We start from the raw sequence: 53,549 nt of genomic DNA, 5'->3' as shown, positions 1-53,549 counted from the left end.
AGAAGGCGGCGGCACCCGGCGTCAGGGCCGGGTGCCGCCCCACACTCATGCGCGCCGGATGTTCCAGAAGAGCGGCGGCTGGCCCTTCAGCAGGCCGGTCAGGTTCCGGCGGATCGCCGTCGGCTGGTAGTACATGCCGGTCGGCACATAGGGCACCTCGTCGAAGGCGATGCGCTGCATCTCGGCCGTGGCCGCCTTCTCCGCCGCCTCGTTCGGCGCGTTGAACCAGGCGTCGCGCTGCGCCTCGATCGCGGGGATCGTCGGCCAGCCGGGCCAGGCATTCTCGCCATTGCCGCGGATCGAGGCGTGGTTCGCCGGGTTCCAGTGGTCCACGCCCGACCAGAAGGTGAAGAAGCCCGACCAGCCGCCCTGCTCCAGCGGGTTGCGGCTGGCGCGGCGGGCCACCAGCGTGCCCCAATCCGTGCTCACCAGATCCACGTTGAAGCCCATCCGGCGGAACAGGTCCGCCCCCACCAGCGTCGCCGCGTTGATGGAGGAGAGGTCGGTCGCGTTCAGCAGCACGAGGCGCTGGCCGATCGCGCCCGCCGCCTGGAGTTCCGCGCGCGCCGCATCCACGCTCTTGCGCATGCGCTCCATGCTGACATTGCTGGCCGACGGGCTTTCCGGCGCGAAATAGCCGATGCCCTCGCGCCGCAGATCAGGCCGCCCCTCGATGCCCGAGGTGCCGATCACCGCCGTCATGAAGTCGGTCTGGTTGATCGCGGTCAGCACCGCGCGGCGCACCGCCGGGTTGTTGAAGGGCGCCGTCAGGTGGTTCGGGCGGAAGATGCCGATCAGCCCCGTGCCATTGATGATGTCCACACGCACGTTGCGCGCGGCGGCGCCGCGCAGGAAGAGCGGGAAGAGGTCCGCCGTCGGCTGCTCCCACCAGTCGATCTCGCCCGATTGCAGCGCGGCGGAGGCGGTCGCCGGGTCGGGCATGATGTGCCACTCGACGCGGTCGAAATGCGCGACCTTGCCGCCCGCCGTCATCGAGGCATTGCCCTGGCGCGGCACGTAGTCGGCGTTGCGCGAATAGGCGAGGCGCGAGCCCGGCACCCACTCGTTCTGGATGAAGCGATAGGGGCCGCTGCCCACGGCTTCGGTGATGTTGGTGAAGGGGTCCACATTCGCCAGCCGCTCGGGCATGATGAAGAGGCAGGACGTCGTGACCTTGCTGATGCATTCCAGCATCTTCGGGAAGGGCTGGTTCAGCCGGATGGTGAAGACGCGGTCGCTCACCTCGGTCATGTCGGCCACGCGGGCCATCAGCACCTGGCCGAAGGCGTCGCGCCGGCCCCAGCGGCGGATGGAGGCGATGCAGTCCCGGCCGCGCACCGGCGTGCCGTCATGGAACTTCAGGTTCTCGCGCAGCGTGAAGCGCCAGAGCAGCCCGTCATTCTCCACCACATGGCCCTCGGCCATCTGCGGCTGCGGGCGGAAATTCTCATCCATGCCGTAGAGCTGGTCATAGACCAGGAAGGCGTGGTCACGCGCCACGAAGGCGGTGTTGGTGAAGGGGTCGATATTCGGCAGGTTGGCATGCGGCACATAGCGCAGCACGCGGTTCTGCGCCGGCTGCGCCATGGCGGGCGCGGCGAGGCTCGCGGCGGGCAGCGCGGCCGCGCCGGCCAGGATCTGGCGACGTTGGATCATGGAGTGTCTCCCGAAGGTTTGTGACCGAAGCCTAGCAGGGGTTCGGGGCGTGTCTCCACCCAGACCGCCTTCATCTGCACGTATTCCAGCAGCCCCTCGATCCCCGAGGAACGCCCATGGCCCGAGGCGCCAAAGCCGCCGAAGGGAACCGAGACATGGATGGTGCGATAGCCGTTCACCCAGACAGTGCCGGCGCGCAGCCCGGCCGCCACGCGATGGGCGCGGGCACCATCCCGCGTCCAGACCGCGCCGGCCAGGCCGAAGCGCGTGGCGTTCGCCAGGCGCAGCGCCTCCGCCTCGTCGCGGAAGCGCTGGACGACGACGACGGGGCCAAACACCTCCTCCTGCACCGCGGTCGCGCCCTCGCCCAGGCCGTCCAGGATGGTGGGGGCCACGAAGCAGGCCGCGCCCCCGCCCGGCGCCGCGATGACGCGGGCGCCTTCGGATGCCGCGCCCGCCACCATGCCGCGCACATGCGCGCATTGCCGGGCATTGGCGATGGGGCCGAGCTCCGTCGCCTCATCCAGCGGGTCGCCCATGCGGATGCGGCCCATGGCTTCCGTCAGCGCCGCCACGAAGCGATCGGCGATGCCCTCCTCCACCAGCAGGCGCGAGCCGGCGACGCAGGATTGCCCCGCGCCCGCGAAGATCGCCTGCTGCGCGCCCTGCACGGCCGCGGCGAAATCCGCATCGGCGAAGACGATGTTGGCACTCTTGCCGCCGAGCTCCAGCACATGCGGCAGGCAGCGGGCGGCGCAGAGGGCGGCGACGCGCGCGCCCGTCGCCGGCCCGCCCACGAAGGTGAGCTTCCGCACCGCATCGGCCGCGATCAGCGCCTCCGCCTCCGCGGCGCCGCCGGCCACCACGTTCAGCGGCAGGCCGAGCCCATGGGCGAGCTGCGCGAGGCGCAGCGAGGTGACGGGCGTGTATTCCGAGGGCTTGAGCACCACCGCATTGCCGGCCGCCAAGGCCGGGAAGGCGTTCCAGCCCGCGGTGAAGAGCGGCGCATTCCAGGGCGTGATGGCGAGGATCAGGCCATAGGGCTCGGGCCGGAGATAGACGAGGTGCCCCGATGGGACCGGCGTGGTGCGGCCTTCGATCTTGTCCGCCCAGCCCGCGTAATACTCCGCCATCTCGGCCACGCGCGCGACCTCGGCCCGCGCATCCCGGATGGGTTTTCCCGAATTGGCGCATTCCGCCTGGGCCAGCGCCTCGGCCTCGGCGCGGATGGCGGCCCCCAGCGCCCAGAGGCGGCGCCCGCGCTCGGCGGCCGGCAGCGCGGCCCAGTCCGGGGCGGGCCTGGCGGCCTGAACCGCCAGATCGGCCCCGGCCAGGCGGTACTCGGCGAGAGGGCCACCGGTTGCGGGGTCGGCCAGGGCCATGGCGGCGCCGGCGCCTGGATGGGCCGCGCCCGCGATCACGGCGCCGGGGATGGCGCCGCCGAACCAGGCGTCGAGCCGGGCCTGGAGCGCGTCACGCGCGCGGCTCATGGCAGGCTCCGGAAGGGAAGATGGCGCAAGCTTGGGCCCCAGTCCCGCGCAAGGGCGGGGAAATCATGGTGGCGGGCCGATTCCCGCCGATTCAGCTTTTCGGACAAATGCCATGCGGGCAATGGGCGGCCGTGCCCGGGCTGGGCTGGGCCGGGCTGCGGTCGTTCCGCGAGGCCCATGATGCGCGAAACCCGGGCCGGGTGGTCATCAAAGGCGACAGGGGCGAGGCGTTCCATCATTCCCGGAAAATAGTCCTAATTCCCATGAAAATCAACCAAAACAGTGCCATCGCCCCAGGAAGGAGGGGGCGCGGGGGAACCGGTTCCCCCGCCTGCTTCATTCACCCCCCGAAGATTCCCGCCGCCACCCGGTTGAACTCCGCCACATCCGGCACGTCGGACCCTTCCCAGGCCGCCGCCGCCGCGCCGCAGACGGAAAGCCCCGCGCCGACCTCCTCCGCCAGCGCCAGCGCGAGCCGCACATCCTTGCGCATCAGCCCCGCCGTGAAGCCGGAATCGAAGCTCCCGCTCGAAATCCAGCGCGGCCAGTTCACCTCGGTCGCGGCCGAGCGGCCGGAGGCGGCGTTGATCACGGGCAGGATCGCCTCGGGCGACACGCCGGCGCGGTCCGCCATCCGCAGCGCCTCGGCGGCGGCCGCGAGATGCGTCGCCACCAGCAGGTTATTGGCGAGCTTCGCCACCTGCCCCGCCCCGCTTTCGCCCACATGGACGATGCGCGCGGCCAGCAGCAGCAGCAGGGGCCGCGCGCGCTCCAGCGCCGCGGCCGAGCCGCCGACCATGATGGCGAGTTGCCCCGCCGCCGCCCCGGCCGGCCCGCCCGAGACCGGCGTGTCGAGATAGGCCACACCCGCCGCGTCGCATCGCGCCGCGAAGCCGCGCGCCTGCCCCGGCTCGATGGTCGAGGTGTCGGCGATCACCGCGCCCTGCGGCATGTGCGGCAGCAGCGCGGCCAGCACCGCCCCCACCGCGCCGGCATGCGGCAGGGAGAGGATGACCAGCGGCGCGGCCACGCCCGCCGGCGTCGCGCAGGCGATGGCGCCTGCCGCGCGCGCCGCCTCGCGCAGCGCCGGGTCCAGGTCGAAGCCCTGCACCCCCTGCCCCTCTGCGCGCAGGCGCCGCAGCATGGCGCCCCCCATCTGCCCGAGCCCCACAATCCCGATCATCGCCACCTCACACCGAAAGCGCCGAGCTTAATCCGCCGCCGCAATTGCGCCATGCGGGGGCGCGAGAAGCGCCGGGATGCGCGCGATGATCGAACAATTCCTCCGCTTCGGCGTGGTGGGCACGGTGGGCTTCGTGGTGGATTCCGCGGTGCTGCTGGGCATGATGGCGCTGGGCGCCGGCCCCTATGGCGGGCGCGTCGTCTCCTACCTTGTCGCCGCCAGCACCACCTTCGCGCTGAACCGCGCCTGGACCTTCCGGAGCGCGCGGCGCGATGCCCCGGTGGCCGCGCAATGGGGCCGCTTCGTCCTGCTGAACCTGGCCGGCTTCGCCGCCAATTACGGCACCTATGCCGCACTCGTGGCGGGCCTGCCGCTGGTCGCCGCCAACCCGGTGCTGGGCGTGGCCGCGGGCTCGCTGGCGGGGATGTTCATCAATTTCGGCCTGTCGCGCCGCTTCGTCTTCCAGGGCGGCTAGAGCATGATCCGCTGAGGTGGGAGCACCGAAGCGATGGATCATCCTCTCAAGCGGGCTCGAACACGCCTGCAAGCCGGGCGACATCGCTCCCTGACCTGGAAAAGCATGGGAAAACAGATGGCTGGCGTCCCTCCAACCCATCCGCCGACGGTGAGGGCCGCGAAGCCACGCCGCGCGGCCTGGCTTTCCAGGAGGATCCTTCGCCAGGTCCGCAACTCCGCCCTGCCGCGCCACGCCCGTGCGCAAGGGCAAGCGCGCCGGAGGTGGCGGAACGCGATCTAGGGTTTGGCTTACGCTGCATACAGGCGTATCCTTCCCACGCCGACGGATCGGGCTATCTGCCGGAACGACCCGTCGCAAGGAGAGGAGTGCCGTGACCACGCCGACCAGCCGACGTGCCCTGGCCGGGTTCGCCCTCGCCGGAGCCCCCTTGGGGATGGCCGCGGCGCAGCCCGCGCCGCTTCAGTTCGGCGTCATGCCGAATGTCAGCGCGCGGATCCTGCTCGGCCAATACCAGCCCTTCCGCAGCTTCCTCGAGCAGGAGCTGGCCCGCCCGGTCGAGGTGGTGACCGCCCCGGGCCTTGCGGCCTTCCAGGAGCGCAGCGTGGCGGGCGCCTTCGGCCTCGTCGTCACCGCCGCCAATCTGGGCCGCGTGGCGCAGCTCGATGCCGGGCTCACGCCCATCGCCATCTATGAGCCGCGCATCCCGGGCACCATCGTCACCCTGCGCAACCGCCCGCTCGCCGCCGCGGCCGAGCTGCGCGGCACCACCATCGCGATGACCAACCCGCAATCGCTGGTGGCGCTGAAGTTCATCCATTGGGCACGCGCCCAGGGCATCGAGATCGGCCGCGACGCGCGCGCCACCCATGCCCGCAACGAGGACAGCCTGGCCCAGCTGCTCAACGGCGTGGAGACGCGGGCCGCGGTCATGAGCCAGGGCGAGTTCAACGCCATCCGGGCCGACATCCGCGAGAACCTCGTGGTCTGGCAGGTCTTCATCCGCGTGCCGGGCTTCTTCGTGCTGCTCGGCCCCCGCACGCCCGAAGCCGAGGCCGCGCGCATCACGGCCGCCCTCGCCCGCTTCCCCGGCAGCGCCCAGGGCCGCGAATTCTTCGCCGCCACCGGCTTCAACGGCATCCGCCCCATCACCCCGGCCGACCTGGCCGAGCTGGATGACGTGGTGGAGGAGACGCGCGCCTTCCTGCGCGGCGCCTGAGTGCGTGCCTGGTCCGGATTGATGCGCATCTCCCTCCGGATCAAGCTCTTCGCGCTCGCCGCCTCGGCGCTGCTGCTGCTGGCCGGCGTGCTCACCTTCATGCAGGACCGCCTGGTGCTGCGCGCGCTGGAGGCGGAGCTGCATGCCCGCGCCATCGCCGTCTGCCCGATCCTGGAGACCGCGCTCGCGACCCCGCTGGCCGAACGCGACTACGCCACCGCCCAGGCCGTGCTGCGGGAGGGCGTGGCCTCGGGCAGCTTCGCCCACATGGTGCTGCTGGATGCGCGGGGGCAACTGATCTCGAGCGAGGGCTGGTCCTTCGGCGACGGCATGCCCCAACCCGGCCGCTTCCTCATGGCCAATGGCGAGGAGCGGCAGCTCTACACCGTGCCGCTCTCGCTGGCGGGCCAGCCGCTCGGCACGCTGCATTTCGGCCTCTCGCGCGAGCCGTTGCAGGCGGCGCACCGGGCGCTGCTGCTGGGCGCGGTGGTGGTGGGCCTGATCTCGCTGGCCTTGCTCGTTCCGCTGGTCGAGCTCGGCAACCGCATGCTGTTCCAGCCCATGCGGCGGCTGGAGGCGGCGGCCGCGCGCATCCGGGACGGCGACTACGACATCACGCTGAAGCCCCAGGGCCAGGACGAGGTGGCGCGCCTCACCCTGGCGTTCAGCCAGATGGCGGAGGCGATGCGCGCCCGCCTGCGCGCCCTGATGGCGAGCGAGGCCGCCCAGGCCGTGCTGCTGGAAAACGCCCGCATCCGCGAGATCGACCTGCGCGAGGCGCGCGACAAGGCGGAAGTCGCCAACCGCGCGAAGAGCGAGTTCCTGGCCAATATGAGCCATGAGCTGCGAACGCCGCTCAACGGCATCCTCGGCATGGCGCAGGTGCTGGACGACCCCGCTCGCCCCGCGGCGGATCGCGAGGCGATCGCCGCCATCCTCGAATCGGGGCAGCAACTGCTCCGCCTCATCAACGACGTGCTGGAACTTTCGCTCTTCGAAACGGGCGGCACCGTGCTGCGCCCCGTCCTGGTGCCCGCCCGCGGCCTCTTCGCCCCGGCGCTGGCGCCGGCCGCCGCCGCCGCCCGCCGCAAGGGCCTGGCCTGGAGCCTCACCATCACGCCCGAGCTGCCGCAGACGCTCAGGGCCGATCCCGCGCGCATCACGCAGCTGCTCGGCCACCTCGCGGATAACGCGGTGAAATTCACCGAGCAGGGCGAGATCGCCGTCCATGTCACCTGGACGCAGCGCGACGCCACGCGGGGGGTGCTGCGCGTCGAGCTGCGGGATACGGGGATCGGCATCCCGCCCGCGCTCCGCCCGCGCCTTTTCCTGCGCTTCAGCCAGGCGGAAAGCAGCACCACGCGGCGCTATGGCGGCATCGGCCTCGGGCTGGCCATCTGCCGGCATCTGACGGAACTGATGGATGGCGTGATCGGCTTCGACAGCACGGCCGGCCAGGGCAGCGTCTTCTGGTTCGAGATCCCGCTCGCGACGGCCTAGGGCGGATATGTCAACGAGGGGGAGAATGGTCGGAGTGAGAGGATTCGAACCTCCGGCCCCCGCGTCCCGAACACGGTGCTCTACCAGGCTGAGCTACACTCCGACGCCTGTGCAGCGCGTCATAGCGGCAGGACGCGCCCTCGGCAAGCCAGGGTCTTGCAGAAGGCGTGAAACAGGAATCTGATGATTTTCCATTCCTCAGGAGATTTCGCATGAAGCACTGGTTGGCCGGTCTTGGAGCCGTGGCGCTGATGGGCGGCGCCCCCGTGCTGGAGGCGATGGCGCAGCCCAGCCCCGCCGCCGTGGTCACGGAGCGCCGCGAGGGCTTCAAGGCCGCGGGCGACAACATGACCGCCGTCGCCGCCGTCGCCCGCGCGGGCGGCGATCCGCGCGGCACGGTGGAGCGCATCGCCGCCATCCAGGCCTGGTTCGCCACGGCCGGCACGCTCTTCCCGGCCGGGACGCAGCAGGGCGCCGCCGGCCTCGACACCCGCGCCCTGCCCGCGATCTGGACGGACCGCGCGGGCTTCGACGCCGCGATGGCCGCGGTGCAGCCGCGCCTCGCCGCCCTGCGCGAGGCCGCGGCCTCGGGCAATGTCGCCAATTTCCAGGCCGCCGTGCAGGCGACGGGTGCGGCCTGCGGCGATTGCCACCGCCCCTACCGGGCGCGCTGAAGCTGTTCCGAGAGCCTGCCGGCCGACTCGGCCGGCAGGAAGAAGAAGCTGAAGACATAGGGGTCCGACGCCGCGAAGACCGCGGGGTCGGGGCTCGCCACCTGCATCGTCGCGGCGTCGAATTCGGCCATCGGCCGCAGCGCCGCCGCGTGCCAGAAGAACCCGGCATAGCCGAGCCCGGCCAGCAGCGCCGGCACATCCCGCGTGCTGCCCGCCCTGTGCCGCTCCTCGATCTCGATGGAGAGCACGGGGCGTGAGCGCGTCAGCGTCCGCCTGGCACCCTCCAGCACCTCCTGCTCCGCCCCTTCGGCATCGAGCTTGATCGCCGTCACATCCTGCAGCCCGAGGCTGTCCAGCGTCGCCACGCGCACGCGATGCGACTCGGTGGTGACGCTCGCATGCCCGGCGTAGTCCTTGCTGATGCTGGCCCATTGCTCCTGCGCCACGCCATCCAGCACGGGCAGCGTCAGCACCGCCTCGCCCGCCGCGGCGCCGAGGGCCACGTCATGCAGCGTCACATGCGGCGGCACGGCGCCGAACGCCCCCGCCAGCGCTGCCCGCAGCCGGCCCATCGCGGAGGGCAGTGGCTCGAAGGCATGCACGCGGCTCCCGGGAAGCTTCGCGAAGGGGATCGTCAGCAGCCCGTCATGCGCGCCGATATCCAGCAGCACCCCTGGCCGATGGAGCGCGCGATGGAAATCGAGCTCCTCCATCAGAGGCTCATCACGCCCCGCGAGACGGGAACCACGCCGCCGCCGACCCGCACGCGGATGCCGCCATCCAGCTCGCGCCGCGCGGCCAGCACGAGAAGGCTCGGCCGGCCAAGATCGGCGCCCTGCTCCACCTCCAGCGCGAGCGAGGAGCCGCCCGCCAGATGCAGCAGCAGGCCGGCGAGCGCGACATTGGCGCTGCCCGTCGCCGGGTCCTCCACCACGCCGTTCAGCGGCGCGAACATCCGCGCGCGCCTGCGCCCGATGCCGAGCGGCGTGTGCAGCAGCAGACCCACCGGCGGGCTCGCCATCGGGCCGAAGCATTGGCGCATGGCGAGGATGTCGGGTGTCGCGGCGGCGAGCAGCTCCACATCCTCGATCTCGGCGATGACGAAGGGCGCGCCGCAGCCGGCCATGAGCGGCGGATGCGCGTTCACATGGATCGCCTCCACCGGCAGGGCGCAGCAGGCCGCGATCGCCGCGCGATCGAAGGAAACGCCGAGCGTGAGCGGCAGCGGCGCCTCGATCTCGGCCGCGACCGGCCCGCCCGCGGTTCCCCCATTGGGGCCGCGCGTGAGCCAGGCCGTGACATGCCCGGCCGGCTGTTCGAGCACGAGTTGCTCCCCCTCATGGCCGATGCGCCGCGCGATCATCACGGCCGCGCCCACATTGGGGTGGCCGGCGAAGGGCAGCTCCATGCCGGGCGTGAAGATGCGCAGCCGCACATCGGCGGGCTCGCGCTCGGGCGGCAGGACGAAGACGGTCTCGGAGAGGTTGAATTCGCGCGCGATGGCCTGCAGCGCCGTATCCTCCAGCCCATCCGCGCCATAGACCAGGGCCAGCGGATTGCCGCCGAAGCGGGCGCTCGTGAAGACGTCGCAAGTTTCGAATTCAACGTCCATCGAGCGCCTCGCTGATCGCCTGGTTCATGCGCCGCACGCCGGCGGCCGCCCCCTCGGGATGGTTCCACACCGCGCCCACCACCGCCAGGAAATCCGCCCCCGCGCGCACCAGCGGCGCGCAATTCGCGGCCGTGATCCCGCCGATGGCGACGGAGGGGATCTCCATCAGCTCGCTCCACCATTCGAGCAGCCCGGTCTCGGCCACATGCTGCGTCTCCTTCGTCGAGGTCGGGAAGAAGGCGCCGAAGGCGACGTAATCCGCGCCCATCTCGCCGGCATTCATCGCGAGATGGCGCGAGGCATGGCAGGTGATTCCCAGGATCTTGCCGTTGAGCAGCATGCGCGCCCCGGCATGGTCGCCATCGGACTGCCCCAGATGCGCGCCGTCGCAGCCCAGCTCGGCGGCCAGATGCGCGTCGTCATTCAGCAGGAAGGCCACGTCGCGCTTCTGCGCGATCGGCATCAGGCGCTGGACGGCGCGTCTGACGTCGTCGCGCGGCGCATCCTTCAGGCGCAGTTGCAGGCAGGCGACATCGCCCGCATCCAAGGCGGCGGCGAGGTGATCCTCGAAGCCGGGCGGCAGCACGGGGGGCGTGATGAGGTAGAGGCGGCAGCGGTCATCCATTGCTCCTGTGTCGCCCGTGGGCGCAGCTTTGGGAAGCCATGTGGCAGTCGCGGCGCCGCCCGCGCGTTCCCCCGGCTCAGGCCAGGGAGGGCGCGCATGGATTGGCAGGGGATCATCAGGGAGCTTCTGGGCCCCGGCGCGGTGCCGCAGACCGGCACGCCATTGCCGGGCCGCCAGGGCCAGGGCGGCGGCCTCGCGGAATTGCTGGGCGGGGCGGCGGGCGGCGGCGGCACGCTCGGCGAGCTGCTGCAACGCATCCGCCCGCCCATGGGCCATGCCGCCGGGGCGGCCGCGGCGGGCGGGCTGCTCGGCTCCCTGCTGGGCGGGGGCCGCGGCGGGCTGCTGCGCGTGGGCGGCATGGCCGTGGTGGGGCTGCTGGCGCATCGCGCCTATGAGCAATGGAAGGCGCAGCAGGGCGGCGGCGGGGCGCCGGGGGTGGAGGAATTCGCCCGGCCTGAGGCCGAGGCCACCGGCGGCCGCCCCTTCGGCCTCGCCCTGGTGCAGGCGATGATGGCCGCCGCCCGCGCCGACGGCACGATGGACGCCGCCGAGCGGGAGCGCATCTTCGCCGAGGCGGAGCGCCTGAACCTCGACCCCGGCGAGAAGGCCGAGATGTTCCGCATCCTGGAGGTGAGCGCCGATCCCGAAACCGTCGCCCGGCTGGCCGAGACCGACGCGCAGAAGGCCGAGCTCTACACCGCATCCGCGCTGATCATCGGCGAGGCCGGGGCGGCCGAGCGCGCCTATCTCCAGGCGCTGGCGGGCGCGCTCGACCTGCCGCCCGGCCTGGTCCAGCGGCTGGAGGCGGAGCTGCGCGAGGCGGCGGCCCTGCCCGGGGCGGCGTGATCCGCTACTCCGGGAGCCAGGGCCCGAAATCCTGCCGCAGGGCCTCCATCACGCGCGGCGGCAGCGCGGGCCCGCCCTGGCGGGCCGCGAGCAGCGCCACCAGCGCCCGCGCGCGCGGATCGTCCGGCGCGCGGCGCAGCGCCTCGGCCAGATCGGCCGAGGCATCCTGCCCCGCCAGCAGCGCGAGGCCCGCCCGCGCCGTGAAGGGCGCGGCGTCGCGCAGGCCGGCGGCGGCGATGGCGCGGGCCAGTTCGGCCTCGGCGCGCCGCAATTCACCGATGCGGTGCAGCACCAGCGCGCGCTCGGCCATCAGGCGTGCATCGCCCGGCGCCTCGCGAAGGCCCGCCTCATAGGCGGTGAGGGCGGCGCCGAATTCATCCAGCGCGCGCCAGGCATTGCCGGCGGCAAGTTGCGCGGACGGGTCGGCCAGCGCGGGGCCGGCGCACAGCAAGGCGGCACAGAAGATGCGGCGCATCAAACCCTCCCTGGCCCGGCATCCTGCCGAACCGCCCCTCAACCACGCAAGGCGATGCCGGTGCCCAGCAGCAGCAGCCCCGCGAAGAAGACGCGCTTGAACATCGCCTCGGACAGCCGCCCGCGCAGCGCCGCTCCCAGCGCCTGGCCCGCCAGCGCCGGCAGCAGGGCGAGGGCCGAGGTGAGGAGCTGTGGCCCCGCCAGCGCGCCGCTGCCGCCCAGCAGCACCCCCAGCGCCAGCGTCGAGACCAGGAAGGCCAGCCCCAGGGCGCGCACCAGTTCATCCCGCGCGAGGCCGATGCCCTGCAGCCAGGGCACGGCCGGGATGACGAAGACGCCCGTCGCCGCCGTCAGCGCGCCGGTCAGCGTGCCCACCAGCCCGCCCACGCGCTCCGGCCAGCGCGGCCGCCACGCGAAGAGGCCAAGCGCGCCATAAGCCGCGAGCGCGACACCCAGCAGCGTGGCTCCGTAGCGCCCGCCGAAGCCGCCCCAGGCGAGGCCGCCCAGCGCGGTGCCCAGCACGACGCCGGCCAGCATGGGCCAGAGCCGGCGCGCGAGGCGCCAGGCCTGCCGCAGGGGCGCGATCTGCACGAGGTTCGTCACGAAGGAGGGCAGCAGCAGCAGCGCGGCCGCCTGCGCCGGGGGGACCAGCAGGCTCAGGAGCGCCATGGCGATGGTCGGCAGGCCGAGCCCGATCAGCCCCTTGCTGAAGCCGGCCAGAAGAAAGACGCCCGCGATGGCGATGAGATGAAGTGCGGAATCGAACATGGCCCGAGGCTAGCGCCCCGGGCCATGCGAAGCTTCGGCGACGGCCGAAGAAATCAGGGCCTGGTTCAGCCCTTGCTCTTGTAGATGTCGATGATGTCGGAGAGCAGCTTCAGCGCCTCGTCCTTCGGGCGCTGGAAGGCGTTGCGGCCGACGATGGAGCCATTGCCGCCACCGGCATGGATGGCGCGCACCTCGTTCAGCAGCGCATCGGCGCCCTTGGCCTCACCGCCCGAGAACACCACCAGGCGACGGCCGGCGAAGCAGGCCTGCACGATGTGGGCAATGCGCGCGGCCGCGTCCTTCACATCCACGGGATGCGACTGGTAGGTCTTCTTCGCCGCATCCAGGAAGATCGCATCCGTCGGCGGCTTCACCTTGATGATGTGCGCGCCGGTCAGGGCCGCGATGTGCGCCGCATAAGCCGCGATGTCCAGCGCCGTCTCGCCCACCTTGTCCAGCATCGGGCCGCGCGGATAGGACCACGTCACCACGGCGAGGCCGACCGCCTTCGCCTCGGCGGAGAGCTCGCGCAGCTCCTCCATCATCTCGAACTGGTATTCCGAGCCCGGATAGATGGTGAAGCCGATGGCCGAGCAACCGAGGCGCAGCGCGTCCTGCACCGTCGCCGTCACGGCCTGGTCCTTCGTCGTGGAGAGGCTGTTGCTGCTGTTGACCTTGAGGATGGTCGGGATGCAGCCGGCATAGGAACCGGCGGCCGCCTCCAGCGCGCCGAGCGGCGCCGCATAGGCGTTCAGCCCGGCCTCGATCGCCAGCTCGAAATGGTAGCGCGGGTCATAGGCGGGCGGGTTGGGCGCGAAGCTGCGGGCCGGGCCGTGCTCGAAGCCCTGGTCCACCGGGAGGATGACCATGCGGCCCGTGCCGGCGAGCTTGCCGGTCATCAGGATGCGGGCGATGTTGCCCTTCGTCCCGGGGTTGTCGCTCTCGTACCACGAGAGGATTTCCTTGACCTTGCGCGTGAGCCGCATCGGGCGCTTCCTTTCCAAAGGGTCGAAATTTGAATGTGATCTAGGGCAGATCGAGCCAGCGTGCCAGATGGACCCGGCCCCGTGGCGCCTCGAAATCAACCCGCGCCAGATCGAGCGCGGGCGGTGCGGTGGCGAGCAGCGTCGCCCCCATCCCCTCCGCGAGCGCGGCCATCGCGGCCCAGGCCGGGACATGGGGGGCCAGCACCACGCGGGGAAGCCCCGCGCGCAACGCGGCCAGCGCATGACCGGGCGCCGCACCCGCATCGAGGATTCCCTGGGCCAGCGCGCCATGCGGCGCGAGCAGCGCGAGGAACCCCGCGACACCGAGATACCCCGCCGCCCCGGGCGCCGAAAGCAGGGCGAGAGGCCGGCCCGCCGCCACCTCCAGCGCGAAGGCCACGTCCCGCGCACCGTGGATGATGACGGCCGGCACTTCCCTTGGTTGACCCTGAACCGGCTGCATGCCAACGCTTTCCCATGCAGAGCGCTGGCAGGTCCAGCACCCGGGAGCAGGCCTTGGACGCGAACGACATCACCCTTCTTGCCGCGGACCGGCTGGAAGCGGCCCTGGAGCGGTTGGCCGAAGCCCTGGAAGCCCGTGAACGCCGGCACCTCGAAGCCCGCGAAGCCGCCGTGGAGGCCGCCGTGCGGGCCGCGCGCGAGTCCGCGCTCGCCGAAGCGCGCGCCGGTCTTCCCGCCCCCGGCGACATGGTCTCCCGCGCCGATATCGAACGGCTTTCCGGCCGCCTGGATGAGGCGCTGGGCAAGCTGCGCGCCCTGGTCGGCGACGAATCCGCCGCCGAGATCTGAGGAGGACGCCCATGGGCCAGGTGAATATCCGCGTGAACGGCTACAGCCACACCATCGGCTGCAAGGATGGCGAGGAGCAGCACGTCCAGGACCTCGTCGGCCAGATCGAGGAGAAGGTGCGCGTCATCCGATCCATGGGCGGACAGTTCAGCGAATCGCGCATGCTGCTGCATGTCGCGCTCCTTTTCGCGGACGAGGCGAACGACCTGCGGATCGACCTCGCGCGCCTGCGCAGCCAGGGCGGCGCGGCCCCCGTCGTCGCCGCCACGACCGACCCGCGCCTCGCCGAACGCCTCTCGCGCATCGCCGAGCGGATCGAGGGCATCGCGAACGCGATCGAGAAGCCGTAGCGCCGTCAGGCCAGGCGGAGGCGGAACCGCAGCGTCGCCATCAGGTCCCGCAGGGCGGCCGTCGCCGCCGCGGCCTCGCCCAGGCCGCTCAGGCCGCGGCGGATCACCTGCTCCGGCACCTGGCCGGCATGCACCATGGACCAGCGCGGAAAGACGCGCCGCGCCGCGGGGTGCAGCGCCAGCAGCGTCACGTCCCGGTGGCGCGGGTCCCGGGCGATGCGGGCATAGAGCGCCTCCAGCGCGCCGCGCTCCCCTTCCAGCACCTGGGCGAACCAGCGGCGGCTGTGCAGCAGCGCCCCGGTCAGCCCGGCCTCGGCATTGTGTCGCCGCGCCACCTCCAGGATGGCCGCCAGATGCCGGGCGGATTCCGCCCCGCTCGCCGCCGTCGCGCGGCTGACATAGGCGAGGCGGTGCAGGCCGGCGGTGGAGGGCGGCAGGATGCGGTCCTCGGCGATCAGCGCCTCGCCCGCCGCGCGCAGCAGCAGCGCGGCCCGCGCCTGGCCGGAGGCCGAGGCCGCCGCCGCCATGCCGAGAAAGGAGGCACCAAGCGGCGCCCCGCCCGCGGGGCGGGGCGATGGATCAGCGATCGTGTGGGTCTCCGGGCCGGACATCCGTTCTGGACTCGTTTTGGTCGGATCAGCTTGCGCCCTTCGGCGAAGCGGCGCCAGCACGATCTCGCTTTCCTTGCCTTTCGCCGCCCCAGGGCCTACCTCTGGGTGGCGAGGCTGCCCGGTGCGTCAGGTACAGACATCCCCAGGGCCAATACGCAACTCCCGGGAACTGGCGCTGGCTGGGCCGTGGTCCGGCTATCTGGTGCCCACCTGCTTATGGCAGGCCTTGGGAGGATGCAGACGCCAACGGCCAGGGCGGCTTCGCACACTCACCGCCCCAGGGGGGGCTCGCTTTGCGAGCCCCCCCTGGGGCGGTGAGTGTGAATTTTTTGTCGCCCTCAGACGCCGGGCGCGGCCTCCGGCCGCTGGGCTTCGGATCGCTGAAGCGATCCGCCGGCCGCACGTGCGGCCGGATACTCATCTGTCGTGCCCTCAGACGCCGGGCGCGGCCTCCGGCCGCTGGGCTTCGGATCGCTGAAGCGATCCGCCGGCCGCACGTGCGGCCGGATACTCATCTGTCGTGCCCTCAGACACCGGGCGCGGCCTCCGGCCGCTGGGCTTCGGATCGCTGAAGCGATCCGCCGGGCCTGTTCGGCCCGGATTCTCGGTGCGCATCGCAGAGGCTCCACAGCCGCCGCCCCCGGACTCGCCATCGTTCCGGCTTGCGCTACATCTTCCCCGATGACCGAAGCCCCCCTCCTCGCCGCCAAGGCCGAAGCCCGCCGGACGGCCCTCGCGGCCCGGTGCGCCTGGCCCGGGGCGGGCGACATGCTGCGTGACCTCATCCTGCGCGAGGCCCCGCCGCCACCCGGCGCCGTCATCGGCGGCTTCTGGTCAATGGGCAACGAAATCCCGACGCGCCCCCTGCTTGAGGCCCTCCACGCACGCGGCCATGTCGTGGCACTCCCGGTCACGCCGCCGCGCGGCAACCCGCTCTTCTTCCGCCCCTGGTCCCCCGGCACCGCCATGACGCCCGGCCCGATGGGCACGCAGCACCCGGCCGGGGGCGATGCCGTGACACCCGACTGGCTCATCGTCCCGCTCCTCGCCTTCGACCGCAGCGGCGCCCGGCTCGGCTATGGCGGGGGGTATTACGACCGGACGCTCACCCTGCTACGCGCCAGCAATCCCAGCCTTACCGCCATCGGCGTCGCCTATGCCGCGCAGGAGATCACCCAGGTGCCCACCGGCCCGCATGACGCGCCCCTCACCGCCATCGCCACCGAGCGGGGCGTGATCCGCCCGTGAAGATCCTCTTCCTCGGCGACATCGTCGGCCGCTCGGGCCGCGACGCCCTGACCCAGCGCCTGCCCGCGCTGCGCGCGCAGCTCGACCTCGACCTCGTCGTGGTGAATGGCGAGAATGCGAGCCACGGCTTCGGCCTCGCCCCCGACATGGCGCGCGCCTTCCTGGCCGCGGGCACCGACGTCATCACGTTGGGCAATCACGCTTGGGACCGGCGGGAGATCATCCCCTTCCTGGAAGAGGAGAAGCGCGTCATCCGCCCCGCCAACTTCCCCCCCGGCACGCCCGGCGCGGGTGCGGTGGTGGTGGAGGTCCGCGGCGGCCGGCGCGCGCTGGTGATGAACGTGATGGGCCGCCTCTTCATGGACCCGCTGGATGACCCGTTCCGCGCCGTCCAGGCCGAGTTGCAACGGCATACGCTGGGCCGCACCATCCAGGCCGCCATCCTCGACGTGCATGCCGAGGCGAGCAGCGAGAAGCAGGCCTTCGGCCACAGCTTCGACGGGATGCTCAGCCTGGTGATCGGCACCCACACCCATGTGCCGACCGCCGACCACCAGATCCTCCCCGGCGGCACCGCCTACCAGACCGATGCCGGCATGTGCGGCGATTACGACAGCGTGATCGGCATGCAGAAGGGCGGCGCGGCGCTCCGCTTCTGGAAGAAGATGCCCGGCGAGAAGCTGGCGCCGGCCGAGGGGGAGGCCACGCTCTGCGGCCTCTACCTCGAAACCGACGACGCGACGGGCCTCGCCACCCGCGTGGCGCCGCTGCGCCAGGGCGGCCGGCTGAGCCAGATCGTGCCATAGAGCCTGATCGTCCCTGGCGGCATCGCCAGGGACGTGAATCAGCCTCGCAACCAAGTCCCCCAAGGTTGACGCCGCCGCCCCCTCCTCCCTATACACCCGCACGTCCGGGCTGGAGCTTCCTTCGCCGGCCCATGCCTTTTGACCTTTGCTTTCCCTTTCGTTGAGATTCTCAGGAGCCTGCCGTGAAGCGCACCTATCAGCCCTCCAAGCTCGTCCGGAAGCGCCGGCACGGTTTCCGCGCCCGCACCGCCACCGTGGGTGGCCGCAAGGTGCTGGCCAACCGCCGCTCCAAGGGCCGCGCCAAGCTCTCCGCCTGATCCATTGAGCCCCGCGGCGCGAGAGGGAGGGCCAGCCATGCTCGGTCGCCTCAAGCGCCGCGCGGAATTTGTTCGGGCGGCCAAGGCCGGGCGCAAAGCGGCGCGGGATTCCCTGGTGCTCCAGGCCCTGCCCCGCACGGATGACGAAACCCGGCTCGGCTTCACCGCCACCAAGAAGATCGGCAATGCGGTCGCCCGCAACCGCGCCAAGCGCCGCCTGCGCGCCGCCGCCCGGCTGCATTTCGCGGCCCATCCAGCGCCCGGTCATGACCTGGTGCTGATCGCCCGCGACAGCACCGGCTCCTGCCCCTTCCCGTCGCTCCTGGCCGACCTGCAATCCGCGCTCCGCAAGGCCGGCGTGACACCGCCGCGATGAATCCCGGAACCGCCGTGCTCAAGGGCGCCGTCATCGCCTATCAATGGACCCTGCGGCCCATCCTCGGCTGCAATTGCCGCTTCCATCCCTCCTGCTCCAGCTTCGCTGTCGAGGCGCTGACCGAGCATGGCGCGCTGCGCGGCTCCTGGCTCTCCGCCCGGCGCGTGCTGCGCTGCAACCCCTGGCATCCGGGTGGCTACGACCCGGTCCCGCCCTCCCTGAATCGGCTGGCCGCGCGCGGCCCCGAAACCTGATCGAGACCCATGGACCAGAAGCGCCTCCTCGCCGCGATCGCCCTTTCGATCGGCATCCTGCTGACCTTCGAGGTCTATAACCGCTCGCAGAATCCGGCCCCGGTCACGCCGCCGCCGGCCGCCAGCACGGCCGCCGTGCCGCTGCCGAGCACGCCCGCGACGCCGGGCGGCGCCGCGGCGCCGGGGGCCGCCAGCGTCACCGCCGCACCCGCCGTGACGCCGGCGCAGATGATCGCGGTCGAGAATCCGCGCGTGCAGGGCCGCATCTCGGCCCGCGGCCTGATGTTGGAATCGCTGATCCTCAAGGACTATCGCGAGACGATCGAGCGCAACTCGCCCCTCGTCACCCTGCTGGCGCCCCGCACCACGCCCGAGGGCTATTTCGGCCAATGGGGCTGGACGGCCGCCGATGGCCGCACCCGCGTGCCCGACAACGACACCGACTGGACCGTGACCGGCGGACCGCTGACGGCCACCAACCCCGTCACCTTCACCTGGGACAATGGCCAGGGCCAGGTCTTCCAGGCGCTGCTCAGCCTCGACGCCAACTACATGTTCCACATGCAGCAGCGCGTGGTGAACAACGCGGCCGAGCCCGTGCAGCTCCTCCCCTGGGCCCGCATCCGCCGCGAGCGCACCCCGCAGGTGGCCGGCTTCTTCATCCTGCATGAGGGCTTCATCGCCGTGCAGGATGGCCGCCTGACCGAGATCACCTACAGCGACGGCAAGAAGGAACAGACCGGCCCCCGCCGCGCCCAGGGCTCCGCCTGGGACAATGAGGCGGCCGAGGGCTGGGCCGGCCTTTCCGACAAGTACTGGCTGACGGCGCTGACCCGCGCCGATGACGGCACGCGCCTGCGCTCCGCCTTCCGCCACATCCAGGATGGCCCGATCGATCGCTGGCAGGTGGATGTGGCGCCGCCGGCACCCGTCACCATCGCCCCCGGTGCGACCGATGCGCTCGCCACCCGCCTCTTCGCCGGCGCCAAGGAAGTCCGCCTGCTGGATGACTACGCGACGCGCCTGCGGATCCAGGACTTCGACAAGGCGATCGACTTCGGCTGGTTCTATTTCATCACCAAGCCCTTCTTCTACGGGCTGGACTGGCTCTTCGTGCTCACCGGCAACATGGGCATCGCCATCCTGCTCTTCACGCTCGGCCTGAAGATCGCCTTCTTCCCGCTGGCGAACAAGGCGTACAAGAGCATGAGCCGGATGCGCCTGCTCGCGCCGAAGATGACCGAGATCCGCGAGCGGTATAAGGAAGAACCGCAGAAGATGCAGGCCGAGATGATGAGCCTGTACAAGACCGAGAAGATCAATCCGGCCTCGGGCTGCCTGCCCATCCTGATCCAGATCCCGGTCTTCTTCGCGCTCTACAAGGTGCTCTTCGTCACCATCGAGATGCGGCACGCGCCCTTCTTCGGCTGGATCCGCGACCTCTCGGCGCCCGACCCGACGAACTTCTTCAACCTCTTCGGCCTGATCCCCTTCGATCCGCCGAGCTTCCTGCATCTGCCGGCCTGGGCCATCGCCATGGGCCTGACCATGTACTTCCAGCAGAAGCTGAACCCCCAACCGCCTGATCCGATCCAGCAGAAGATCTTCCAGTGGATGCCGGTGATCTTCACCTTCATGCTGGCGAGCTTCCCGGCGGGCCTGGTCATCTACTGGACCTGGAACAACCTGCTCTCCATCGGCCAGCAGTGGTACATCATGCGCCTCGACGCCAAGGCGCAGGCCGCCAAGCCGCCGAGCCAGGGCGGCACCGGGGGCGGCGCGATCGCCGCCGCCAAGAAGTGACCCTTCCTGCCGGCGGTCTGATCGAGGCGAAGGACGAGGAGCAGCGCGCGGCCCTGATCGAGGCCGGGCGCCTGCTCTTCGCACGTCCCTGCACCTTCTTCACCGCCGCCCAGGGCCTCGACCACCTGCCGCCGCCGGAGGGGATCGAGGTCGCACTCGCCGGTCGTTCCAACGTGGGCAAGTCCTCGCTGATGAACGCGCTGACGGGCCAGAAGGCGCTGGCCCGCGTCTCGGTGACACCCGGCCGCACCAAGCAGCTCAACTTCTTCCACCTGGATGAAGGCCGCCTCACCCTCGTGGACATGCCGGGCTATGGCTACGCCAAGGCCTCCAAATCGGTGAAGGAGGATTGGCAGGGCCTGATGTTCGACTATCTCCGCGGCCGCCCCAACCTCCGCCGTGTGCTGCTGCTGATGGACAGCCGCATCGAGACCAAGGCGTCGGACACCGCGGTGATGGACCTGCTGGACCGCGCCGCCGTCCCCTTCCAGCTCGTGCTGACCAAGGCCGACAGCGTGAAGCCCGCGCAGCTCAAGGCGCGCGAGGCCGAGATCCAGGCGCTGGCCCGCAAGCACCCCGCCGGCCATCCGCTGGTGCTCACCACCAGCAGCGAGACCGGGCTCGGCATGCCCGAATTGCGGGCCGAGCTTGCGGCGCTGGCGGCTTGACGCACTCCTGAACGCGGCCGATTAGCGCAGGCAAATCTTCGAGGAACAGCCCCATGGACGACGCCATCGCGCAGATGCAGACGCTGATCGGCGCCCTGCCCTACCTCAAGCGCTATGACGACCAGATCGTCGTGGTGAAATACGGTGGCCACGCCATGGGCGAGGAGGAAACCGCGCTGCGCTTCGGCCGCGACATCGCGCTGCTGGAGCAGGTCGGCGTGAACCCCGTCGTGGTGCATGGCGGCGGCCCGCAGATCAACGCCATGCTGAGCCGCCTCGGCGTGAAATCCACCTTCGTGCAGGGCCTGCGCGTGACCGACCAGCAGATGGTCGAGGTGGTCGAGATGGTCCTCTGCGGCACCGTCAACAAGCAGGTGGCGGAGAGCATCACCCGCGCCGGCGCGCTCGCCGTCGGCATCTCGGGCAAGGATGGCGGCCTCGTCACCGCCCGGCGCGCGACCCGCGTGGTGAAGAACCCCGAGACGAACCAGGAGGAGGTGCTGGACCTCGGCCTGGTGGGTGAGCCCGAGAGCGTGGACACCCGCGTGCTCGAATTGCTGATGGGCGCCGACATCGTCCCCGTCATCGCGCCGCTCGGCGTGGGCCGCGACGGGCAGACCTACAACATCAACGCCGATACCGTCTCGGGCGCCATCGCCGGCGCGCTGAAGGCCGAGCGCATGCTGATGCTGACCGACGTGGCCGGCGTGATGGACGCGAACAAGACATTCATCCCCGAGATGACGGTGGCGGAAGCCCGCGCCGGCATCGCCGCGGGCTGGATCGCGGGCGGCATGATCCCCAAGGTCGAGACCTGCATCTACGCCGTGGAACGCGGCGTGAAGGGCGCGGTCATCCTCGATGGCCGCGTGCCGCATGCGGTGCTGCGCGAGCTCTTCACCGATGGCGGCGCGGGGACGCTCATCAAGCCCTGACCGCAGCACCGGGGCGGGTTTCACCCAGGGGCTGCAACATCCGCTGCGCTGTGTTAGACATTTTCCCGCATAGGTAGCATGGCCGGGCATGGCCATGCGCCGCACGGGATCGGACAGCGCGTGACAACCGGGCGCGAGGACAGCACAGGGTCGGGCCGCGCGGCGCCACCGGACCGCGGGCGCCGCTGGTGGATCCTTCCACAGCGCGCCGTGCCGGCCCTCATTCTTGCCGCCAGCTTCATCATCCTCATGTCGCTCGCCATCAGCACGGCGCGCAACCTCTCGCGCGGCGAGGCGCTGGCCGTCTCGGGCGCCGAAGCCGCGATCTCGCGCGCCGTCGCCGTCGCGCAATCCGTGCTGGATCGCCATTTCCTCCAGGTGGATGGCCAGGTCTCGGGCCTCGCCGAGTGGCTGGAACACGGCTTCATCTCGCCGGCCGATCCGCAGCGCGCGAGCCTGGCGCTCGAACAGCTCGCCGCGCACAGCTACACCCATCGCAACCTGATGCTGGCCGATGCGCGGGGCGAGGTCTGGGCCTCGGCCATCGCCGCGCGCATCGGCCAGTCCCTGCCCCTGCCGCGCGGCGTGCTGGATGCGGCGACGCAGTCCGGCCCGGCCGTGCTGCACGGCCCGCTGCGCAACATGGAGACCGGGCTCTCCATGCTGCTGCTGCTGCGCCGCGTCGGCCAGGATGCCGAAGCGCGGCCCATCCTCGCCGTCGCCGAGATCCCGACCGCCATGATCAGCGGCGTCCTGGCACCCATGGTCAACCCGCCCGAGATGCGCGTCCGCCTGGAGAACCGGGAGGGGCTGGTGCTGGCCGCCGGCCCCGGCCAGACCTTCCTGGTGGGCCAGGTGCTGCGCGCGCCGGAAACCGAACGCCGCGACGGCGAGGTAAGCCGCCGGGAGGCCCGCCAGGGCCAGGGGCAGGTCTTCGCCGCCGCCCGGCCCATCATGCTGCCCGGCCTCTATGCCGTGGTGAGCCTGCCAGAGGGAGTGGCGCTGGCCGGCTGGCCCCGGCTGCGGCTCAGCATCCTGGTGGGGTCGGGCATCGCGGCGCTGCTCGTCATCGCCCTCGCCGCCGCCCTCTTCTTCGCCAGCTGGAACAGTCAGCGCGCCGCGCGCGAGCGCGAGATGGCCGATGCCCGGCTGCGCGCGGCGATCGACAGCCTGCCCGACGGCTTCGTCCTCTGGGACGCCGAGGATCGCCTCGTCGTCTGCAACTCCCGCTACCGCGACATCCATGGCCCCGTGGCCCATCTGCTGCTGCCCGGCCTGCCCTTCATCGAGCTGGCCCGCGCCTGGGTGACGCAGGGCCTGCTGGTCCCGCATGGCCGCTCGCCCGAGGCGTTCATGGAGGAGCTGCTCACCCGCCACCGCACCGCGACCGGCCAGCCCGAGCGCGAATTGCGGGATGGCCGCTGGATGCGGATCGCGACGCGCCGCATGTCCGATGGCGGCCTTGTCGTCGTCGTTACCGAGATCACGGAGCTGAAGCAGGCCATGGGCGCGCTCGCCGCCGCGCGCGACGCGGCCGACCAGGCGACGACGGCCAAGTCCAACCTCCTCGCCCATGTCAGCCATGAGCTGCGGACGCCGCTCGCGAGCCTGCTGCGCCTGGCCGATGCGCTCCAGCGCCAGGCGGGCCTCTCCGCCACCAACCGCCACCAGGCGGGCCTGGTCGGCGCCACGGCGCGGCATCTCCTGGCGCTGGCCAACGAGGTGCTGGACCTCGCCGCGATGGAGGCGCAGAGCCTGACCCTGCACCCCGAGGTCGCGGCCACGCAGGAGATCTTCCTCGACGCCGTCGCCATGGTGCGCCCGCTGGCCGAGGCGAAGGGGGTGGCACTGCGCTTCACCTCGGACGGCCTGCCCTCCCACATGCGGGTGGACGCGACGCGGCTGCGCCAGATGGTGCTGAACCTGCTCTCCAATGCCGTGAAGTTCACGCCCGAAGGAAGCGAGGTGCGGCTCGCGGCCCGCGCCGAATCGGGGCGGCTCGTCTTTGAGGTGTCGGACCAGGGGGCGGGCGTGCCGGAAGCCGAGCGCGGGCGCCTCTTCCGCGACTTCACGCGGCTCGCCTCCAGCCTGCCGGAGGGCACCGGCCTCGGCCTGTCCATCACGGCGCGGCTGGCCACGCTGATGGGCGGGCGGATCGGCTGCGCCGATGCCGAGCCCGGTCCCGGCGCCCGCTTCTGGATCGAGCTGCCGCTGCAGCCCGCCGCCGCCCCCGAGCCCGAGGCGGTGGCCGACCCCGCGCCCCCCCGCCGCCTGCGCGTGCTGGCGGTGGATGACGCCCCCTCCAACCTTTCGGTGCTGCGCGCCCTGCTGGCGCAGAGCGACCTCGAGCTCGAGACCGTGACCGAGGGCCGCGCGGCGCTGGAGGCGGTGGAGGTGGCGGCACGCGAGGGCCGGCCCTTCGACGTGGTGCTGATGGACGTGATGATGCCCGAGATGGACGGGAAGGAGACGACGCGCCGCCTGCGCGCCCTGCCCGGCACCATGGGCCGCATGCCCATCATCGCCGTCACCGCCAGCGCCTTCCCCGAGGATATCGCCGAGACGCGGGCGGCCGGCATGGACAGCCATGTCATCAAGCCGGTGGACCGCACGCTGCTGCTCAAGGCGCTCTTCGCCGCCACAACGCCGCCCCCGCCCGCCGACCCCGCGCCCGAGGCGCTGGAGGCGCTGCGCCCCATGCTCCTGGCCGAGCTGAACCTGCGCCTCACCCAGCTCGACATCGCGCTGCGCGAGGGCGCGCCCGCCATTCCCATCGTCCATGCGCTGGCCGGCACCATCGGCCATCTCGGCGCGCCGCAGCAGGTGACGCGCACGCGCCGCGTGCTGCAGGCGCTGCGCGAGGAGGACCCGGCGGCGCTGAAGCTGGCCCGCGCCCTGCTGGACGAGCTGCGCTTCAGCTTCCCCGAGGCGACGGCCGCCGCCTGACACGACAAGGGCGGCCCGCAGGCCGCCCCCCTCGAACCATCGCCTTGGGGCAGCCTCACCCCTGGACCGTGCTGCGTGCACATGCGTTCACTCCGCGCGGTCCAGCCTTTCACGGAGAGGATGATTCAGCGTTTCGGCGATTCCGCCTCAACGCATCATGCTCTCGCCGCGGCACTGCACCGCGGCGATGCGGCAGGTGGCGTGGCCCTCGCGCGAGCGGCACTCGGACAGCGCATCGCGCTCCGCCGCCTCGCGCGTCTCGCCACTGCCGGCGGCGGTCGCCAGCACGTCGAAGGTCGAAGCGTCGGAGGTCATCAGGAAGGCCGAGCGATGGCGGCGCACCGCCTGGGCCACCGCGCCGCAGGCCGCCGTGAACTCGGCGACGACGCGGCAGCCCGGGCCCGCCTGGGTGCAGCGCGCCTCGGCATGGCGGAAGGCGGCCAGGCGGTCGCGCTCGCCCACCACCAGGCCGAAGGCGGCCGAGGGGCTGCGGGCGGCGAAGATCACGCCATGGCTCACAGCGGGCATCTGGTGTGCCACGAGCTGGCCGCGGCCCGCGGAGGGGTTCTGCACCTGCTGCTGGGCATGGGCCTGGCCCGCGCCGCACCGCACGCGGCAGGCCTGGGCCGCGGCCGGATGCGCGCCCGGCCGCGCGGCCTGCTGCAGGCAATCCGCCCGGCAGGCGGCGGCGAGGTCGGCCTGCATGCGGCTCATGCGCTCCTGCTGGGCGCGGCTCGCGGCACCCGAGGCGGCGTTGGGCGCGGCGGCGGCGGTGCCGATCGTGACGAGGCAGATCAGGGCGGTGAGGAGCAGGCGGCGCATCGGCGTGGTCTCCGGGAAGCGGGGCGTTTCGATGGGCCGAACCTGCCCGCCCTCTGTCGCGCCCGGATCGCGCGGCGGGGCCCGCTTCGTCGCGTCTGTCGCGCGCGGGGCGGGGCAGGCGGGCGCCGCGCGACACACGCGACAGAACCCGCGACGAAAGCATGACATAACCGCCGCATGCCCGATGATGCCGTCTCCCTGGGCGCGCCCGGCCATGACGCCGCGCTGCTCGATGCCCTCTTTGCGCTGCCCGATGCCGCCTATCTCGACCTCGACGGCGAGGGGCGCATCCGTCGCCTGGCGCCCGGCTTCGCGCGCATGCTCCGGGCTGGTGCCCCCGCCCCCGGCGCGCTGCTCCTGGACTGGCTGGAGGCGCTGCTGGAGGCCGAGATCTTCGCCATGCCCTCGGCCCTGCCGCACCTGCTGGCCCCCTTCCAGGCCCCCGCCGGCGGTACGGCGCGCTGGGCGCGGGCCGATGGCCGCGCGCTGCACCTCACGGTGCAGGTGCTGCCGGGGGGCGGCCGCCTCGCGCTCCTCGCGCAGATCCGCGCGGATGAGGAATCGGCGCAGCAGCTGCTGCGCAGCGCCTATCTGCTGGAGAACGTGACCGACGCCGTCGTGCTGATGGACCCGGGCGGCACCATCCTCGACAACTCCACCGGCCGCGGCGACCTGCTCGGCCTGCCGGATGAGCTGGTGAAGCCGGGCCGCACCCACCAGGACATCCTGCGCTTCATGTACCGCCGCGGCGATTACGGCTTCGACCAGCCGGAGGAGGAGTTCGTGGCGCAGCGCCGCGCCATGATCCTCGGCGCCGGCCGCTTCACCCTGCCGAGCCGCATGCCCGACGGGCGCTGGGCCGAATATAACTTCCGCCCGCTGCCCAATGGCGACCTGCTGATCCTCGTGCGCGACGTGACCGAGCTGCGGAACGCGCTCGCCGCACTCGAGGCCGAGCGCGCCGAGCGCGAGGAGGAACGCCGCCGCGCCGCCCTGCTGCTGGAAAGCACCGAGGATGCCATCCTGCTCTTCGACGCCCGCGGCGTGCTGCTCGAGACCTCGCGCAACGTGGATGACCTCTACGACCTGCCGCCCGCGCTCTTCGCGCGCGGCGCCACGCATGAGGGGCTGCTGCGCGCCGTCCATCGCCGCGGCGACCATGGGTTCGCGGAGACGGAGGAGCAGTTCGTCGGCCGCATCCGGCACGTCGTCTCCAAGCCCGGGCGCCGCCAGGTGGTGCGCGTGCTGCCCAATGGCCGCTGGGTCGAGGTCACGATGGACACGCGGCCCGACCTGTCGCTGCTGATCAATGTCCGCGACATCACCGGCCTCAAGAAGGTCCAGCTCGCGCTCGAATCCGAGCAGCAGAAGCTGCGCCGCGTCATGGACAACATGCGCGACGGCGTGATGCTCTTCGACGATGAGCTGCGCTGGACCATCGTCAGCGAGCCCATCAAGCGCTTCTTCGACCTGCCGGACCATTTCGGCCTGGGCACCAGCCTGCGCGAGGTGACGCGCTTCCAGACGCTGCGCGGCGATTTCGGCCCCGTGCCGGCGACGGAGGCGGCGCTGGCGGAGGCCATCGAGGCGCGCATCCAGGGCCTCATGGAGGCGGGCGGCCGGCGCTATGTCCGCAAGACGGCCAATGGCTACTGGCTCGACATCCGCATGCAGCCGCTGCCCGATGGCGGGCTGCTCGGCTTCTATCGCGACGTGACCCTGCTGAAGCAGCAGGAGGAGCAGGTGGAGGCCGAGCGCCACCTCCTGCTCGAGCTGCTGAACGGCCTCGATGAGGCGGTGGTGCTGCTGGGGCCCGACCAATCCATCCTCGCCAGCAATGCGCGCGGCACGGATTTCCTGCCCGAGCGGCCGGAGTTGCTGGCCCCGGGCGGCAGCATGCGGGAGGTGCTGCGCCACCTCTACCGGCGCGGCGAATACGGCACGGAGCTGGAGGAGGAGGCGCGCATCGCCGAGCGGCTCGCCTTCATCACCGCGCCCTCCGGCCAGCGCTACACCCGCCCCGCGCAGGATGGCCGCTGGGTCGAGTTCCAGTACACGCCGCTCTCGGGCGGGCGCACGCTGATGCAGGCGCGCGACGTCACCCCGCTGAAGCGCGGCGAAGCCGAGGTGGAGGAGCAGCGCGCCCTGCTGGCCGAGGTGCTGAACTCCATGGACGCCATGGTCGTCCTGCTCGATTCCGACAGCCGCGTCGTCATGTCGAACGGGCGCGGCCGCAACCTGCTGAACATTCCGGCCGAGCTGGTGGATGAGGGCGGCAGCCTCCGCGAATCCATGCGCTACATGTACCGGCGCGGCGATTTCGGCTTCGACCAGCCGGAGGAGCATTGGGTGGATGGCCGCGTGAACGCGGTGCTCGCGGGCAAGCCCGTGCGGTTCACCAGGCCCGCGCCCGGCGATCGCTGGCTGGAGTTCAGCTACAGCCCGATCGGCAAGGGCCGCATCATCGCCCAGGGCCGCGACGTGACCGCGCTCAAGGCCAGCGAGCAGGCCGCCATCGCGGCGAAGGAGGCGGCGGAGGCCGCTGCACTCGCCAAATCCAGCTTCCTCGCCGCCATGAGCCATGAGATCCGCACGCCGATGAACGGCGTGCTCGGCATGCTCGAAGTGCTGGGCCGCTCCGAACTCAGGCCCGAACAGGCGCGCAGCGTCTCGGTGATGCGCGAGAGCGCCCACTCCCTGCTGCGCATCATTGATGACGTGCTGGACTTCTCGAAGATCGAGGCCGGCCGCCTCGATGTGGAGAGCATGCCCTTCAGCCTGCGCGCCATGGTGGAAGGCACGATCGAGACGCTGACGCCGGAGGCGAAGCGCCGCGGCCTCGCCCTCTTCGCGGATGCCCAGGGCCCCGGGCCGGACTGGCTGGAGGGCGACCCGACGCGCGTGCGGCAGATCCTCTTCAACCTCGTCGGCAATGCGCTGAAATTCACCGAGCGCGGCTTCGTGCGCATCTCCGCCCAGGCCGAGGCCCAGGCCCAGGCGAAGGACAGCCGCGCGCTGCTGACGCTGACGGTGGAAGACAGCGGCCTCGGCATGGACGAAGCCACGCTGGCGCGCCTCTTCCAGCCCTTCACCCAGGCCGACAGCTCCACCACGCGGCGCTTCGGCGGCACCGGCCTTGGCCTCTCGATCGTCCGGCGCCTCGCCGAACTCATGGGCGGCGAGGTGCGGGCCGAGAGCCAGCCCGGCCGCGGCAGCCGCTTCACCGTCACGCTGCGCCTCGGCATCGCGGCCGCGCCGGAGGTGCTGAGCGCCATCGCCCGTGGCGCCGCCCCCGCCCCGGCCCCGGCACCCGATGCGGCCGGCGGCGTGCTTGTGGTGGATGACCACCCGGTGAACCGCGAGGTGATGCTGCGCCAGCTCGAGATCCTCGGCATCACCGCGCAGACGGCGGTGGACGGCGCGGATGCCCTGGCCCGCTGGCGGGAGGAGCGGCAATCCATCCTCCTGCTCGACATACACATGCCGGTGATGGACGGCTTCGAACTGGCGCGCGCCATCCGCGCCGAGGAACAGCGGCTGGGCCTCGCGCGCACCACGCTCATCGCCGTCACCGCCAATGCGCTGAAGGGCGAGGCGGAGCGCTGCTATGCCGCCGGGATGGACGGTTTCCTCGCCAAGCCGCTGCACATCGAAGGCCTGTCCCGCGCGCTGGCGCGTTTTCTGCCCTCGCTCACGACGGAAGGTGCCGCGCAGGGCGGCGCGCTCTTCGACCCCGAGGCGCTGCGCGGCCTTTTCGGCCAGGATCGCGCGCGGCTCTCCAGCATCCTGGAGAGCTTCGCCGAGCAGGCGCGGCACGACATCGCGGCGATGCAGGCGGCGGAGACCGCTTCCCTCGGCCAGGCGGCGCATCGCCTGAAGGGGGCGTCGCGCATGGTGGGCGCCCGCCTGCTGGCCGAGCAGGCCCAGGTGGTGGAAAGCGCGGTGAAGGAAGGCCAGGAAGAGACGGCCCGCACCGCCGCCGCGACGCTGGACCGCCTGCTGGGTGAGACGCTGGAGGTGGCGCGGCCGCTGCTCGACAGCGCCTGAGCCGCCAGGGTCAGAGCGCCGCCGCCGCTTCCATCACCTGCGCCGCATGCGCCTCGGGCTTCACCTTGCGCCAGATCGCCTTGATCTTGCCGTCGGCGCCGACCAGGAAGCTCGTGCGCTCCATCCCCATGTACTTCTTGCCGTACATGCTCTTCTCTACCCAGGTGCCATAGGCGGTAGCCACCTTCTGGTCGGCGTCGCTCGCCAGCGGGAAGGTCAGGTTGTACTTGGCCGCGAATTTCTCGATGGGCGGCAGGGCGTCGGGGCTGATGCCGATCACCTCGAGGCCGATCTTGCCGAGCTGCGGCAGCGCTTCCTGGATGCCGCAGGCCTGCTTGGTGCAGCCGGGCGTGTCCGCCTTCGGGTAGAAATAGAGCAGGTAGGGCTTGCCCTTCAGCTCCTTGGAGCTGACGGTGCGCCCGCCCGAGGCCGGCATGCTGAAGGCCGGCGCCTTGGCGCCGACGGCGAGTTCGCTCATGCGATCATTCCCTTGCTGCAACTGCCCTGGAAGATGCGTGCGGCGCGCGCCGGTTCAACCACCCGGCGACGCAAACGCGATTCAGCCGCCCAGCATCCGGCGCAGCTTCCGCACCGCGCTGCCGGGCGTGGAGAACACCGGCCTGCCTGTCGCCTGCTCCACCATCGGCGCCACATGCGCGAGGCTGAACTGGCCGAGCGCGATGGCGTCGCAATCCGCCAGCCGGCGGGAGGCCTCGACGGCCAGGCGGTCATGCTCCGCCACGTCGCCGGCATCGAGTGCCGCCAGCGCGCCCTCGGCGAGGCAGGGCACCACCTCGATGCCGGCCGGGAATTCCGGCGGCATCGAGGTCAGCGTGCCGGGGAAGGTGGCCAGCAGGCCGACGCGCTTCGCCCCCGAGGCGATGATCTCCTCGATCATCGCCTCATTGGGCTTGAGCACGGGCATGCCCGCATGGTCCGCCGCCACCGCCTCGATGCAGGGGCCGAAGGCCGAGCAGGTGAAGAGGATGGCCTGCGACCCCGTGCCGGCGGCATAGCGGCCGAGGGTGCGGAAGCGCTCGGTCATCCCCGGCGTCAGCTTCCCCTCGCGCGCGAGGTCGGCCGAGAGGCTGTCATCCATCAGGTTCATCAGCGTCTGGCCGGGCCAGAGCGCGGCAAAGGCGGCCTCGATGGGCGGCGGCGAATGCCGGAGCGCATGGATCAGGGTGATGCGGGCCATGGGTCAGCTCGTCTTGCAGCGGCGCAGCGCGCCCGGGAATTCCACGCAGCCCGGCAGCAGCACCTCATCCGGCCCACGGCGGGAGACGCGCAGCAGGTTCGGGTTGCCGTCGCAGCCGAAGCCGATCTCCGGCATGGGCCGGCCCTGGACCGGGATCAGGCGGAACTCCAGCCCGTCCGGCGTCACCGCGACCGATTCGATGGCGCGCTGCCGATAGGCGTAGTCGAGGCTGGAGACGCGCATGATCAGGTCCCGCATCACGATGAGCGCGACATTGCCGAAGCAGCCCGGGCCTTCCGTGTCCACCGCGGGGAAGATGCCGCCGGTCCAGCTGCCGAACATCCATTCATGCGGCGGGCCCTGGTGCGGCTGCGCCAGCGCCGGCGCGGCGAGGATGGCGGGCGTGGCCAGAAGGCCGGACAGGGCCGGCAGGAAGGAACGGCGGCGCAGCATGGGGGCTCCCGGGGAAATGCCTCAACCCGTTGTAGCGGCTCGCGGCGGCGGCGTCATTCCCGGTGCTTTCGGACCCGGATCAACGGCCTTGGGGCCATCCTTCACCGGAATATGCATGAGGGCGGCGAAGGCGGCGGCCGCGATGCAGAGGCTCCACATCAGGTCATAGCTGCCGGTGCGGTCGAAGATGAAGCCGCCCAGGAAGGCGCCCGCGAAGCCGCCCAGCTGGTGGCCCACGAAGACCAGGCCGAACATGGTGGCGAGCCAGCGCGTGCCGAAATTCCGCGCCATCAGCGCCACCGTGGGCGGGATGGTGGAGAGCCAGAGCAGGCCCATCACGGCCGAGAAGATCAGCACATTCGTCGTCGTCTTGTCGGCCAGGAGGAAGATCGTCATCAGCACGCCGCGCCCGGCATAGATGATGATCAGCAGTTCCCGCCGCTTCCAGCGCTGCGACAGCTCACCCGAGATGAGCGAACCCGCCACGTTGAACAGCCCGATCAGCGCGATGGCGGCCGCGCCCACGCTGGCCGGCAGGTGGCAGCTCGCCACGAAGCCCGGCAGATGGACGGCGAGGAAGCTCACATGCAGCCCGCAGACCGAGAAACCGAAGAAGATGTACCAGAAGGTCGGCGTGGTGAGGCCGAGCTTGAGCGCCTGCATCGCCGTCTGGTCATCCTGCCCGGGCTTGGGCGGCGCCGGGCGGCCATCCAGCGGCATGGCCAGCGGGATCATCAGCAGCGCCGCGCCGGCCAGCAGGTAGAGCGCCCCCTCCCAGCCGGCCAGGTTGATGCCGAGCTGCGCCAGCGGCACCACCGCGAATTGCCCGAAGCTCGACCCCGCCGTGCCGAGGCCGACCGCGCGCCCCCGCAGATGCTCGGGCAGCAGGCGCGTCAGGCTGGCGTTGATGACGGGCATGCCGGCGGCCGAGACGGCGATGCCCATGACGATGCCGGCGAAGAAGGTGAACATCGGCAGGCCCTGGCTCAGCGCCATGCCGAGGATGCCGATGGCATAGAGCGCGGCACCCCCGATCACCACCGTCCGCCCGCCGATCCGGTCCGCCACCTGGCCCACCAGGGGCTGGGCGAAACCGTTCAGCAGCACCTGCAGCGCGATGGCGAAGGCGAAGCCGGAGCTGGACCAGCCGAGCGTGGTCGTCATCGGCGCCAGGAAGAGCCCGAAGCTCTGGCGCAGCCCGGTCGCCAGCGCGGCGCAGAGCACGGCCCCCGCGATGAGCAGGGTGGCGCTTCGCGGATGGGCGAGCATGGGCGTGACCTCCTTGACGGAGTGGCAGTGTTTCACGCCCCTACGGACCGCCACAAACGCGCCTGACGCATGGCCAGACGATTAGTCATGCAATTTATGCGGCCCGACGGCTATAGGCCGCGTCCATCATGACATCGGCCAGCACGGCGAAGGCCTCGGCCCAGGCATCCTCCACCTCGGGGGTGAAAGCCTCGCCCATGCCCTGGCGCAGCGTCCAGAGCAGGGCGGCGCCCACACTCGCGTAGTGGTGCCGCTCCACCCCGTAATCCACATGGCGGCGGGCCATCTCCCGCAGCTTGGGCACCAGCACATCCGGCCGCTCGAGCGAGGCGACGGCCATGGCCAGCGCCTGCATGAGCTTGGCCCCCTGCGCCGCCATGTCGGTCCGGGCAAAGAGCGGGCGGGTGCTCGGATCGATCTCCATCAGCCGCTGGTAGAAGAGTGCCGCGGCCGGCCCGGCCATGGGGAGCACGCGGTCGAAGCTGCCGCGCAGCAGGGCTATGCGGTGCATGTCCATGTTGTCGTTCTCCTGTCCGAACAAGGACAGGCTAGGAGCGCTTCGTGTCACGAAGATCGTGCGAAGGGGGCGAAATTGTCGCGTCTGTCGCGCGCCCGGCGTTGCGTGGGGGCGACGCCCGCGCTACCGCCCCCGCCTATGTCCCTTTCCACTGCCGATTTCGACTATGCGCTGCCCGAGGAGCTGGTGGCGCAAAGCCCGATCCGCCCGCGTGACGCGGCGCGGCTGCTCGTCGTGCGCCCGGACGCGCTGGAGGATCGCGGCGTGCGCGACCTGCCCGGGCTGCTCCAGCCCGGCGACGTGATGGTGGTGAACGACACCCAGGTCATCCCCGCACGCCTGCATGCCAGGCGCGGCGAGGCGCGCATTGAGGTGATGCTGAACCGCGCCGAGGGGGATGGCACCTGGCATGCCCTGATCCGCAACGCGCGCCGCATCCGCCCGGGCGACACGCTGACCATCGAGGGCAGCGAGCTGACGGCCCGCGTCGTCGAGAAATTCGAGGGCGGTTCCGCCCGCCTCGATTTCGGCAGCGACCCGGACAAGCTCGCCGCGGCGCTCGACCAGGCGGGCGAGATGCCCCTGCCCCCCTACATCCACCGCGAGAGCCCGCGCGGCGAGGACCGCGCCGACTACCAGACCATCTTCGCCGCCCGCCCCGGCGCCGTGGCCGCGCCCACCGCCAGCCTGCACTTCACCCCCGCGATCCTGGCCGCCCTCGAAGCCCGCGGCGTGCAACGCGCGACCGTCACGCTGCATGTGGGTGCGGGCACCTTCCTGCCGGTGCGCGACGGCGACCCGCGCGCGCACAAGCTGCACCATGAATGGTGCGAGCTCTCGCCCGAAGCGGCCGCCATCATCAACGCGGCGCGCGCCGAGGGCCGGCGCATCCTCTGCTGCGGCACCACCGCGCTGCGCCTGCTGGAGACGGCGGCCATGGGCATCACCGACCGCAGCAGCCCGATCCCGCCCTTCCGGGGCCTCACCGACCTCTACATCCTGCCCGGCTTCGAATTCCGGGCGGCGGACATGCTCATGACCAATTTCCACCTGCCCAAATCCACGCTGCTCATGCTCGTCTCCGCCTTCGCCGGCCAGGCGCGGATGAAGGCCGCCTATGAGCACGCGGTGCGCGAGCGCTATCGCTTCTTCTCCTACGGAGACGCCTCCTTGCTGTATCGCGCGCCATGACGCTGCACTGGACCCACGCCGCCACCGATGGCCGCGCCCGCGCGGGCGTGCTGCACACCGCCCATGGCGAGGTGCCGACACCCGTCTTCATGCCCGTCGGCACCGCCGGCACGGTGAAGGCGATGACGGCGGATGCGGTGCGCTCCACCGGCGCGCGCATGGTGCTGGGCAACACCTATCACCTGATGCTGCGCCCCACGGCCGAGCGCGTGGCGCGCCTCGGCGGGCTGCACCGCTTCATGGACTGGCACGGCCCGATCCTGACCGATTCCGGCGGCTTCCAGGTGATGAGCCTCGCGGGCCTTCGGAAGATGGACGAGGACGGCGTCACCTTCCAATCCCATGTGGACGGCTCGAAGCATCGCCTCACACCCGAGCGCAGCATCGAGATCCAGCATCTGCTGGGGGCCGATGTCACCATGTCCTTCGACGAATGCACGCCCTTCCCGGCCACGCATGAGCAGGCGGCTTCCTCCATGCGGCTGTCCATGCGCTGGGCCGCGCGGGGGCGCAAAGCCTTCGTGGAACGCCCGGGCCATGGCCTCTTCGGCATCGTCCAGGGCAGCACCTTCGAGGATCTGCGCGCCGAGAGCGTGGCGGCGCTGACCGGGATCGGCTTCGAGGGCTACGCCATCGGCGGCCTCGCGGTCGGCGAGGGCCAGGAGGCGATGTTCGCCACCCTCGATTTCACCACGCCCATGCTGCCCACGACCCATGCGCGCTACCTGATGGGCGTGGGCAAGCCCGCCGACCTGCTCGGTGCCGTGCGCCGCGGCGTGGACATGTTCGATTGCGTGATCCCCACGCGCTCCGGCCGGATGGGCCGCGCCTACACCTCGCGCGGGCAGCTCAACCTCCGCAACGCGAGATATGCCGAAGATGACCGCCCGCTCGACCCCGACTGCTCTTGCCCGGCTTGCCGCAACCACAGCCGCGCCTACATCCACCACTTGTTGAAGTGCGAGGAGATGCTGGGGCCGATGCTCCTCTCCTGGCACAACATCCACTACTACCAGGCGCTGATGGCCCGCATGCGCGAAGCCATCCTGGCCGGCCGCTTCGAGGCGGAGGCGGCGCTCATCGAACATGATTGGACGAAGGACGGCGAGGAATGACCGCCAAGACCGAGACCGCCGGCCTCACCATGCTGGGCGCACACACGCCGATGCCCAGCAACCCCGATGAGGCGGTGCTGGAGCGCGTGCCCAATCCGCACCGTGACATGGCCTATTGCATCCGCTTCACGGCGCCCGAATTCACCTCGCTCTGCCCGCTGACGGGCCAGCCGGACTTCGCGCATCTCGTGCTGGACTATGTGCCGCGCGACTGGATCGTGGAGAGCAAGTCGCTGAAGCTCTTCCTCGCCAGCTTCCGCAACCACGGCGCCTTCCATGAGGCCTGCACGCTCGACATCGCGCGGCGCCTGATCACGCTGCTGGAGCCGGTGTGGCTGCGGATCGGCGGCTATTGGTATCCGCGTGGCGGCATCCCGATCGACGTCTTCCACCAGACCGGCACGCCGCCCGAGGGGGTATGGATTCCGGCGCAGGACGTGCCGGGCTATCGCGGCCGGGGGTGATCGGCCGGGCCGATCGGCCTGATCGCGGCCGGCATCTTGCCCGCCGGCAGGCAGGGCGGCGAAGCTGGCCCCGCCCCCGAAGGAACAGCCCCATGCGCCACCTCTGCGTCCTGGCCCTCCTCGCCCTCGCCGCGCCGGCCGCGGCGCAGCCCAGCTTCTCGCCCGCCCCGGGGCCGGCCTACCCGAACACGATCTGCGTGGTGAACACGGTCCAGGATGAGTTCTGGGCGGTCTTCGATACCCTCGCCCCCGGCCAGAACTGGGCGATGGCCGTGGGCCTCAGGATCATCGGCCCGATGGCGCCGCAGTGCATGTCCTTCGCCCCGGGGATCGCCGTCCGCGTGCGGGTGACGATGCCGGTGCGGTCGGGCTCCGGCGGCACCACATCGAACCTGGTCTGCACACAGCTGCTGCAGCCGGTCCGCAGCGCGACGGTGAACATCACCGGCGCCCCGCAGGCCCCGGTCTGCTCCTTGTCCTAGGGGGCGTTGGCCTGGCCGCCGGCGGCCTTGCGGTAGCTCGTCTCCACCTCGGTGATCAGCGGCTGGGGCTGGGGCAGCGCCAGGCCTTCGGGGCCGGGCACCGCCAGCCCCTCGCGCGTGAGCGCGCCCAGGATCCGCGTCACCACCTCCCGCCGCGTGCCGATCCGCGCCGCCAGCTCGTGATGCGGGCGGGCGGGCGCCACCACCATGGCCCCGCCCCCGGCCGGGCGGCTCATCCGCAACAGCAGCGCGATCAGCCGGGGCCGTACCGGCAGCAGCATCAGCTCCATCAGCCGCGCCTCCCGCTCGCGCAGCTGCACCGCCAGCATCCGCATCACCTGGTGCGAGGCCTCGGGCGTGGACAGCGCGGCCTCGAGAAAGGGTGCCGCCGGCACGATGCAGACCCGCGCCGGCGTCAGCGCCACGAGGCCGAGCGCCGCGGGCCCGCCATCCAGGGCCGCCGCCTCGCCGAAGAACTCGCCGTGGTTCAGCTCGCCCAGGATGATCTCGCGCCCCGCGGCGCCGCGCAGGACGATCCGCAACTGGCCCTCGGCGATGAAGAAGACCTCCCGCGCGGCCGTACCCGGCTCCAGAAGGACCTCCCCTGCCTCGGCATCCTGCCAGCGGGCGGCGGCGCCAAGGGTCGCCAGGGCCTCGGCGGCGAAGAGGCGGAAGAAGGGAAAGCGGGCAAGGTCATCCACGCGGCGGCCCTCATCGAACGGATTCGTCGCCGCACTCTCGCACGGCGCCGGCGGGGCGTCGCGTGCGACGTGATGGATCAGGCCGCGCCCACGGTTGCGCGGGACTCCGCCGCCCCTGTATGGTCCGGCTTCAGGGACAGCGAACACATCATGAACGACCTCTTCGCGGGGCGTGGCGGGAAAGCCGCCGCCTCCAGCTACAATGCCGCCGACATCGAGGTTCTGGAGGGGCTGGAGCCCGTCCGGCGCCGGCCCGGCATGTATATCGGCGGCACGGACGAGAACGCGCTGCACCACCTGGCGGCCGAGATCATCGACAACGCCATGGACGAGGCGGTGGCCGGCCATGCCGACCGCATCGAGGTGGTGCTGGAGACGGGCAACTGGATCTCGGTGCGCGACAATGGGCGCGGCATCCCGGTGGACCCGCACCCGAAATTCCCGAAGCTGTCCGCCCTGGAAGTCATCCTGACCACGTTGCACTCCGGGGGAAAATTCTCGGGCAAATCCTACGAGACCTCGGGCGGCCTGCATGGCGTGGGCAGTTCGGTCGTGAACGCGCTGGCCGAGGGGCTGGAGGTCGAGGTCGCGCGCGGCGGTGAGCTGTTCCGCCAGACCTATGCGCGCGGCAAGCCCACCAGCAAGCTCAAGCGCGAGGGCGAGGTCCGCAACCGCCGCGGCACCATGATCCGCTTCAAGCCCGACCCCGAGATCTTCGGCGGGCTGATGTTCAAGGCGGAGCGGCTGTTCCGCCTCTGCCGCTCCAAGGCCTATCTCTATCGCGGCGTCGAGATCCGCTGGAAATGCGACCCCACGCTGATCACGGGCGAGACGCCCGCGGAATCCGTGCTGCATTTCCCGGGCGGCCTGTCGGACTTCCTGGCGACCGCGATCGAGGGCCGCAGCGCCGTCGTCCCCACCCCCTTCGCCGACACGGCCGAATTCCCGGATGGCGCGGGCCGCTGCGAATACGCCATCACCTGGCTCGAACAGGGCGATGGCTTCCTCTCGACCTACGCCAACACCATCCCCACGCCCCAGGGCGGCACGCATGAGGCGGGGCTGCGCGCCGCCCTGCTGAAGGGCCTGCGCGCCTATGGCGAGATGAAGAAGGAGAAGCGCGCGGCCAGCATCACGGCGGAGGATTTGCTGACGGGCCTCGCCGGCATGCTCAGCGTCTTCATCCGCGACCCGCATTTCCAGGGGCAGACCAAGGACAAGCTGACCAATGCCGACGCCCAGCGCCTGACCGAGAACGCGCTGCGCGACCGCTTCGACCATTGGCTGGCGGCCGACCCCGCGAGTGCCGACAACCTCCTCGCCTTCGCCATCGAGCGCGCGGAGGAACGCCTGCGCCGCCGCGCCGAGAAGGAGACGCCGCGCAAGAGTGCCACGCGCAAGCTGCGCCTGCCCGGCAAGCTCACCGACTGCTCGCGCGAGACGCCGGAGGGCACCGAGATCTTCCTCGTGGAAGGCGACAGCGCCGGCGGCTCCGCCAAGCAGGCGCGCGACCGCGAGACCCAGGCCGTGCTGCCCCTGCGCGGCAAGATCCTGAACGTCGCCAGCGCGAGCGCCGAGAAGCTGCGCGGCAACCAGGAGCTGAAGGATCTGATCGAGGCGCTGGGCTGCGGCGTCGGCGAGAAATTCGACATCAATCGCCTGCGCTATGGCCGCGTCATCATCATGACCGACGCCGATGTGGATGGCGCGCATATCGCGGCGCTGCTGATGACCTTCTTCTACAAGGAGACGCCGGAGCTGGTGCGCCAGGGCCGCCTGTATCTCGCGCAGCCGCCGCTCTTCCGGCTCCAGGCCGGGGGCAGGAGCGTCTATGCGATGGATGACCGAGACCGCGAGCGCCAGCTGAAGAAGCATTTCAAGGCCAACCAGAAGGTTGAGGTCAGCCGCTTCAAGGGCCTGGGCGAGATGCCCGCCCAGGTGCTGAAGGAGACCACCATGGGCGCCAAGAACCGTGTCCTGCTCAAGGTGGTGCTGCCGCCCGAGGAGCGCGCGAAGACGGCCGAACTCATGGAGGCGCTGATGGGCCGCAAGCCCGAGCTGCGCTTCAAGTTCATCCAGGACAATGCCGCGAGCCTGGATGAGGAGGCGGTGGACGCCTGAAGGCTCCGCGCGACTGATTCACGCCCTTGGCGATGCCGCCAAGGACGATCAGGCGCCCAAGCCGAGCGGCTGATTCACGCCCTTGGCGATGCCGCCAAGGACGATCAGGCGCGGAGCCGCGTGAGCCGCGCGGCCCAGGAATTCGCCACCACCCGCAGGAAGACGCCCGGCGCCGCGCGCATCAGCCAGGCGCCGGCGCCCGCCACGCGCATCTGCCGCGCCGTGCGCCGCGCCCAGGCGTCGTGCCATGCCGCCGCGCCCTCCCCCGCCATGATCGCCCGCGCCGCCGCCTCGCCGGAAGCGAGCGCCATCGCCATGCCATCGCCCAGGAAGCTCGGAATGACCGAGACCTGGTCCCCGGCGCGATAGACACAAGGCGCGCCGCCCTTCTGCGCGAAGCCATAGGGCACACCCGCCACGGCGAGCGGGCGCAGCCAGGCCGGCCGCGCCCCGCTCAGCAGCCGGGCGGCAAGGTCCGAGCCCGCCGCGATGCGCGCGATCATCGTGGCCGCATCGCGCGGGATGGAGCCCACCAGCGCGGCGCAGAGATTGGCCCGCCCCTCCGGCCCGGGCTGGAGGCCGGCATAGCCGCCCGCAAAGCGCAGCAGCGCCACCTCGGGCGGCAGGTCGAGCCCTTCCAGATGCAGCTTGATCCCGACCGCGCCGATCGGCGCCGCGCGCGGATGGCCGCGCAGCGCATGCTTGCCGGTGGCCAGCACCACATGCCGCGCCCTGAGCCCCGGCACGCCCTCGATGGTCCAGCCCTCGCCCCGCGGGCGCGCGCCCTGGATGGTGACGCCGGTCACGAGCGGCACGCCCGCCGCCCGCGCCGCCTCGCGCAGCGCGCCGTCCAGGCGCAGGCGCGAAAGCCCATGCGCCGCGAAGGGCAGGTCGGCCGCCGCCTCGCGCGCGCCGATGCCCACGCGCACGCCGCTGATCGGCACCGCCCCCAGATCGGCCAGCTCGACGCCGAGGCCGGACAAGAGTGCAGCCGCATCCGCGCCCAGGAACTCGCCGCAGACTGTCTCGCGCGGCTCCGCGTGGCGCTCCAGCAGCACCACATCCCGCCCGGCGCGGGCGAGCGTGATGGCGGCGGCGCAGCCGGCGGGACCAGCCCCGATGACGGCCACTTCCCTCATGCGGAATCACGTGGCGAGGATGATCCAGCGCCTCGCCGATGTCGCCTCGCCGCATCATGCGCGATGCGCCCCACCTGCCAGCGGAAGGGGAAGGCCCAGCGGATCTCGGCGGCCACGCCCGCCTGGTCCAGCAGCCTGCGCCAATCGGCCCGCGTGAAGCCGCGCGCGACGGAGATCGGGCCGTCATGCACCACCATGGGCGGCATGCGCAGCAGCCGCACGCCCCACCAGACCACGCCCCAGGGCAGCCAGTGCCGGTGCAGGTCGGAAATGAGCCAACCCAGCCGCGCCCGCGCCGCGATCCAGCGCAGGAAACGCTCCAGTTCGGCATCGCGCAGGTGATGCGCGAAGAGGCTGCAGATCACCACGTCATGCGTCTCCTCATGCGCGAAGAGATCGGCCGTGATCCAGCGGGCCGGCACGCCCCGCGCAAGGGCATGCACGGCGGCCTGTGGGCTCTGGTCGAGCCCGGTGAGTTGCACCGTGACACCGCGCCGCGCCGCCCATCGCGCGATGCGCGCCAGCATGTCGCCGCCGCCCGCGCCCACATCGAGAATGGAAAGCGGGCCCGGATGCCGCCGCGCGACACGCTCCAGGAACGCCAGCACGGGCGCCGCCGCGAAGCTGATCCGGTTGATGCGCGCGAGGCCATGCAGTGCCGCGTCGAAGCCCGGTGCCCCCGGCGCATCCATCCACTCCGCCGCTTCGGAGCGCTGGCGCAGCATCACGCGGCCGTGAAGCGCATGGTCTCGGCCGAGAGCCCCGGGCCGAAGGCCAGCGCGCAACCGCGTGCTCCCGGCGCCATGCCGCGCATCATCCGCTGCAGCACGAACATCACGGTGGCCGAGGACATGTTGCCGAAGTCGCGCAGAACGGCGCGGCTCACATCCAGCGCGCGCGGCGGCAGTTCCAGCCCATGCGCCACCGCATCCAGCACCGAACGCCCGCCCGGATGCACCGCCCAATGCGCGACGTCGCCCACCGGCATGCCGGCCAGGATCGCCTCGGCCTCATCGGGCAGCGCGCGCGCCAGCGTGAGGGGCACGAGGCCCGAGAGCGTCATGTCGAAGCCGCTGTCGCCGATGCGCCAGGTGATGTGCCCCGCGGCTTCCGGCACCAGCGCCGCGTGGAAGCCCTCCATGCGCAGGCCTTCGGGCTCCTGGCTCACCAGCGCGGCGGAGCAGCCATCGCCGAAGAGCAGCGCGCACATCAGCGCCTCGACATCCCGCGCCGGCTGCATGTGCAGGCTGCACAGCTCGAGATTCACCACCAGCACCCGCGCCCGCGCATCCCCGCGCGCGATGTGCCAGGCGACCTTCAGCGCATTGATCGCCGCCTGGCAGCCCATGAAGCCCAGGATGCTGCGTTCCACATGGCCCGGCAGGCCGAAGCGGCGGATCAGCCAGTGATCGAGGCCGGGTGCGGCGAAGCCCGTGCAGGTGGCGAGGATGAGGTGCGTCACGGAGGCGCCCTCCACCTCCAGCCCCAACGCCACGCAGGCGCGTTCGGCGAGCGCCGGCGCCTCCGCCTCGTAGCGCGCCATGCGCTCGCCGGTGCCGGGGAAATGATCGAGCCGGTAGAAGCCGCAGGCGGTGCCGGTGCCATCCTGCAAGGGCTCCAGCACCGAGCGCCGGCCCTGGATCTGCGACTTCTCGGCCAGCCGCGCGAAGATCTGGATGAGCCGCGCCTCATCCAGCTGATGCCCCGCGAAGGCGCGGAAGGCGCCATGCACCTCATGCGGCGGCACCGCGGTGGCGATGCGGTTGATGTGCGGCAGGCTCATCGCGGGCGGCGGCGCTCCGGGGCGGTTGCCCCTGTTCAGCGTTCCGCGCGGCCCGTGGTTGCAGCCTCGGCTGCGCCTTTGTGGCGCGTCAGAGCGGCTTCTGCGCGCGCTCCAGCAGGCGCGTGAAAAAGCCGGGCTTCTTCGGCGGCTCGGGCGCGGCCACCTTCGCCGCCTCGGCCTCGGCCTTGGCGCGCTTCTCCTTCTCGCGCAGCCAGGCCTCCAGCGTCATGCCGGCCTTGGCGGCCCGCTTCGCCTCATAGGCCCGCTGGCCTTCGGTGAGCTGCTTCGCGTCCATGGTTCCGCTCCGGGAGAAAACTCTTCACCCCTATGTGCCCAGGCGCGGGGCTTGCGGCAAGGGACCGCCAGCGCGTAACGCAACGCCCATGGATGCGAAGGTGAAGGCGCATATCTGGGTCGCGATGGCGGTCCGGATGTCGGACATGGCGGGCCGCCCGGCGGCGGTGCTGCGGCGGGGCGATCCGGATTCGGGCGGCCTGCTCTGCGTGCTGAACGGGCGCGAGGGCCAGGTGGTGCTGGCCCAGGCGCGCGACAGCGAAAGCCGCCCAGCCTGGGTGCGCGGCACCGGTGCGGGCCCGGTGCCCGCCGAGGTGGCGGATGCCTATGTGGAGCGCCAGGTGAAGCGCGACCCCGACCTCTGGGTGATCGAGTTCGAGGCGCCGGACTACCTCCCGCCCTTCGAGGCGAGGATGATTTAGCCGCCCTCAGGCGCTGGGCGCGGCCTCCGGCCGCCTGGCTTCGCCGCGCCACGGGTGCGCTGGGGCATGCGCCCGGTTGGGCGGCGCCGGCCGCCATGCGGCCGGATGGGTTTGGGAGCGGTGTTCGCGCCCTCAATCGGGCCGGATGTCGTTCTCCCGGATCACCCGCCCCCAGATCTCGATCTGCCGGTCGAGGAAGGCGCCAAACGCGGCCCCGCCCTCGTTCCGCAGTTCGATCCCCATGATGTTCACCAGCCGCTCGCGCACCTCCGGCACCTCGGTCGCGCGGCGGGCGGCGGCCTCCATGCGGGCGCGGACCGCGGGCGGCGTTCCAGCCGGCGCGAGGATGCCCCAGAAAGCCTCCGCCTCCACCCCCGGCAGCCCGGCCTCGGCCATGGTCGGCACGTCCGGCAGCCCCTGGCGGCGGCGCGGGCCCAGCACGGCCAGCGGCCGCAGCACGCCCTGGCGCAGATGCTCGACGAAGATCGTCCCCGTCGCCGCCGCCAGATCCGTCTCGCCCGCCATGGCCGACGTCGCGAGCGGGCCACCGCCGCGATAGGGCACATGGGTCAGCTGGATGTTCGCCGCGCGCTGCAGCAGCACCATGCCGAGATGCGCGAGCGAGCCATTGCCGATCGTGCCGTAGCTGATGGCATCCGGCCGCGCGCGGGCGGCGGCGATCAGCTCCGCCATGTTCTGCCAGGGCCGGCTGCGATGGACGAGCAGCATGTTGGGCGCGGTGCCGATCAGCAGCACCGGCGCCAGGTCCCGCCGCGTGTCGAAGCCCATGTTGGGGATCAGCGTCGGGTTCGTCGCATGCGTGTCGAAGACCAGCACGAAGGTCTGCCCATCCGGCGCGGCCCGCGCCACCTGCGCCGTGCCGAGCGAGCCCGAGGCGCCGCCACGATTCTCGACCACCACCGGCACGCCCAGTTCGGCCGAGAGATGGGGCTGCAAAAGGCGCGAGACGGTGTCCACGCTGCCGCCCGGCGGGAAGGGCGCCACGATGCGCACCGGCCCATTGGGCCAGGCGGGTTGCGCGATGGCGGGCGCGGCCAAGGGGGCGGCCAGCAAGGGCAAGGCGCCCAGCGCGCGGCGGGTGATCATGCGGTTTCCTCCAGGTTTTCCGGCTTCTACCGCAAAGCTCGCGCCGCACGCCAGCCAGAGGCTCGGTTCCGCGCCACTCCCCTCAGCCGCAAAAACCCCGCCCCGAGCCAAGAAAGGGGTCCAGGGAGCCCTGCTCCCTGGCGGGTCAAGGGCAGAGCCCTTGCCTTCTACCGCGCGACCGGCGCCGCCGCCCGCGCCATCACACCCCGCCAGCGCTCCATCTCGGCCTGGATATGGGCACGGAACTCCAAGGGCGAGGATCCGATGGGCGGCGCGCCCATCTCCGAGATCCGGCGCGTCACCATGGGCTCCGCCAGGGCTGCGGTCGCGGCCAGGTGATAGGCGCGGATCGCCTCTTCCGGCACGCCGGCGGGCGTCAGCAGCCCGTACCAGCCGCCGGCCGAAAAGCCGGCGAAGCCCTGTTCGGCGAGCGTCGGCACATCGGGCATCAGGGGCGCGCGGGTGAGGCTCGTCACCCCCAGCGCGCGCAAGCTGCCCGCCTGCACATGGGGCGCGACGAGGACGAGGTTCTCGATGGTGAAGGGAAATTCGCCCGCGATCACCGCCAGCACGGCGGGCGCGCTGCCCTGGTAATGCACGGGTGCGGCCGGGAAGCCCGCCGCCTGGCGGAAGGCCTCCTGCGCCAGCAATTGCGGCGAGCCGACGCCCGGCGTGGGATACAGAACCTCCCTGCCTTCGCGCTTCAGGGCCGTGACCAGCCCCGCCGCATCCCGGTGCGGCGAGGCCTGACGCACCACCAGCACAAGCGGCGTCGCATTCAGCAGGGTGATGGGGATGAGGTCCGTCAGCGGATCATAGCCCAGCTGCGCCTCGGTGATGGGCGAGACGGCCAGCGGCCCCGTGCTGCCCACCAGGATCACATGCGCATCGCCGCGCGCGCGGGCCGCCATGGCGGTCCCGACATTGCCCCCGGCGCCCGGCCGGTTCTCCACGATGATAGGCTGGCCCAGGCGCTGGCCCATGGGCTCGGCCAGCAGCCGCGCCAGCTGGTCCAGGATGCCGGCGGGCGCGAAGGGGACGATCATTCGGATCGGCCGCTGCGGCACCCAGGACGGCGTGCCCGATTGGGCCTGCGCCAGGGCGGGCGCGGCCAGAGGGACGGCGAGGAAGGAACGCCGCCCGATCATGCGGGTTCCAGCGTGAAGCGCAGCACCGTGTCCTTCACGACGATGCCGCCGCGGCTGCCCACGGTGATGTCGCCGTAGCGCTGCGCATAGACGGGCGGCAGCACCCGCGCCTCGCGCGGCGCCAGCCAGAGGCGCAGCAGGTGGCGGCGCTTCTCGGGCTCAGGCCAATCCTCGAAATCGGTGCGGCTGTGCAGGATCTGGTGGTTGTGGATGAACTGCATGTCGCCCGGGCGGAATTCCATCTCGACCGACATTTCGGCCGCCAGTTCATCCAGCCGGTCGATCGCGGCACGCTCATCGGCCGTCAGGCGCCGCGCCTCGGGGAAATTCGCCTGGGCGGAGCGGATATACTGTCCCGAATAGATGGTGCTCAGCTCGCCCTGGAACCAGTTGAACACCGGGATTTCGAACCAGGGCAGCATGCCCGGCGGAATTTCACCGCGGCGGTCGGTCGGCATCGGATTGAACAGCGCGCGCCACAGATCGGGCGTCTCGCGCATCATCCGGTCATGAATGGCGACCGAGGAGACGATCCTGGAGCCACCGCCGGATTTCGCCGTCTTCAGGCAGATCAACCCCACGATGTCACAGGAATCCGTATGGAATTCCAATTCCTTGTTGGTCTGGTAGTAGCGGACCTTGGGGTTCTGGATATCGAGGCCGAGATCCTTCACATGGCCCAGCAGATGCCCCTTGGCGTTCTGCGACCGGAAGCCGCCGAGATGCGCGCCGATGCCCAGATAGGCGATGGCGCTTTCCTCGATGTCACGGCCCGCCACATCGAAGCCGCGCAGCAGCACGAAGCCGCGCCCGTGCTGGATGTCGTGCAGGATGCGCGCGAGGCGCGGCGCGAGAATGGGCAGGCGGAAGGTCTGGGGCGTGATCTCGCCCATGGCGCGGCCGGACTTCAGATGTTCCGCCACCGCGGCATCAATCTCGATCAGCTCGGCCGGGGCAAGGGTCTCCACCCAGTCGGTGCGCCGTGCCATGTCCGCGCCCAGCCAGGCGGCCGGGCCCCCGATCGGCGCCTTCGGATACTCCATCATGTCCTCCCCTGTCCTTGTTGAAGGGAAGCTTTCGCCGATTGTCCGGACCTGTCCAGCCAAATCCGATGGCGGCCGATGCCACGGGCCTTGCCTCCCCGGGCGACAGGCTCCCGGGGCTGGGGGTCGTGACGGGGGCGGCGGGCCTTGGCACGGATCTGGCGCGCGGCCTCAGGCTGAGGCAGCGGCCAGCATGCCGCCATCGGCCCCCTGCACCAGCACGGCTACGCGCTCGCCCGCGCCACGGGGCATGCTCTGGCGCATCCGGCCGGCCTGGGTGAGCGGCAGCCAGGTGATGCTCCGCACGACATTCCCATGGGCCAGCCGCCGCCCGCCATTCTCGCCGCTGCGGATCTCCGTCTCGTGCCGCGGGTCGAAGCCGACCAGCCAGGCGGTGGCGCCACCGGGGCCGATCTCCACCATCGCCTCGCCCGTATTCGCCTCCAGCGCGACATCCACGCCCGAAGCGGCGGGGGCGGCGCGCAATTCCGCCAGCACCGCCGCACGCTCGGAGCCCACGGCGTCCCGCCGGCCCTGGATCACCATCTGCGGCGTATAGACCTGCCCGGGATAGCGCCCCTCGCGCAGCTGGGCCGCATAGCGCCGCTGCCGCTCGGTCGCGGCGCGGAGCGAGAAGCGGTCCTTCCAGCCGAGGCGATCCCAACAGGTGACGTGGAAGGAGAGCGCCAGCACCTCAGGCCGGTCGCGGATCAGCTCGATCAGCAGCGCATCGGCCGGCGGGCAGGAGTTGCAGGATTGCGAGGTGAAGAGCTCCGCCACCACAGGATGCGAACGGGCGCGGGCGGCGCGGCTTCGCAGGATCGTGGCGGCCGGCAGGCCGGCGAGGAGGAGGCGGCGTTGCATCAGGGCATTCTCCAGCGAAGGGCGCTGCATACCCTTCGCCGGAGCGCCGCCGCCGGTTAGCTCAGGCCTCCATCGCCGGCACGGCGCGCGCGAGCCCGCCATGCAGGTCGAGAAGCCGCTCGCGCCAGGCGAAGACCACGTCATCGGGCGCCAGCAGCGCCAGCGGGCTCACGATCCGCGCCCACATGAAGCTGCCGAAGACGATGTAGTCGGCATAGTCGGGCGCGGCGCCCCCCAGGAAGGGCTGCTGCGTGAGCGTGCGCCGGAGCGGGCCGAGCGAGGCGCGGAACTCGGGCAGCCGCGCCTCCCGCCCCGCCGTCACCTGCGCGAGCGGCATGCCGAAGCGCTTCTCCCGGCTCTCGGTGAAATAGGCGGCCTCCTTCGGCCCCAGCAGCGCCACGATGTCCGAGACGATGAGGCGCGCCACGCCCGCGCTCAGCACCGTGTCGGTCCAGGCGGCGATGAAGCGGTAGGTCTCGGGCGCCCCCTGGAAGAGCGCGGGCGCATCCGGATAGGCGCGCTCGAGGTGCAGGGCGATGTCCCAGCTGTCGGTCAGCGTGGCATCGCCATCGAGCAGGATCGGCACGGTCTTGCCGCCATGCGCGACGAGGCGTTCATTCTCGGTGAAGCGCCAGGGGATGATCTCGGCCTCCAGCCCCTTGTGCGCGAGGGCCATGCGGCTGCGCCAGCAAAAGGGGCTGAAGCGGCGGGCGGGATCGGTGCCGGTGAGTTCGAAGAGCTGGCGGGTCATGCGGCGTGCCTCCTGTGCGGCGGCCAGCCTGGGCGGATTTGCGCGCGATGGAAACCCGTCAGGCGCGCCGCGCCGGTTCCCGGCTCAGGCCCTTCAGCGCCAGCGCGCGTTCATACTCGGCCCAGCGCTCGGCGTATTCGCGGCCGAGCCGGTGCAGCACCTCCCAGGAGTAGATGCCGCTGTCATGCAGATCGTCGAAGGCGATGCGCACGGCGTAATGGCCCACCGGCTCGATCCGCATGATGCCCACATGCCGCCGCCCGGCGACGATCACCTTCTGCCCCGGCCCATGCCCCTGCACCTCGGCCGAGGGCGACTCGACGCGCAGATACTCCGCCGGCAGGGCGAAGCGGCTGCCATCGTCGAAGGCGATGTCGAGGGTCTTCTCGGCCGAGCGGTAGCGCAGCTCGGTGACGGCCAGGGCCGGCCCGCTGCGGTCGCCATGACGCGCTTCAGTCATGGCGTGAATCGCCGGCGCATGTTTCCGTCAATCCAGCTTGCGCGCCTGATCCGGCAGCATGATAGGGATGCCGTCGCGCACCGGATAGGCGAGGCCCGCGGCCTCGCTGACCAGCTCACCCTTTTCGCGGTCATAGCGCAGCGGCTGCTTGGTCACCGGGCAGACCAGGATCTCCAGCAATTGCGGGTCCAGGGCGGCGGGCGGGTTTGGTGCTTCTGTCATGACGTTTTTTAGCTCGGCCGCCCCCCGGGCGGAAGCTCCCCACCGCCATGCGCGGCCATGCGCAGCAGGGCGACGAGGCTGGTCGCGCGATGCGCCAAGGTCGGCGCCTCCAGCAGCGCCTGCTTTTCCACCACGTCGAAGGGGCAGACCATGGCGAGCGTCGTCACCAGCGCGGGGCCGGCCATCTCGGTGATGGCGTCCCAATTGGCCTCGATGCCCTTGGCCGCGAAATACGGGCGCAGCGCCTCCAGGATCGCCTCGCGCGGCACATCCTCGGGCGCGGGCGGGTCGAAATCCTCGGTGTAGGGCGTGTAGTCGGCCCGGACGCGGCGATAGCCGCGGCGCATGGCGATCTCCTCCACCACGCGGAAGCGGGTGACGCCCGTCAGCGTGATGAGCAAACGCCCATCCTCCGTCTCCGCGAAGGAGGAGAGGCGCCCCAGGCAGCCCACCTGGTAGATGCTGGAACCGCGCTCGCCGCGCGGCTGCGAGGGGTCGCCCTGGATCATGCCGAACATCCGCCCCTCGGCCAGGCTGTCCAGCGTCATCGCCAAATACCGCGGCTCGAAGATGTTGAGCGGCAGCTTGCCGCCCGGCAGCAGCAGTGCGCCGCCGAGCGGGAAGATGGCGATCTCGGCCGGAAGCTGTTCCGGGCCGGGCTGGAAGGGGTCCTGCATGCTCAGCGGAACAGCAGGGCGGAAAGGCCGCGGCGCGCCTTCAGCGTCACGGGGTCGGTCAGGCCCCAGGCCTCGAAGAACTTCAGGAGCTGCTTCTGCGCCGCCTTGTCGTTCCATTCGCGGTCGCGCTTGATGGATTCCAGCAGGGCATCCGCGGCCTCGGTGCGCTTGTCCATGCTGTTCAGCGCGATGGCGAGCTCGATCCGCGCCTCATGGTCATCCGGGTTGGCGGCGAGGCGCTGCTCGAAGGCGCCGAGCTGCGACTGCGCGGCACGGCCGGCCACCGCCAGCTCGATCTGCGCGCGCACGGCGCTGATCTCGGGGTGGGACTTCAGCTTCTCATCCAGCCCGTCCAGCATGTCGCGGGCCTGCTCCTCCTCCTCCAGCGCGATGAGGCAGCGCGCGAGGCCGGCCAGAGCCTCGGCGTTCTCCGGCTCCTGCTGGGCGAGGGCCGCGTAGATCTCGAGGGCCGCGGCCGCATCGCCCGCCTCCAGAAGCTGCTTGGCTTCCGCCAGGAGCTCGGCCGAGGGCATCTGGCCGCCCGCCATCTTGAGGAGGTTCTCGATGAACTTCTTCAGCTCGCCCTCGGGCAGCGCGCCCTGGAACAGGTCCGCGATCTGGCCCTGCCAGAAGGCGGCCACCGTCGGCACCGATTGCAGCGGCAGGCCCATCTGCGTCAGCTGCTGGACGAGCTGGCGGTTCTTGTCGATGTCGATCTTGACCAGCCGCACGCGCCCGCCGGCCGCGCGCACCACCTTCTCCAGCGTGGGCGTCAGCGTCTTGCAGGGGCCGCACCAGGTGGCCCAGAAATCCACGAGGACGGGAACCTCGCGCGAGGCCTCCACCACATCCTTCATGAAATTCCGCTGGTCCCCGTCCATCACCGGATCGGGGCCGTTCGATTTGCTGGGGTCGAGAATCACGTCCATCGGGGTCGGTCCTGGCGAGGGGCTAGAGATGTTGCGGCGACGGCATAAGGCAAGCCGAGAAAAATGTCTCCCGCCACGGGACGGGCGATCAACCGGACAGGCGCAGAACCTTCACCTCATGGCCAAGGCTGGCCAGGAAAGCCAGGAGATCCGCGGGCCTGATGCCGGTGGAGGCGGTGTTCACCAGCGGGTGGAACCAGGCGAGCCCCTCGCTTTCCGCGAGGGCAGCATCCAGCGCCACGCGCACCTCGCCGGGCCGCGCATTCACCAGGCCGAAGGGGGTGACGCTGCCCGGCTCCACGCCCAGCGTGGCGCGCAGCGCCTGCGCATCGGCCATGCTGACCTTGCCCCAGCCCGCCTCCCGCGCCAGCGCATTGACCGAAACCCGCCGCGCCTCCTCCAGCACGGCGAGGCAGAGCTGGCCGGTCTTCGCCTCGCGCAGGAAGAGGTTCTTCGAATGCGCGCCGGGCAACTCGCCCCGCAGCGCCTGGGATTCGGCGACCGTGAAGACCGCCGCGTGCTCCACCGTGCGCGTGGCGATCCCCGCCGCCGCGAGGCGGGCGAGCAGCCCCTCGGGCGTCTCCATCAGTCGAGCTTGATGTTGTTGGCGCGCACCACGCGGCCCCAGGCCTCGGTCTCGCCCGCGAGCCACTGCCGGAAGGGCGCGGGACCCATGGCGCGCACCTCGGCGCCGATCTCGGCCATGCGGCGCGCCACGTCGGGGACGGCCAGCGCCTGGCGGAAAGCCTCATCGAGGCGCGCCACGATGGGCGCGGGCGTCGCCCCCTGTACGAGCACGCCCTGCCAGGTGCCGGATTCCTGCGCCGGCCAGCCGAGTTCCGCGAAGGTGGGGAGGTTCGGGAAATCCGGCAGGCGACGCGGGCCCGAGACGGCGAGGCCGCGCAGACGCCCATCCTTCACGAAGGGCGCGGTCGCGGTCGCGCCATTGATGATCATCTGCGCCTCGCCGCCGGTCACGGCCGCGAGCGCCGCCGCACCCCCGCGATAGGGCACCTGCGTCAGCTCCGCCCCCCAGGCCTGGGTGAGCATCAGCGCCGTCAGGTGGTTGGCCGCCCCCACGCCCGAATGGGCCACGTTGATGGTGTTCGGCGCGCGCTTCGCCAAGGCCACGAATTCCGCCGCGTTCGCCGCGGGCACGGAAGGGTGCACCGCCAGGATGTAGGGCGCGTAGATCAGGAGGTTCACGGGTGCCAGGTCACGCATCGGCTCGAAGGGCAGGCGCGTGAAGAGTGCCGGGGCCGTCGCCAGCACGCCCGTGTCGATCAGCAGGATCGTCTGGCCATCCGGCGCGCTGCGCGCCACCAGTTCGGCGCCCAGATTGCCGGCCGCACCGCTGCGGTTCTCCACCACCACGTTCTGGCCCAGCAGGCGGGTGAGTTCGGGCGCCAGGATGCGGCCCAGGATGTCGCTCGTGCCGCCCGGCGCGAAGGGCACGACGAGGCGGAAGGGCCGGTCGAAGACCTGGGCGCGCAACGTGGCCGGCGCGGCCAGGGCAAGCGCGGGAAGGGCCAGGACGGAGCGGCGGTTCATGGTGTTTCCTCCTTTGTTTCCGGCCCATCATGGACCGCATCGGAAAGGTTATGCTACCCGGACCGGGACCGGCCCAGCGATGCCATGCTCGCCCAGGACGGGGTGCGAGCAGCGATGGCCCATTGCGGCGAAGGAGTGCGGATGCCGCCGGCGTTCAGGATCGTCAACGTGGCCGAGGTGGCGGCCGAACCGCCGCTGGTCAGCCGTTTCTCCAAGGCCGTCGAGGAGCCCCATCTGCGCTTCTTCGGCGGGCGGAGCAGCCTCGCCCTGCCCGACCTGCGCGAGCCCTTCGCGCCGCCCATCGGCCCCAGCATCACCGAGCCCGGCATCGCCGAGCGCTGGCGCAGCTATGACCGCGCCTACCGCTCCGAGGCGCGGCTCTCGCGCTTTTGGCTCGCCGATATCCGCGAGGCGACGGTGTATCCCCCCTTCGGCATCGTGGCGCAGGGCGAGCGGCTGGTGCGCGACACCATCCGCAACAGCAACATGCTGACCAGCATCTTCCCCGGCGAGACGGAGGCGGCGCTGCGCCAGGCGATGTCCTCGCCGCAGGGCGAGATCACCGCCCCGGCGGAGCCGGCCGCGCGGCACCTGCCCGGCCACAGCTTCCTGCTGGGCTTTGGCATGTTCGCCAACTACTTCAACTGGACGCTGCGCTACACCTCGCGCATCGCCCTCTTCCAGGCCGTGCCGGCGGATTGCCGCCTCGTCGCCCCCGCGCCGATCAGGCCCTATGTGCGCGAGACGCTGGCCTTCATGGGCGTCCCGGAAGAGCGCGTGGACTTCCTGGAGGCGCCCACGCGCTTCGAACGGCTGACGGTGGCGGCCCCCTCCGCGCTTGGCCGCTATGAGCTCTCGCCCCTCATCACCACGACGCTGCGCGAGCACCCTGCGGTCACGGCGCTGCCGCGCACCGGGCGGCGGCGCCTCTACATCCCGCGCCGCAATGTCCGCATGCGCCGCGTGGTGAACGAGGCCGCGGTGGAGGAGGCGCTCACGGCGCTGGGCTTCGAGGTCTTCGACAACGCGGCCCACAGCGTGCGGGACCAGGCAGCCGCCTTCCGCGACGCGGAGATCGTGGTGGCGCCGCATGGCGCGGGCCTTTCCAACATCGTCTTCTGCGATGCGGGCACGCCGGTGATCGAGATCGTGCCCGAAGGCTATGACCAGGGCGTGACCTCCTATCGCAGCCTCTCCGACCTGTTCGGCCTGCGCTACGCCCAGCTCTTCGCGCGCGAGGCGGCGCCCGACCGCAAGGGCAACCGCTGCAACGCCGACATCGAGCTGGACCTGGAGGAACTCGTCGGCGCGACGCGCGCCCTGCTGGGCTGACCGGGCGCTTCAGCCCTGATCGAGAGGCTGGTTCAGCGTTTCGGCGATGCCGCCTCGGCGCATCATGCCCTGGCGGCGCCGGGCCGCTGGAACTCGAAGCAGATATGCCCGGCATATTGCAGCTTCATCGCGTTCACCTCCCGCACGCCCACGCCCGCGCGCGGCACATAGTCCCGCATCAGCTCCGCGGCGGGGAAGCGGTCGGAGAGGAAGCCGCGCAACCGCTCCAGTTCCGCCGCATCCGCCGCATCCAGCCCCTCCTTCGCAAGCAGGTGGCCGATCAGCAGGTTGAGCGGGGAATCCCGGTCGAAATAGCGGCGGAAGCTCCGGCTGCGCGTGCGCAGGCCCCGCAGCAGCAGGTTGCGCAGCGTCAGCGTCACGCCATCCATGCCCGGCCGCATCTCGACCAGCGCAAGGCCCGCTTCCGTCGCGATGGTGGCGAAGCCGAACCAGGTGAAGTTCCAGTAGCTGTTGGAATGGAAGGGCTCGAGCTGCGAGACCGAGCCGATGAAGCGCCCGCCCGGCTTCAGCACGCGATGGATCTCGCGCATCAGCGCCTCGGGGTGGCGCACATGCTCGAAGACCTGGCGGGAATAGACCACGTCGAAGCGGCCATCCTCGAAGGGGATGGTCACGCCGTCATAGGTGACGAACCGGCAATCGGTCCGGGTGCGGGCGCGCACCTCGTCGCTGTCGGCGATGTCGAGGCCGACCCACTCCGCATCCGGGTGGCGCGCCCGCACAAGGTCGAAGGAGCTGCCATCGCCCGCGCCGAGGTCGAGGAATTGCAGCGGCGCCGCGGCGGGCGGGATGCG

Annotated in this window: 58 protein-coding genes, 1 tRNA gene and 1 other RNA gene (1 of these 60 running past the window's edge); 25 read left to right on the top strand and 35 right to left on the bottom strand. The window is 71.4% G+C overall.

All coding sequences use genetic code 11. From position 1 onward, the window contains the following. Window positions 1–45: 45 nt before the first annotated feature. From ACQ860_RS20980 to ACQ860_RS20970, 3 genes are all read right to left on the bottom strand, one after another. On the bottom strand, window positions 46–1,653 hold the full coding sequence (locus ACQ860_RS20980; RefSeq protein WP_431305798.1) for an ABC transporter substrate-binding protein: 1,608 nt from the start codon (window positions 1,651–1,653) through the stop codon (window positions 46–48). After that, complete coding sequence (locus ACQ860_RS20975; protein ID WP_431305265.1) at window positions 1,653–3,146, bottom strand: aldehyde dehydrogenase family protein; 1,494 nt, start codon at window positions 3,144–3,146, stop codon at window positions 1,653–1,655. The genes ACQ860_RS20980 and ACQ860_RS20975 overlap by 1 nt, the downstream gene beginning before the upstream one ends. 340 nt (window positions 3,147–3,486) lie before the next feature. Then, a complete protein-coding gene (locus ACQ860_RS20970; RefSeq protein ID WP_431305264.1) occupies window positions 3,487–4,329 on the bottom strand; it encodes an NAD(P)-dependent oxidoreductase in 843 nt (280 codons plus the stop codon). Window positions 4,330–4,414: 85 nt separating this feature from the next. On the opposite strand from ACQ860_RS20970, the gene ACQ860_RS20965 reads away from it, so the two are divergent. From ACQ860_RS20965 to ACQ860_RS20955, 3 genes are all read left to right on the top strand, one after another. Beyond that, a complete protein-coding gene (locus ACQ860_RS20965; RefSeq protein WP_431305263.1) occupies window positions 4,415–4,804 on the top strand; it encodes a GtrA family protein in 390 nt (129 codons plus the stop codon). Between the two features lie 373 nt (window positions 4,805–5,177). Continuing rightward, window positions 5,178–6,023, top strand: coding sequence for a phosphate/phosphite/phosphonate ABC transporter substrate-binding protein (locus ACQ860_RS20960; protein WP_431305262.1), 846 nt, complete (start codon window positions 5,178–5,180; stop codon window positions 6,021–6,023). A 21-nt stretch (window positions 6,024–6,044) separates the two neighbouring features. Next, window positions 6,045–7,523: an ATP-binding protein gene (locus ACQ860_RS20955; protein ID WP_431305261.1), complete on the top strand. Its 1,479-nt coding sequence runs from the start codon at window positions 6,045–6,047 to the stop codon at window positions 7,521–7,523. 26 nt (window positions 7,524–7,549) lie between these two features. Here the strand turns inward: ACQ860_RS20955 and ACQ860_RS20950 are convergent. Next, window positions 7,550–7,626, bottom strand: a tRNA-Pro gene (locus ACQ860_RS20950). Window positions 7,627–7,735: 109 nt separating this feature from the next. On the opposite strand from ACQ860_RS20950, the gene ACQ860_RS20945 reads away from it, so the two are divergent. Then, window positions 7,736–8,197: a cytochrome c gene (locus tag ACQ860_RS20945; RefSeq protein WP_431305260.1), complete on the top strand. Its 462-nt coding sequence runs from the start codon at window positions 7,736–7,738 to the stop codon at window positions 8,195–8,197. Here ACQ860_RS20945 and ACQ860_RS20940 read toward each other — a convergent pair. Genes ACQ860_RS20940 through thiE form a run of 3 tightly spaced genes read right to left on the bottom strand, consistent with a single transcriptional unit; the run spans window position 8,182 to window position 10,434 of the window. Beyond that, window positions 8,182–8,910 carry an FkbM family methyltransferase gene (locus ACQ860_RS20940; protein ID WP_431305259.1) on the bottom strand — a complete coding sequence of 243 codons (729 nt, stop codon included), beginning with the start codon at window positions 8,908–8,910 and terminating at the stop codon, window positions 8,182–8,184. The two genes, ACQ860_RS20945 and ACQ860_RS20940, sit on opposite strands and share 16 nt — an antisense overlap. Next, window positions 8,910–9,809 carry a PhzF family phenazine biosynthesis protein gene (locus tag ACQ860_RS20935; RefSeq protein WP_431305258.1) on the bottom strand — a complete coding sequence of 300 codons (900 nt, stop codon included), beginning with the start codon at window positions 9,807–9,809 and terminating at the stop codon, window positions 8,910–8,912. The genes ACQ860_RS20940 and ACQ860_RS20935 overlap by 1 nt, the downstream gene beginning before the upstream one ends. Continuing rightward, complete coding sequence (thiE, locus tag ACQ860_RS20930; RefSeq protein WP_431305257.1) at window positions 9,799–10,434, bottom strand: thiamine phosphate synthase; 636 nt, start codon at window positions 10,432–10,434, stop codon at window positions 9,799–9,801. Before thiE ends, ACQ860_RS20935 begins: the two co-directional genes overlap by 11 nt. Window positions 10,435–10,530: 96 nt before the next feature. On the opposite strand from thiE, the gene ACQ860_RS20925 reads away from it, so the two are divergent. Beyond that, on the top strand, window positions 10,531–11,280 hold the full coding sequence (locus ACQ860_RS20925; protein WP_431305256.1) for a tellurite resistance TerB family protein: 750 nt from the start codon (window positions 10,531–10,533) through the stop codon (window positions 11,278–11,280). A gap of 4 nt (window positions 11,281–11,284) precedes the next feature. Here ACQ860_RS20925 and ACQ860_RS20920 read toward each other — a convergent pair whose 3' ends face one another. From ACQ860_RS20920 to ACQ860_RS20905, 4 genes are all read right to left on the bottom strand, one after another. Continuing rightward, a complete protein-coding gene (locus ACQ860_RS20920; RefSeq protein WP_431305255.1) occupies window positions 11,285–11,755 on the bottom strand; it encodes a hypothetical protein in 471 nt (156 codons plus the stop codon). A 38-nt stretch (window positions 11,756–11,793) separates the two neighbouring features. Further along, window positions 11,794–12,522: a sulfite exporter TauE/SafE family protein gene (locus ACQ860_RS20915; protein WP_431305254.1), complete on the bottom strand. Its 729-nt coding sequence runs from the start codon at window positions 12,520–12,522 to the stop codon at window positions 11,794–11,796. A gap of 65 nt (window positions 12,523–12,587) precedes the next feature. After that, window positions 12,588–13,508, bottom strand: coding sequence for a class I fructose-bisphosphate aldolase (locus ACQ860_RS20910; protein WP_431305253.1), 921 nt, complete (start codon window positions 13,506–13,508; stop codon window positions 12,588–12,590). Between the two features lie 40 nt (window positions 13,509–13,548). Further along, a complete protein-coding gene (locus ACQ860_RS20905) occupies window positions 13,549–13,941 on the bottom strand; it encodes a hypothetical protein (RefSeq protein WP_431305252.1) in 393 nt (130 codons plus the stop codon). Between the two features lie 83 nt (window positions 13,942–14,024). Between ACQ860_RS20905 and ACQ860_RS20900 the strand changes: the two genes are divergently transcribed. Both ACQ860_RS20900 and ACQ860_RS20895 read left to right on the top strand, forming a co-directional pair. Further along, window positions 14,025–14,318 carry a hypothetical protein gene (locus ACQ860_RS20900; protein ID WP_431305251.1) on the top strand — a complete coding sequence of 98 codons (294 nt, stop codon included), beginning with the start codon at window positions 14,025–14,027 and terminating at the stop codon, window positions 14,316–14,318. A gap of 11 nt (window positions 14,319–14,329) precedes the next feature. After that, window positions 14,330–14,668 carry a cell division protein ZapA gene (locus tag ACQ860_RS20895; RefSeq protein ID WP_431305250.1) on the top strand — a complete coding sequence of 113 codons (339 nt, stop codon included), beginning with the start codon at window positions 14,330–14,332 and terminating at the stop codon, window positions 14,666–14,668. 5 nt (window positions 14,669–14,673) lie between these two features. Here ACQ860_RS20895 and ACQ860_RS20890 read toward each other — a convergent pair whose 3' ends face one another. Next, complete coding sequence (locus ACQ860_RS20890; RefSeq protein WP_431305249.1) at window positions 14,674–15,279, bottom strand: BLUF domain-containing protein; 606 nt, start codon at window positions 15,277–15,279, stop codon at window positions 14,674–14,676. 108 nt (window positions 15,280–15,387) lie between these two features. On the opposite strand from ACQ860_RS20890, the gene ssrS reads away from it, so the two are divergent. From ssrS to ACQ860_RS20840, 10 genes are all read left to right on the top strand, one after another. Then, window positions 15,388–15,545, top strand: a non-coding RNA gene (gene ssrS / locus ACQ860_RS20885) — 6S RNA. Between the two features lie 415 nt (window positions 15,546–15,960). Then, entirely contained in the window at window positions 15,961–16,527 is a 567-nt protein-coding gene (locus ACQ860_RS20880; RefSeq protein ID WP_431305248.1) for a 5-formyltetrahydrofolate cyclo-ligase, read from the top strand. Beyond that, window positions 16,524–17,333 carry a TIGR00282 family metallophosphoesterase gene (locus ACQ860_RS20875; protein ID WP_431305247.1) on the top strand — a complete coding sequence of 270 codons (810 nt, stop codon included), beginning with the start codon at window positions 16,524–16,526 and terminating at the stop codon, window positions 17,331–17,333. Before ACQ860_RS20880 ends, ACQ860_RS20875 begins: the two co-directional genes overlap by 4 nt. Window positions 17,334–17,515: 182 nt before the next feature. Then, window positions 17,516–17,650, top strand: a complete 135-nt coding sequence (rpmH, locus tag ACQ860_RS20870) for a 50S ribosomal protein L34 (RefSeq protein WP_131547129.1) — start codon at window positions 17,516–17,518, stop codon at window positions 17,648–17,650. A 37-nt stretch (window positions 17,651–17,687) separates the two neighbouring features. After that, on the top strand, window positions 17,688–18,026 hold the full coding sequence (gene rnpA, locus ACQ860_RS20865; RefSeq protein WP_431305246.1) for a ribonuclease P protein component: 339 nt from the start codon (window positions 17,688–17,690) through the stop codon (window positions 18,024–18,026). Further along, the gene (gene yidD, locus ACQ860_RS20860; RefSeq protein ID WP_431305245.1) at window positions 18,023–18,280 is read left to right on the top strand and encodes a membrane protein insertion efficiency factor YidD; all 258 of its coding nucleotides are present in this window, start codon (window positions 18,023–18,025) and stop codon (window positions 18,278–18,280) included. Before rnpA ends, yidD begins: the two co-directional genes overlap by 4 nt. Window positions 18,281–18,289: 9 nt before the next feature. After that, entirely contained in the window at window positions 18,290–20,083 is a 1,794-nt protein-coding gene (yidC, locus tag ACQ860_RS20855) for a membrane protein insertase YidC (protein WP_431305244.1), read from the top strand. After that, window positions 20,080–20,751, top strand: a complete 672-nt coding sequence (gene yihA, locus ACQ860_RS20850) for a ribosome biogenesis GTP-binding protein YihA/YsxC (protein WP_431305243.1) — start codon at window positions 20,080–20,082, stop codon at window positions 20,749–20,751. Before yidC ends, yihA begins: the two co-directional genes overlap by 4 nt. A 53-nt stretch (window positions 20,752–20,804) precedes the next feature. After that, window positions 20,805–21,686 (top strand): acetylglutamate kinase, encoded by an 882-nt coding sequence (gene argB / locus ACQ860_RS20845; RefSeq protein ID WP_431305242.1) that lies wholly within the window; start codon window positions 20,805–20,807, stop codon window positions 21,684–21,686. A gap of 210 nt (window positions 21,687–21,896) precedes the next feature. Further along, entirely contained in the window at window positions 21,897–24,632 is a 2,736-nt protein-coding gene (locus ACQ860_RS20840; protein WP_431305241.1) for an ATP-binding protein, read from the top strand. Window positions 24,633–24,779: 147 nt separating this feature from the next. On the opposite strand, the gene ACQ860_RS20835 is transcribed toward ACQ860_RS20840, so the two are convergent. Beyond that, a complete protein-coding gene (locus tag ACQ860_RS20835) occupies window positions 24,780–25,454 on the bottom strand; it encodes a DUF4189 domain-containing protein (protein WP_431305240.1) in 675 nt (224 codons plus the stop codon). A 177-nt stretch (window positions 25,455–25,631) separates the two neighbouring features. Between ACQ860_RS20835 and ACQ860_RS20830 the strand changes: the two genes are divergently transcribed. Next, entirely contained in the window at window positions 25,632–29,501 is a 3,870-nt protein-coding gene (locus ACQ860_RS20830) for a PAS-domain containing protein (RefSeq protein ID WP_431305239.1), read from the top strand. A gap of 10 nt (window positions 29,502–29,511) precedes the next feature. On the opposite strand, the gene bcp is transcribed toward ACQ860_RS20830, so the two are convergent. From bcp to ACQ860_RS20805, 5 genes are all read right to left on the bottom strand, one after another. Further along, window positions 29,512–29,979: a thioredoxin-dependent thiol peroxidase gene (bcp, locus tag ACQ860_RS20825; RefSeq protein WP_431305238.1), complete on the bottom strand. Its 468-nt coding sequence runs from the start codon at window positions 29,977–29,979 to the stop codon at window positions 29,512–29,514. Between the two features lie 81 nt (window positions 29,980–30,060). Continuing rightward, entirely contained in the window at window positions 30,061–30,699 is a 639-nt protein-coding gene (locus tag ACQ860_RS20820; protein ID WP_431305237.1) for an aspartate/glutamate racemase family protein, read from the bottom strand. A gap of 3 nt (window positions 30,700–30,702) precedes the next feature. Next, window positions 30,703–31,152: a hypothetical protein gene (locus ACQ860_RS20815; RefSeq protein WP_431305236.1), complete on the bottom strand. Its 450-nt coding sequence runs from the start codon at window positions 31,150–31,152 to the stop codon at window positions 30,703–30,705. Window positions 31,153–31,173: 21 nt separating this feature from the next. Further along, the gene (locus ACQ860_RS20810) at window positions 31,174–32,421 is read right to left on the bottom strand and encodes an MFS transporter (RefSeq protein ID WP_431305235.1); all 1,248 of its coding nucleotides are present in this window, start codon (window positions 32,419–32,421) and stop codon (window positions 31,174–31,176) included. Between the two features lie 94 nt (window positions 32,422–32,515). Next, window positions 32,516–32,938, bottom strand: coding sequence for a globin family protein (locus ACQ860_RS20805; RefSeq protein WP_431305234.1), 423 nt, complete (start codon window positions 32,936–32,938; stop codon window positions 32,516–32,518). A gap of 138 nt (window positions 32,939–33,076) precedes the next feature. Here ACQ860_RS20805 and queA point away from each other — a divergent pair, with 138 nt between their 5' ends. The 4 genes from queA (at window position 33,077) to ACQ860_RS20785 (ending at window position 36,190) form a co-directional block, all read left to right on the top strand. Then, window positions 33,077–34,129: a tRNA preQ1(34) S-adenosylmethionine ribosyltransferase-isomerase QueA gene (gene queA / locus ACQ860_RS20800; protein WP_431305233.1), complete on the top strand. Its 1,053-nt coding sequence runs from the start codon at window positions 33,077–33,079 to the stop codon at window positions 34,127–34,129. Then, window positions 34,126–35,244 carry a tRNA guanosine(34) transglycosylase Tgt gene (gene tgt / locus ACQ860_RS20795; protein WP_431305232.1) on the top strand — a complete coding sequence of 373 codons (1,119 nt, stop codon included), beginning with the start codon at window positions 34,126–34,128 and terminating at the stop codon, window positions 35,242–35,244. The genes queA and tgt overlap by 4 nt, the downstream gene beginning before the upstream one ends. After that, a complete protein-coding gene (queF, locus tag ACQ860_RS20790; RefSeq protein WP_431305231.1) occupies window positions 35,241–35,708 on the top strand; it encodes a preQ(1) synthase in 468 nt (155 codons plus the stop codon). The genes tgt and queF overlap by 4 nt, the downstream gene beginning before the upstream one ends. A gap of 92 nt (window positions 35,709–35,800) precedes the next feature. Beyond that, the gene (locus tag ACQ860_RS20785) at window positions 35,801–36,190 is read left to right on the top strand and encodes a hypothetical protein (RefSeq protein WP_431305230.1); all 390 of its coding nucleotides are present in this window, start codon (window positions 35,801–35,803) and stop codon (window positions 36,188–36,190) included. Here the strand turns inward: ACQ860_RS20785 and ACQ860_RS20780 are convergent. Beyond that, entirely contained in the window at window positions 36,187–36,891 is a 705-nt protein-coding gene (locus ACQ860_RS20780; protein ID WP_431305229.1) for a Crp/Fnr family transcriptional regulator, read from the bottom strand. The two genes, ACQ860_RS20785 and ACQ860_RS20780, sit on opposite strands and share 4 nt — an antisense overlap. Before the next feature lie 150 nt (window positions 36,892–37,041). Here ACQ860_RS20780 and parE point away from each other — a divergent pair, with 150 nt between their 5' ends. Further along, window positions 37,042–39,012, top strand: a complete 1,971-nt coding sequence (gene parE, locus ACQ860_RS20775) for a DNA topoisomerase IV subunit B (protein WP_431305228.1) — start codon at window positions 37,042–37,044, stop codon at window positions 39,010–39,012. Window positions 39,013–39,116: 104 nt separating this feature from the next. On the opposite strand, the gene ACQ860_RS20770 is transcribed toward parE, so the two are convergent. From ACQ860_RS20770 to ACQ860_RS20755, 4 genes are all read right to left on the bottom strand, one after another. Next, a complete protein-coding gene (locus ACQ860_RS20770; RefSeq protein WP_431305227.1) occupies window positions 39,117–40,151 on the bottom strand; it encodes an NAD(P)/FAD-dependent oxidoreductase in 1,035 nt (344 codons plus the stop codon). Next, window positions 40,148–40,876, bottom strand: coding sequence for a methyltransferase domain-containing protein (locus ACQ860_RS20765; RefSeq protein ID WP_431305797.1), 729 nt, complete (start codon window positions 40,874–40,876; stop codon window positions 40,148–40,150). Before ACQ860_RS20765 ends, ACQ860_RS20770 begins: the two co-directional genes overlap by 4 nt. Continuing rightward, a complete protein-coding gene (locus ACQ860_RS20760; RefSeq protein WP_431305226.1) occupies window positions 40,876–41,934 on the bottom strand; it encodes a type III polyketide synthase in 1,059 nt (352 codons plus the stop codon). The genes ACQ860_RS20765 and ACQ860_RS20760 overlap by 1 nt, the downstream gene beginning before the upstream one ends. Before the next feature lie 88 nt (window positions 41,935–42,022). After that, window positions 42,023–42,229, bottom strand: coding sequence for a hypothetical protein (locus tag ACQ860_RS20755; RefSeq protein WP_213614969.1), 207 nt, complete (start codon window positions 42,227–42,229; stop codon window positions 42,023–42,025). Window positions 42,230–42,317: 88 nt separating this feature from the next. On the opposite strand from ACQ860_RS20755, the gene ACQ860_RS20750 reads away from it, so the two are divergent. After that, on the top strand, window positions 42,318–42,650 hold the full coding sequence (locus ACQ860_RS20750) for a DUF1491 family protein (protein WP_431305225.1): 333 nt from the start codon (window positions 42,318–42,320) through the stop codon (window positions 42,648–42,650). A 132-nt stretch (window positions 42,651–42,782) separates the two neighbouring features. Here ACQ860_RS20750 and ACQ860_RS20745 read toward each other — a convergent pair whose 3' ends face one another. The 11 genes from ACQ860_RS20745 to ACQ860_RS20695 form a co-directional block, all read right to left on the bottom strand. Next, complete coding sequence (locus tag ACQ860_RS20745; protein ID WP_431305224.1) at window positions 42,783–43,757, bottom strand: tripartite tricarboxylate transporter substrate binding protein; 975 nt, start codon at window positions 43,755–43,757, stop codon at window positions 42,783–42,785. A gap of 167 nt (window positions 43,758–43,924) precedes the next feature. Beyond that, complete coding sequence (locus ACQ860_RS20740) at window positions 43,925–44,905, bottom strand: Bug family tripartite tricarboxylate transporter substrate binding protein (RefSeq protein ID WP_431305223.1); 981 nt, start codon at window positions 44,903–44,905, stop codon at window positions 43,925–43,927. Further along, entirely contained in the window at window positions 44,902–45,948 is a 1,047-nt protein-coding gene (locus ACQ860_RS20735) for a TauD/TfdA family dioxygenase (RefSeq protein ID WP_431305222.1), read from the bottom strand. Before ACQ860_RS20735 ends, ACQ860_RS20740 begins: the two co-directional genes overlap by 4 nt. Window positions 45,949–46,119: 171 nt before the next feature. Further along, on the bottom strand, window positions 46,120–46,812 hold the full coding sequence (locus ACQ860_RS20730; protein WP_431305221.1) for a DUF1223 domain-containing protein: 693 nt from the start codon (window positions 46,810–46,812) through the stop codon (window positions 46,120–46,122). Window positions 46,813–46,873: 61 nt separating this feature from the next. Beyond that, window positions 46,874–47,563, bottom strand: coding sequence for a glutathione S-transferase family protein (locus ACQ860_RS20725; RefSeq protein WP_431305220.1), 690 nt, complete (start codon window positions 47,561–47,563; stop codon window positions 46,874–46,876). Window positions 47,564–47,621: 58 nt separating this feature from the next. Beyond that, window positions 47,622–48,023: a gamma-butyrobetaine hydroxylase-like domain-containing protein gene (locus tag ACQ860_RS20720; protein WP_431305219.1), complete on the bottom strand. Its 402-nt coding sequence runs from the start codon at window positions 48,021–48,023 to the stop codon at window positions 47,622–47,624. A 27-nt stretch (window positions 48,024–48,050) separates the two neighbouring features. Further along, on the bottom strand, window positions 48,051–48,245 hold the full coding sequence (locus ACQ860_RS20715) for a Trm112 family protein (RefSeq protein WP_431305218.1): 195 nt from the start codon (window positions 48,243–48,245) through the stop codon (window positions 48,051–48,053). 8 nt (window positions 48,246–48,253) lie between these two features. After that, window positions 48,254–48,922, bottom strand: a complete 669-nt coding sequence (locus ACQ860_RS20710) for an LON peptidase substrate-binding domain-containing protein (RefSeq protein WP_431305217.1) — start codon at window positions 48,920–48,922, stop codon at window positions 48,254–48,256. A gap of 2 nt (window positions 48,923–48,924) precedes the next feature. Further along, a complete protein-coding gene (locus ACQ860_RS20705; protein WP_431305216.1) occupies window positions 48,925–49,851 on the bottom strand; it encodes a tetratricopeptide repeat protein in 927 nt (308 codons plus the stop codon). Window positions 49,852–49,939: 88 nt separating this feature from the next. Beyond that, window positions 49,940–50,437 (bottom strand): prolyl-tRNA synthetase associated domain-containing protein, encoded by a 498-nt coding sequence (locus ACQ860_RS20700; RefSeq protein ID WP_431305215.1) that lies wholly within the window; start codon window positions 50,435–50,437, stop codon window positions 49,940–49,942. Then, window positions 50,437–51,402, bottom strand: a complete 966-nt coding sequence (locus ACQ860_RS20695; RefSeq protein ID WP_431305214.1) for a Bug family tripartite tricarboxylate transporter substrate binding protein — start codon at window positions 51,400–51,402, stop codon at window positions 50,437–50,439. The genes ACQ860_RS20700 and ACQ860_RS20695 overlap by 1 nt, the downstream gene beginning before the upstream one ends. 141 nt (window positions 51,403–51,543) lie before the next feature. Here ACQ860_RS20695 and ACQ860_RS20690 point away from each other — a divergent pair, with 141 nt between their 5' ends. Then, window positions 51,544–52,734: a glycosyltransferase family 61 protein gene (locus ACQ860_RS20690; RefSeq protein ID WP_431305213.1), complete on the top strand. Its 1,191-nt coding sequence runs from the start codon at window positions 51,544–51,546 to the stop codon at window positions 52,732–52,734. Between the two features lie 62 nt (window positions 52,735–52,796). Here the strand turns inward: ACQ860_RS20690 and ACQ860_RS20685 are convergent, their stop codons facing one another. Beyond that, window positions 52,797–53,549: the 3' end of a methyltransferase domain-containing protein gene (locus ACQ860_RS20685; RefSeq protein ID WP_431305212.1), read on the bottom strand. The gene runs 945 nt beyond the window's last position; 753 of the gene's 1,698 nt are visible here — the last part of the coding sequence; the start codon falls outside the window, past its right edge; it ends in the stop codon at window positions 52,797–52,799.

The sequence above is a fragment of the Sediminicoccus sp. BL-A-41-H5 genome (assembly GCF_050632405.1).
Lineage (GTDB): Bacteria > Pseudomonadota > Alphaproteobacteria > Acetobacterales > Acetobacteraceae > Roseococcus.
Note: the sequence above shows the minus strand (reverse complement) of the source record. Positions and strands in the feature narration are given on the sequence as shown.

Excerpts from the sequence above, each read along its gene's own strand:
- ACQ860_RS20975 (WP_431305265.1), bottom strand. The coding sequence starts at position 3,146 with ATGAGCCGCGCGCGTGACGCGCTCCAGGCCCGGCTCGACGCCTGGTTC.
- ACQ860_RS20970 (WP_431305264.1), bottom strand. The coding sequence starts at position 4,329 with ATGATCGGGATTGTGGGGCTCGGGCAGATGGGGGGCGCCATGCTGCGG.
- ACQ860_RS20965 (WP_431305263.1), top strand. The coding sequence starts at position 4,415 with ATGATCGAACAATTCCTCCGCTTCGGCGTGGTGGGCACGGTGGGCTTC.
- ACQ860_RS20955 (WP_431305261.1), top strand. The coding sequence starts at position 6,045 with ATGCGCATCTCCCTCCGGATCAAGCTCTTCGCGCTCGCCGCCTCGGCG.
- ACQ860_RS20945 (WP_431305260.1), top strand. The coding sequence starts at position 7,736 with ATGAAGCACTGGTTGGCCGGTCTTGGAGCCGTGGCGCTGATGGGCGGC.
- ACQ860_RS20940 (WP_431305259.1), bottom strand. The coding sequence starts at position 8,910 with ATGGAGGAGCTCGATTTCCATCGCGCGCTCCATCGGCCAGGGGTGCTG.
- ACQ860_RS20935 (WP_431305258.1), bottom strand. The coding sequence starts at position 9,809 with ATGGACGTTGAATTCGAAACTTGCGACGTCTTCACGAGCGCCCGCTTC.
- thiE (WP_431305257.1), bottom strand. The coding sequence starts at position 10,434 with ATGGATGACCGCTGCCGCCTCTACCTCATCACGCCCCCCGTGCTGCCG.
- ACQ860_RS20925 (WP_431305256.1), top strand. The coding sequence starts at position 10,531 with ATGGATTGGCAGGGGATCATCAGGGAGCTTCTGGGCCCCGGCGCGGTG.
- ACQ860_RS20920 (WP_431305255.1), bottom strand. The coding sequence starts at position 11,755 with ATGCGCCGCATCTTCTGTGCCGCCTTGCTGTGCGCCGGCCCCGCGCTG.
- ACQ860_RS20915 (WP_431305254.1), bottom strand. The coding sequence starts at position 12,522 with ATGTTCGATTCCGCACTTCATCTCATCGCCATCGCGGGCGTCTTTCTT.
- ACQ860_RS20910 (WP_431305253.1), bottom strand. The coding sequence starts at position 13,508 with ATGCGGCTCACGCGCAAGGTCAAGGAAATCCTCTCGTGGTACGAGAGC.
- ACQ860_RS20895 (WP_431305250.1), top strand. The coding sequence starts at position 14,330 with ATGGGCCAGGTGAATATCCGCGTGAACGGCTACAGCCACACCATCGGC.
- ACQ860_RS20890 (WP_431305249.1), bottom strand. The coding sequence starts at position 15,279 with ATGTCCGGCCCGGAGACCCACACGATCGCTGATCCATCGCCCCGCCCC.
- ACQ860_RS20880 (WP_431305248.1), top strand. The coding sequence starts at position 15,961 with ATGACCGAAGCCCCCCTCCTCGCCGCCAAGGCCGAAGCCCGCCGGACG.
- rnpA (WP_431305246.1), top strand. The coding sequence starts at position 17,688 with ATGCTCGGTCGCCTCAAGCGCCGCGCGGAATTTGTTCGGGCGGCCAAG.
- yidD (WP_431305245.1), top strand. The coding sequence starts at position 18,023 with ATGAATCCCGGAACCGCCGTGCTCAAGGGCGCCGTCATCGCCTATCAA.
- yidC (WP_431305244.1), top strand. The coding sequence starts at position 18,290 with ATGGACCAGAAGCGCCTCCTCGCCGCGATCGCCCTTTCGATCGGCATC.
- argB (WP_431305242.1), top strand. The coding sequence starts at position 20,805 with ATGGACGACGCCATCGCGCAGATGCAGACGCTGATCGGCGCCCTGCCC.
- ACQ860_RS20835 (WP_431305240.1), bottom strand. The coding sequence starts at position 25,454 with ATGCGCCGCCTGCTCCTCACCGCCCTGATCTGCCTCGTCACGATCGGC.
- ACQ860_RS20830 (WP_431305239.1), top strand. The coding sequence starts at position 25,632 with ATGCCCGATGATGCCGTCTCCCTGGGCGCGCCCGGCCATGACGCCGCG.
- bcp (WP_431305238.1), bottom strand. The coding sequence starts at position 29,979 with ATGAGCGAACTCGCCGTCGGCGCCAAGGCGCCGGCCTTCAGCATGCCG.
- ACQ860_RS20820 (WP_431305237.1), bottom strand. The coding sequence starts at position 30,699 with ATGGCCCGCATCACCCTGATCCATGCGCTCCGGCATTCGCCGCCGCCC.
- ACQ860_RS20815 (WP_431305236.1), bottom strand. The coding sequence starts at position 31,152 with ATGCTGCGCCGCCGTTCCTTCCTGCCGGCCCTGTCCGGCCTTCTGGCC.
- ACQ860_RS20810 (WP_431305235.1), bottom strand. The coding sequence starts at position 32,421 with ATGCTCGCCCATCCGCGAAGCGCCACCCTGCTCATCGCGGGGGCCGTG.
- ACQ860_RS20805 (WP_431305234.1), bottom strand. The coding sequence starts at position 32,938 with ATGGACATGCACCGCATAGCCCTGCTGCGCGGCAGCTTCGACCGCGTG.
- queA (WP_431305233.1), top strand. The coding sequence starts at position 33,077 with ATGTCCCTTTCCACTGCCGATTTCGACTATGCGCTGCCCGAGGAGCTG.
- tgt (WP_431305232.1), top strand. The coding sequence starts at position 34,126 with ATGACGCTGCACTGGACCCACGCCGCCACCGATGGCCGCGCCCGCGCG.
- queF (WP_431305231.1), top strand. The coding sequence starts at position 35,241 with ATGACCGCCAAGACCGAGACCGCCGGCCTCACCATGCTGGGCGCACAC.
- ACQ860_RS20785 (WP_431305230.1), top strand. The coding sequence starts at position 35,801 with ATGCGCCACCTCTGCGTCCTGGCCCTCCTCGCCCTCGCCGCGCCGGCC.
- parE (WP_431305228.1), top strand. The coding sequence starts at position 37,042 with ATGAACGACCTCTTCGCGGGGCGTGGCGGGAAAGCCGCCGCCTCCAGC.
- ACQ860_RS20770 (WP_431305227.1), bottom strand. The coding sequence starts at position 40,151 with ATGAGGGAAGTGGCCGTCATCGGGGCTGGTCCCGCCGGCTGCGCCGCC.
- ACQ860_RS20765 (WP_431305797.1), bottom strand. The coding sequence starts at position 40,876 with ATGCTGCGCCAGCGCTCCGAAGCGGCGGAGTGGATGGATGCGCCGGGG.
- ACQ860_RS20760 (WP_431305226.1), bottom strand. The coding sequence starts at position 41,934 with ATGAGCCTGCCGCACATCAACCGCATCGCCACCGCGGTGCCGCCGCAT.
- ACQ860_RS20755 (WP_213614969.1), bottom strand. The coding sequence starts at position 42,229 with ATGGACGCGAAGCAGCTCACCGAAGGCCAGCGGGCCTATGAGGCGAAG.
- ACQ860_RS20750 (WP_431305225.1), top strand. The coding sequence starts at position 42,318 with ATGGATGCGAAGGTGAAGGCGCATATCTGGGTCGCGATGGCGGTCCGG.
- ACQ860_RS20745 (WP_431305224.1), bottom strand. The coding sequence starts at position 43,757 with ATGATCACCCGCCGCGCGCTGGGCGCCTTGCCCTTGCTGGCCGCCCCC.
- ACQ860_RS20740 (WP_431305223.1), bottom strand. The coding sequence starts at position 44,905 with ATGATCGGGCGGCGTTCCTTCCTCGCCGTCCCTCTGGCCGCGCCCGCC.
- ACQ860_RS20735 (WP_431305222.1), bottom strand. The coding sequence starts at position 45,948 with ATGGAGTATCCGAAGGCGCCGATCGGGGGCCCGGCCGCCTGGCTGGGC.
- ACQ860_RS20730 (WP_431305221.1), bottom strand. The coding sequence starts at position 46,812 with ATGCAACGCCGCCTCCTCCTCGCCGGCCTGCCGGCCGCCACGATCCTG.
- ACQ860_RS20725 (WP_431305220.1), bottom strand. The coding sequence starts at position 47,563 with ATGACCCGCCAGCTCTTCGAACTCACCGGCACCGATCCCGCCCGCCGC.
- ACQ860_RS20720 (WP_431305219.1), bottom strand. The coding sequence starts at position 48,023 with ATGACTGAAGCGCGTCATGGCGACCGCAGCGGGCCGGCCCTGGCCGTC.
- ACQ860_RS20715 (WP_431305218.1), bottom strand. The coding sequence starts at position 48,245 with ATGACAGAAGCACCAAACCCGCCCGCCGCCCTGGACCCGCAATTGCTG.
- ACQ860_RS20710 (WP_431305217.1), bottom strand. The coding sequence starts at position 48,922 with ATGCAGGACCCCTTCCAGCCCGGCCCGGAACAGCTTCCGGCCGAGATC.
- ACQ860_RS20705 (WP_431305216.1), bottom strand. The coding sequence starts at position 49,851 with ATGGACGTGATTCTCGACCCCAGCAAATCGAACGGCCCCGATCCGGTG.
- ACQ860_RS20700 (WP_431305215.1), bottom strand. The coding sequence starts at position 50,437 with ATGGAGACGCCCGAGGGGCTGCTCGCCCGCCTCGCGGCGGCGGGGATC.
- ACQ860_RS20695 (WP_431305214.1), bottom strand. The coding sequence starts at position 51,402 with ATGAACCGCCGCTCCGTCCTGGCCCTTCCCGCGCTTGCCCTGGCCGCG.
- ACQ860_RS20690 (WP_431305213.1), top strand. The coding sequence starts at position 51,544 with ATGCCGCCGGCGTTCAGGATCGTCAACGTGGCCGAGGTGGCGGCCGAA.